Annotated in this window: 49 protein-coding genes and 1 pseudogene (1 of these 50 cut by a window edge); 37 read left to right on the top strand and 13 right to left on the bottom strand. The window is 62.3% G+C overall.

The window, feature by feature from the left end; translation table 11 throughout:
- From AC07ZH_RS08000 to AC07ZH_RS08020, 5 genes are all read left to right on the top strand, one after another.
- Positions 1-159, top strand: a 159-nt coding sequence (locus AC07ZH_RS08000) for an oxidoreductase dimerization domain-containing protein (protein ID WP_495199376.1), incomplete at its 5' end; no start/stop codon positions are given.
- Positions 160-369: 210 nt separating this feature from the next.
- Positions 370-1,665 carry a guanine deaminase gene (guaD, locus tag AC07ZH_RS08005; protein ID WP_495199285.1) on the top strand — a complete coding sequence of 432 codons (1,296 nt, stop codon included), beginning with the start codon at positions 370-372 and terminating at the stop codon, positions 1,663-1,665.
- Positions 1,666-1,894: 229 nt separating this feature from the next.
- Entirely contained in the window at positions 1,895-2,461 is a 567-nt protein-coding gene (gene dcd, locus AC07ZH_RS08010; protein WP_119108459.1) for a dCTP deaminase, read from the top strand.
- 250 nt (positions 2,462-2,711) lie between these two features.
- The gene (gene ypfJ / locus AC07ZH_RS08015; protein ID WP_495199286.1) at positions 2,712-3,578 is read left to right on the top strand and encodes a KPN_02809 family neutral zinc metallopeptidase; all 867 of its coding nucleotides are present in this window, start codon (positions 2,712-2,714) and stop codon (positions 3,576-3,578) included.
- A gap of 232 nt (positions 3,579-3,810) precedes the next feature.
- Entirely contained in the window at positions 3,811-5,313 is a 1,503-nt protein-coding gene (locus tag AC07ZH_RS08020) for a DEAD/DEAH box helicase (protein WP_495199287.1), read from the top strand.
- A gap of 37 nt (positions 5,314-5,350) precedes the next feature.
- On the opposite strand, the gene AC07ZH_RS08025 is transcribed toward AC07ZH_RS08020, so the two are convergent.
- Positions 5,351-6,193 (bottom strand): symmetrical bis(5'-nucleosyl)-tetraphosphatase, encoded by an 843-nt coding sequence (locus AC07ZH_RS08025; RefSeq protein WP_495199288.1) that lies wholly within the window; start codon positions 6,191-6,193, stop codon positions 5,351-5,353.
- Positions 6,194-6,217: 24 nt separating this feature from the next.
- On the opposite strand from AC07ZH_RS08025, the gene AC07ZH_RS08030 reads away from it, so the two are divergent.
- The 6 genes from AC07ZH_RS08030 (at position 6,218) to AC07ZH_RS08055 (ending at position 14,652) form a co-directional block, all read left to right on the top strand.
- Positions 6,218-7,540 (top strand): hemolysin family protein, encoded by a 1,323-nt coding sequence (locus AC07ZH_RS08030; RefSeq protein WP_119108456.1) that lies wholly within the window; start codon positions 6,218-6,220, stop codon positions 7,538-7,540.
- A gap of 196 nt (positions 7,541-7,736) precedes the next feature.
- Positions 7,737-8,024 carry an H-NS histone family protein gene (locus AC07ZH_RS08035; RefSeq protein WP_119108455.1) on the top strand — a complete coding sequence of 96 codons (288 nt, stop codon included), beginning with the start codon at positions 7,737-7,739 and terminating at the stop codon, positions 8,022-8,024.
- 343 nt (positions 8,025-8,367) lie between these two features.
- Positions 8,368-9,936 (top strand): methyl-accepting chemotaxis protein, encoded by a 1,569-nt coding sequence (locus tag AC07ZH_RS08040; protein ID WP_495199289.1) that lies wholly within the window; start codon positions 8,368-8,370, stop codon positions 9,934-9,936.
- Between the two features lie 9 nt (positions 9,937-9,945).
- On the top strand, positions 9,946-10,392 hold the full coding sequence (locus tag AC07ZH_RS08045) for a bacteriohemerythrin (RefSeq protein WP_495199290.1): 447 nt from the start codon (positions 9,946-9,948) through the stop codon (positions 10,390-10,392).
- A 69-nt stretch (positions 10,393-10,461) separates the two neighbouring features.
- Positions 10,462-13,389, top strand: a complete 2,928-nt coding sequence (locus AC07ZH_RS08050; RefSeq protein WP_495199291.1) for an aconitate hydratase — start codon at positions 10,462-10,464, stop codon at positions 13,387-13,389.
- Between the two features lie 66 nt (positions 13,390-13,455).
- On the top strand, positions 13,456-14,652 hold the full coding sequence (locus tag AC07ZH_RS08055; protein WP_495199292.1) for an FAD-dependent monooxygenase: 1,197 nt from the start codon (positions 13,456-13,458) through the stop codon (positions 14,650-14,652).
- A 39-nt stretch (positions 14,653-14,691) separates the two neighbouring features.
- On the opposite strand, the gene AC07ZH_RS08060 is transcribed toward AC07ZH_RS08055, so the two are convergent.
- The 3 genes from AC07ZH_RS08060 to AC07ZH_RS08070 all read right to left on the bottom strand — a co-directional run bounded on the left by AC07ZH_RS08060 (position 14,692) and on the right by AC07ZH_RS08070 (position 18,618).
- Complete coding sequence (locus AC07ZH_RS08060; RefSeq protein ID WP_495199293.1) at positions 14,692-15,858, bottom strand: pyridoxal phosphate-dependent aminotransferase; 1,167 nt, start codon at positions 15,856-15,858, stop codon at positions 14,692-14,694.
- Positions 15,859-15,928: 70 nt separating this feature from the next.
- On the bottom strand, positions 15,929-17,200 hold the full coding sequence (locus AC07ZH_RS08065; protein WP_495199294.1) for an MFS transporter: 1,272 nt from the start codon (positions 17,198-17,200) through the stop codon (positions 15,929-15,931).
- Between the two features lie 116 nt (positions 17,201-17,316).
- A complete protein-coding gene (locus AC07ZH_RS08070; RefSeq protein WP_495199295.1) occupies positions 17,317-18,618 on the bottom strand; it encodes an MFS transporter in 1,302 nt (433 codons plus the stop codon).
- A 202-nt stretch (positions 18,619-18,820) separates the two neighbouring features.
- Here AC07ZH_RS08070 and AC07ZH_RS08075 point away from each other — a divergent pair, with 202 nt between their 5' ends.
- Genes AC07ZH_RS08075 through AC07ZH_RS08085 form a run of 3 tightly spaced genes read left to right on the top strand, consistent with a single transcriptional unit; the run spans position 18,821 to position 21,248 of the window.
- Positions 18,821-19,129 (top strand): FeoA family protein, encoded by a 309-nt coding sequence (locus AC07ZH_RS08075; protein ID WP_495199377.1) that lies wholly within the window; start codon positions 18,821-18,823, stop codon positions 19,127-19,129.
- On the top strand, positions 19,126-21,021 hold the full coding sequence (gene feoB / locus AC07ZH_RS08080) for a ferrous iron transporter B (RefSeq protein WP_495199296.1): 1,896 nt from the start codon (positions 19,126-19,128) through the stop codon (positions 21,019-21,021). The genes AC07ZH_RS08075 and feoB overlap by 4 nt, the downstream gene beginning before the upstream one ends.
- A 2-nt stretch (positions 21,022-21,023) precedes the next feature.
- Entirely contained in the window at positions 21,024-21,248 is a 225-nt protein-coding gene (locus AC07ZH_RS08085) for a hypothetical protein (protein ID WP_119108446.1), read from the top strand.
- A 22-nt stretch (positions 21,249-21,270) separates the two neighbouring features.
- On the opposite strand, the gene AC07ZH_RS08090 is transcribed toward AC07ZH_RS08085, so the two are convergent.
- The 6 genes from AC07ZH_RS08090 to AC07ZH_RS08115 all read right to left on the bottom strand — a co-directional run bounded on the left by AC07ZH_RS08090 (position 21,271) and on the right by AC07ZH_RS08115 (position 29,979).
- On the bottom strand, positions 21,271-22,923 hold the full coding sequence (locus tag AC07ZH_RS08090; protein ID WP_495199297.1) for a Na/Pi cotransporter family protein: 1,653 nt from the start codon (positions 22,921-22,923) through the stop codon (positions 21,271-21,273).
- Between the two features lie 77 nt (positions 22,924-23,000).
- On the bottom strand, positions 23,001-23,804 hold the full coding sequence (locus AC07ZH_RS08095; protein WP_495199298.1) for a tyrosine-protein phosphatase: 804 nt from the start codon (positions 23,802-23,804) through the stop codon (positions 23,001-23,003).
- On the bottom strand, positions 23,801-25,006 hold the full coding sequence (locus tag AC07ZH_RS08100; RefSeq protein WP_495199299.1) for a hypothetical protein: 1,206 nt from the start codon (positions 25,004-25,006) through the stop codon (positions 23,801-23,803). The genes AC07ZH_RS08095 and AC07ZH_RS08100 overlap by 4 nt, the downstream gene beginning before the upstream one ends.
- Complete coding sequence (locus tag AC07ZH_RS08105; protein WP_495199300.1) at positions 25,003-26,676, bottom strand: J domain-containing protein; 1,674 nt, start codon at positions 26,674-26,676, stop codon at positions 25,003-25,005. The genes AC07ZH_RS08100 and AC07ZH_RS08105 overlap by 4 nt, the downstream gene beginning before the upstream one ends.
- A 30-nt stretch (positions 26,677-26,706) precedes the next feature.
- Positions 26,707-29,112, bottom strand: a complete 2,406-nt coding sequence (locus AC07ZH_RS08110; RefSeq protein ID WP_495199301.1) for a GumC family protein — start codon at positions 29,110-29,112, stop codon at positions 26,707-26,709.
- A gap of 63 nt (positions 29,113-29,175) precedes the next feature.
- Positions 29,176-29,979: a polysaccharide biosynthesis/export family protein gene (locus tag AC07ZH_RS08115; protein WP_119108440.1), complete on the bottom strand. Its 804-nt coding sequence runs from the start codon at positions 29,977-29,979 to the stop codon at positions 29,176-29,178.
- A gap of 219 nt (positions 29,980-30,198) precedes the next feature.
- Here AC07ZH_RS08115 and AC07ZH_RS08120 point away from each other — a divergent pair.
- From AC07ZH_RS08120 to AC07ZH_RS08230, 23 genes and pseudogenes are all read left to right on the top strand, one after another.
- Positions 30,199-30,807 (top strand): annotated as a pseudogene (locus AC07ZH_RS08120) (nucleotide sugar dehydrogenase); the annotation flags it as partial.
- A gap of 111 nt (positions 30,808-30,918) precedes the next feature.
- Positions 30,919-32,052, top strand: coding sequence for a non-hydrolyzing UDP-N-acetylglucosamine 2-epimerase (gene wecB / locus AC07ZH_RS08125; protein WP_495199302.1), 1,134 nt, complete (start codon positions 30,919-30,921; stop codon positions 32,050-32,052).
- Positions 32,053-32,084: 32 nt separating this feature from the next.
- Positions 32,085-33,341: a UDP-N-acetyl-D-mannosamine dehydrogenase gene (gene wecC / locus AC07ZH_RS08130; RefSeq protein ID WP_495199303.1), complete on the top strand. Its 1,257-nt coding sequence runs from the start codon at positions 32,085-32,087 to the stop codon at positions 33,339-33,341.
- Positions 33,342-33,387: 46 nt separating this feature from the next.
- Complete coding sequence (locus AC07ZH_RS08135; protein WP_495199304.1) at positions 33,388-34,629, top strand: oligosaccharide flippase family protein; 1,242 nt, start codon at positions 33,388-33,390, stop codon at positions 34,627-34,629.
- Positions 34,630-34,667: 38 nt separating this feature from the next.
- Complete coding sequence (locus AC07ZH_RS08140) at positions 34,668-35,993, top strand: O-antigen polymerase (RefSeq protein WP_495199305.1); 1,326 nt, start codon at positions 34,668-34,670, stop codon at positions 35,991-35,993.
- Positions 35,994-36,026: 33 nt separating this feature from the next.
- The gene (locus AC07ZH_RS08145) at positions 36,027-36,857 is read left to right on the top strand and encodes a glycosyltransferase family 2 protein (protein ID WP_495199306.1); all 831 of its coding nucleotides are present in this window, start codon (positions 36,027-36,029) and stop codon (positions 36,855-36,857) included.
- A gap of 35 nt (positions 36,858-36,892) precedes the next feature.
- Positions 36,893-38,050 (top strand): N-acetyl sugar amidotransferase, encoded by a 1,158-nt coding sequence (locus AC07ZH_RS08150; protein WP_495199307.1) that lies wholly within the window; start codon positions 36,893-36,895, stop codon positions 38,048-38,050.
- Entirely contained in the window at positions 38,047-38,661 is a 615-nt protein-coding gene (gene hisH / locus AC07ZH_RS08155) for an imidazole glycerol phosphate synthase subunit HisH (RefSeq protein ID WP_495199308.1), read from the top strand. The genes AC07ZH_RS08150 and hisH overlap by 4 nt, the downstream gene beginning before the upstream one ends.
- Before the next feature lie 2 nt (positions 38,662-38,663).
- Complete coding sequence (locus AC07ZH_RS08160) at positions 38,664-39,416, top strand: AglZ/HisF2 family acetamidino modification protein (protein ID WP_495199309.1); 753 nt, start codon at positions 38,664-38,666, stop codon at positions 39,414-39,416.
- 11 nt (positions 39,417-39,427) lie between these two features.
- The gene (locus AC07ZH_RS08165) at positions 39,428-41,572 is read left to right on the top strand and encodes a bi-domain-containing oxidoreductase (RefSeq protein WP_495199310.1); all 2,145 of its coding nucleotides are present in this window, start codon (positions 39,428-39,430) and stop codon (positions 41,570-41,572) included.
- Entirely contained in the window at positions 41,569-43,404 is a 1,836-nt protein-coding gene (locus AC07ZH_RS08170; protein WP_495199311.1) for a heparinase II/III family protein, read from the top strand. Before AC07ZH_RS08165 ends, AC07ZH_RS08170 begins: the two co-directional genes overlap by 4 nt.
- Entirely contained in the window at positions 43,401-44,654 is a 1,254-nt protein-coding gene (locus tag AC07ZH_RS08175; RefSeq protein ID WP_495199312.1) for a glycosyltransferase family 4 protein, read from the top strand. The genes AC07ZH_RS08170 and AC07ZH_RS08175 overlap by 4 nt, the downstream gene beginning before the upstream one ends.
- A gap of 19 nt (positions 44,655-44,673) precedes the next feature.
- On the top strand, positions 44,674-45,270 hold the full coding sequence (locus AC07ZH_RS08180) for a sugar transferase (protein ID WP_495199313.1): 597 nt from the start codon (positions 44,674-44,676) through the stop codon (positions 45,268-45,270).
- A gap of 181 nt (positions 45,271-45,451) precedes the next feature.
- A complete protein-coding gene (locus AC07ZH_RS08185) occupies positions 45,452-46,009 on the top strand; it encodes a glycosyltransferase (RefSeq protein ID WP_495199314.1) in 558 nt (185 codons plus the stop codon).
- A 208-nt stretch (positions 46,010-46,217) separates the two neighbouring features.
- On the top strand, positions 46,218-46,472 hold the full coding sequence (locus AC07ZH_RS08190) for a type II toxin-antitoxin system Phd/YefM family antitoxin (RefSeq protein WP_495199315.1): 255 nt from the start codon (positions 46,218-46,220) through the stop codon (positions 46,470-46,472).
- Positions 46,469-46,897 (top strand): type II toxin-antitoxin system VapC family toxin, encoded by a 429-nt coding sequence (locus AC07ZH_RS08195; protein WP_495199316.1) that lies wholly within the window; start codon positions 46,469-46,471, stop codon positions 46,895-46,897. Before AC07ZH_RS08190 ends, AC07ZH_RS08195 begins: the two co-directional genes overlap by 4 nt.
- Before the next feature lie 127 nt (positions 46,898-47,024).
- On the top strand, positions 47,025-47,843 hold the full coding sequence (locus tag AC07ZH_RS08200; protein ID WP_495199317.1) for a type I phosphoribosyltransferase: 819 nt from the start codon (positions 47,025-47,027) through the stop codon (positions 47,841-47,843).
- Positions 47,844-47,942: 99 nt separating this feature from the next.
- Positions 47,943-48,536, top strand: coding sequence for a sugar transferase (locus tag AC07ZH_RS08205; protein ID WP_495199318.1), 594 nt, complete (start codon positions 47,943-47,945; stop codon positions 48,534-48,536).
- 154 nt (positions 48,537-48,690) lie between these two features.
- Positions 48,691-49,350: an acetyltransferase gene (locus tag AC07ZH_RS08210; RefSeq protein WP_495199319.1), complete on the top strand. Its 660-nt coding sequence runs from the start codon at positions 48,691-48,693 to the stop codon at positions 49,348-49,350.
- A 104-nt stretch (positions 49,351-49,454) separates the two neighbouring features.
- A complete protein-coding gene (locus tag AC07ZH_RS08215; RefSeq protein ID WP_119108426.1) occupies positions 49,455-50,792 on the top strand; it encodes an ATP-binding protein in 1,338 nt (445 codons plus the stop codon).
- Positions 50,793-50,837: 45 nt separating this feature from the next.
- Complete coding sequence (locus tag AC07ZH_RS08220; protein ID WP_495199320.1) at positions 50,838-52,040, top strand: DegT/DnrJ/EryC1/StrS family aminotransferase; 1,203 nt, start codon at positions 50,838-50,840, stop codon at positions 52,038-52,040.
- On the top strand, positions 52,037-52,465 hold the full coding sequence (locus tag AC07ZH_RS08225) for a VanZ family protein (protein WP_495199321.1): 429 nt from the start codon (positions 52,037-52,039) through the stop codon (positions 52,463-52,465). Before AC07ZH_RS08220 ends, AC07ZH_RS08225 begins: the two co-directional genes overlap by 4 nt.
- 26 nt (positions 52,466-52,491) lie before the next feature.
- The gene (locus tag AC07ZH_RS08230) at positions 52,492-54,489 is read left to right on the top strand and encodes a polysaccharide biosynthesis protein (RefSeq protein WP_495199322.1); all 1,998 of its coding nucleotides are present in this window, start codon (positions 52,492-52,494) and stop codon (positions 54,487-54,489) included.
- Positions 54,490-54,581: 92 nt separating this feature from the next.
- Here AC07ZH_RS08230 and AC07ZH_RS08235 read toward each other — a convergent pair whose 3' ends face one another.
- The 3 genes from AC07ZH_RS08235 to AC07ZH_RS08245 all read right to left on the bottom strand — a co-directional run.
- Positions 54,582-54,881 carry a hypothetical protein gene (locus AC07ZH_RS08235; RefSeq protein WP_495199323.1) on the bottom strand — a complete coding sequence of 100 codons (300 nt, stop codon included), beginning with the start codon at positions 54,879-54,881 and terminating at the stop codon, positions 54,582-54,584.
- Positions 54,882-54,943: 62 nt separating this feature from the next.
- Positions 54,944-56,335, bottom strand: coding sequence for an O-antigen ligase family protein (locus AC07ZH_RS08240; protein WP_495199324.1), 1,392 nt, complete (start codon positions 56,333-56,335; stop codon positions 54,944-54,946).
- Between the two features lie 66 nt (positions 56,336-56,401).
- On the bottom strand, positions 56,402-56,599 hold the 3' portion of the coding sequence (locus AC07ZH_RS08245; RefSeq protein WP_495199325.1) for a hypothetical protein. It continues 294 nt past the right edge of the window; 198 of the gene's 492 nt are visible here — the last part of the coding sequence; its start codon lies beyond the right edge, outside the window; its stop codon occupies positions 56,402-56,404.

Genomic DNA, 56,599 nt, shown 5'->3' on the forward strand with positions numbered 1-56,599 from the left:
GGGCAAGGGGTGGCGGAGCTGGCGGCGGCGTTTACCCTGTCGATTGAGATGGGCGCGCGGCTCGAAGACGTGGCCGGCACCATCCATGCCCACCCCACGCTGGGCGAAGCGGTGCAGGAAGCGGCGCTGCGGGCGCTGGGGCACGCGGTGCATATTTGAAGCACCCCCCTGTGCGGCTGCGCCGCTTCCCCCCGCTCTCGCATCGCTGCGCGCTGCGGGCAGGGGGACGCCACCGGTGCGGCGGGGCGGCCCTTGCACGGTGGCCCTGGCCTGGGCCGTGCCGGTTTCCATCGGCGTGCGCAATGCGTGCACCTAAAACGGGGGAGCACGCCGAAGAAATGAGTCTTTGGGTCCGCTAAGCTCTCGCCCATGCAAATCTACCGTGCTGCCCTGTTGCGGTTTTCCGACGATGGTCGGGCCATTTACGACGAAGACGGCCTGCTCGCCATGGCCCCCGATGCCGAGGGCCGCCAGCGCGTGCAGGCCGCTGGTGCCTGGCAGGCACTGCACCGCCAGTTCGCCGGCCATCCGGTCACGCACCTGCCTGGCCGCATCATCGCGCCGGGTTTCGTGGACATGCACATCCACTTCCCGCAGACCGACATCATCGGCTCGCCCGCCGAGGGCCTGCTGCCCTGGCTGGAGCAGTACACCTTTCCCGAAGAGAGCCGCTTTCACATGGACGCGCATGGCGCGCAGGTGGCTGAATTCTTCGTCGATGAACTGCTGCGCAACGGCGTGACCACCGCGCTGGCCTTTGCCACCTCGCACCCGCAGTCGGTGGATGCGTTGATGGCCGAGGCGCAGCGCCGCAGCCTGCGCCTTATCTGCGGCAAGGTGCTGCAAGACCGCCACTCGCCCGACGGCGTGCGCGACGCCACCGAGCAAAGCCTGCTGGATTCCGAAGACTTGATCCGCCGCTGGCATGGCGTGGACCGGCTGGGCTACGCCATCACGCCGCGCTTTGCGCCCACCAGCACCACCGAGCAACTGCGCGGCGCGGGCGAGTTGGCGGCGCGCCACCCTAGCGTGTGGATTCAATCGCACGTGGCAGAAAATCTGGACGAAGTGCGCTGGGTGCGCGAGCTGTTCCCTCGCTCGCGCAGCTACCTGGCGGTGTACGACGGCTTCGGCCTGATGCGCGAGCGGGCCGTGTACGCGCACTGCATCCACCTCGACGAGGTCGACCGCGCGCTGATGCGCGAGCGCCGGACGGCAGCGGCGGTCTGCCCGACGAGCAACCTGTTCCTCGGCAGCGGCTTCTTCGACTTCGCGCGGGCCGACGCCGCCGGTTTCCGCTACGGCCTGGCGAGCGACGTGGGCGGCGGCACGAGCTTTTCGCCCTTCCAGACCATGATGGCGGCCTACTATGTGGGGCGCACGGCGGTGGAAGGCGTCCTGCCCAAGCAGGGCGTGTCGCTGCCGCCATCCACGCTGTGGTGGCGCCACACGGCGGGTGCGGCGCAGGCGCTGGGCCTGGGTGGCGTGATCGGCAACCTGCAGCCCGGCTGCGAGGGCGATTTCGTCGTGCTCAACCCGCAGGCCACGCCGCTCCTGGCGCGCCGCACGGCGCAGGCGTGCAACCTGGAAGAGCTGCTTTTCGCGATGATCGTGCTCGGCGACGACAGGCTGATTGAAAGCACAGTGATTTCTCAAGCAAAATAGGGCTCTAGCGCATATTCCATAAGCGCATACAGCTATCGAAACCATAGTGCCTGCCAAGGACGTGGCGTCCTGGGTTGCAAGCTGGCTTCAGAAAGGCGCCGAGAATCGCCGCCATGCGGCGTTGCAAATCCGCGCGATAGCTGCGGCTATCGCTGTGGTTTGCGCCTTGCCTGACGACGATTTCGACCCCTTTCCTTTTTCAGTCAACTTCCAACCCAGGACACCTGCGATGAGCATCAAAAGCGACAAATGGATTCGCCGCATGGCGGAGCAGACCGGTATGATCGAGCCCTTCGAGCCCGGACAGGTGCGCGAAGTAGCGGGCCAGAAAATCATCAGCTACGGCACCAGCAGCTATGGCTACGACATCCGCTGCGCGCCCGAATTCAAGGTTTTCACCAACATCCACAGCACGGTGGTGGACCCGAAAAACTTCGACGAGAAAAGCTTTGTCGACTTCCATGGCGAGAGCTGCATCATCCCGCCCAACAGCTTTGCGCTGGCGCGCACCATGGAGTACTTCCGCATTCCGCGCAATGTGCTGACCATCTGCCTGGGCAAGAGCACCTACGCGCGCTGCGGCATCATCGTCAACGTCACCCCTTTCGAGCCCGAATGGGAAGGCTATGTGACGCTGGAGTTCTCCAACACCACGCCGCTGCCGGCGCGCATCTATGCGGGCGAGGGCTGCGCCCAGGTGCTGTTTTTCGAGAGCGACGAGGTCTGCGAGACCAGCTACAAAGACCGCGGCGGCAAGTACCAGGGCCAGGTGGGCGTGACGCTGCCCAAGGCGTGATCGCCCTCGGCCCCTGTGCCGGCACCTGCACGGATGAGGCACACCATAATGGCGCCGCAGCCGGGCGCCGCTCGCTAGTGTCCTGAGTTGGAAATTCGTTTCATAAAGACGTCGAGAATCACCCCCATGCTGCGTTGCAAATCCTCGCGATAGCGATGGCTATCGCTGTGGTTTGCGCCTGGCCTGGAGACGATTTCGACATCTTTATTTCATCAACGAACTTCCAACTCAGGACACTAAGGAGCCGCATATGCGATGGGAAGGCAACAGAGAATCCGACAACGTCGAAGACCGGCGCGACGGCGGTGGGGGCGTGCCGGGGTTTGGCGGGCGCAGCATTGGCATTGGCACCATCGTGGTGGCGCTCCTTGGCGGCTGGGTGCTGGGCATCAACCCGCTGACCATCCTGGGGCTGCTCAGCGGCGGCAGCCCGGCGCAGGTGCAGCAGGCGCCTGCCAGGCACCCGCCCGCGGACGACAAGATGGCGCGCTTCGTCTCCACCGTGCTGGCCGATACCGAAGATGTCTGGACCGATGTTTTCCGCCAGCAGGGCGGCACGTACCAGAAGCCGCATCTGGTGCTGTTTCGCGGCGCCACGCCCACGGCCTGCGGCACCGGGCAGTCGGCCATGGGGCCGTTTTACTGTCCTGCGGACCGCAAGGTATACATCGACCTCGGGTTTTACGAAACGCTCAAGAACCGGCTCGGCGCACCGGGTGACTTTGCCCAGGCGTATGTGATTGCGCATGAGGTTGGCCACCACGTGCAGAACCTGCTCGGCATCAGCCAAAAGATGGATCAGGCACGTGGCCGGGTTTCGCAGGCCGATTACAACCGGCTGTCGGTGCGGCTTGAGCTCCAGGCCGACTGCTTTGCCGGGGTCTGGGCCAACCATGCCCAGCAGGCGCGCCAGATCCTGGAGCAGGGCGATGTCGAAGAGGCCATGAACGCGGCCGCGAAGATTGGCGACGATGCCTTGCAGCGCGCCGGTGGCGGTGCGGTGGTGCCTGAGAGCTTTACCCACGGCACCAGCGCACAGCGCCAGCACTGGTTCGATACGGGGCTGCAAAGCGGCAGCCTTCAGCGTTGCGACACCTTCTCGGCGCGCGCTCTGTAGCCCCTGCGGGAGGCGGCGCTGGCCTCCTGCGACTCACGGTGCGACAATAGCGGGCTTAGGCAACGCTGAACAAGCCCCTCGCGCACGGCGCATCCCTGGCTCGGGACGGTCTGCGGCGTTGCAAACCCTCGCGATAGCTGCGGCTATCGCTGTGGTTTGCGCCTTGCAGCCCATCCCGATCCAGGGCGCGCTGCATCGCGCAAGCTTATTCAGCGTCGCCTTAATGACCAGTTTGACCAGTTCCTTTTCCAATCTTTCGCTGGCCGAGCCGCTGGCGCGCGCCGTGGCCGAAATGGGCTACGAGTCCATGACCCCTATCCAGGAGCAGGCCATTCCGGTGGTTCTGACGGGCCAGGATGTGATGGGCGCCGCCCAGACCGGCACCGGCAAGACGGCGGCGTTCTCGCTGCCGCTCCTGCAGCGCCTGCTCAAGCACGAAAGCAGTTCCACCTCGCCCGCGCGCCACCCGGTGCGCGCCCTGGTGCTTCTGCCGACGCGAGAACTGGCCGACCAGGTCGCGCAGCAGGTCGCGCTGTACGCCAAGTACACCAAGCTGCGCAGCACCGTGGTGTTTGGCGGCATCGACATGAAGCCGCAGACGCTGGAGCTGAAAAAGGGCGTTGAAATCCTGGTTGCCACGCCGGGCCGCCTGCTGGACCATATCGAAGCCAAGAACGCGGTGCTCAACCAGGTCGAATACGTGGTGCTCGATGAGGCCGACCGTATGCTCGACATCGGCTTCCTGCCCGATCTGCAGCGCATCCTCTCGTACCTGCCCAAGCAGCGCACCACGCTCTTGTTCAGCGCCACGTTCTCGCCCGAGATCAAGCGCCTGGCGGGCAGCTACCTGCAAAACCCGGTCACCATCGAAGTGGCGCGGCCCAACGAGACGGCCTCCACCGTCGAGCAGCATTTCTACAGCGCGGGCGACGAGGACAAACGCCGCGCCATCCACCAGGTGCTCAAGAGCCGGGGCATCAAGCAGGCGTTCATCTTTGTGAACAGCAAGCTCGGCTGCGCGCGCCTGGCCCGCAGCCTGGAGCGCGAAGGCCTCAAGACCACGGCGCTGCATGGCGACAAGAGCCAGGACGAACGCTTGAAGGCGCTTGAAGCGTTCAAGAGCGGCGAAGTCGATCTGTTGGTCTGCACCGACGTGGCCGCGCGCGGCCTGGACATCAAGGACGTCCCGGCGGTTTTCAACTTCGACGTGCCGTTCAACGCCGAAGACTATGTCCACCGCATCGGCCGTACGGGCCGCGCCGGTGCCTCGGGCCTCGCCGTCACGCTGGTTTCGGGCAGCGACGCGCGCCTGGTGGCCGACATCGAAAAACTGCTCAAGACCAAGATCGAGATCGAAGCGCTGGAATACGACGAAGAGCGCCCGCGCGGCCATTTCAACGACGGCCGGCGCGTCTGGCAGGAGGGGGAGGGGCGCCATGCCGCGCCCCGCGCCCCACGTGGCGAGCGTCCCGAGCGGTTCGAGCGGCCGGAGCGTGCGCGCAGCGGCTTCCGTCCTGCGCCGGTATCGCGCGACCCATTTTTCGATAAACCCTACGAAGCTCCGCAGACGGACGCGGCCCCAGGCTGGGAGGCCACCGTACGCCCGGCGCGCAGCGGTGCCTCTCCCAATATCAAGCCCCGGCGCAAGGTGGCGGCGCTGTTCAAGGCGCCTGCGCCTGAAGCGGCGCAGGCTTGCGAGCCTGAATTTCAAGAGAAATTGGCCTCTAGCGCTTGATCTACAAGCGTATCCAGCTATTTTTTAAATAGCATTTTCAGCCTGGTTTCTGCGCCTGCGGGCACGCCACCTGCAGCCACTCGCGTTGCGCCAGGGTCTCGCCGAAACGCACCGCGCTCAGGCATCCCCCCCACACGCAGCCGGTGTCCAGCCCCAGCAGGTCAGGGCGATCGAGCTTGCCCAGTGTGGACCAGTGACCAAACGTGACGAGCTGGCCTGCGGTGCGCCGCCCGGGCAGCTCGAACCAGGGCAGCAGCCCTGATGGCGGCTCGGTCGCCGATTCGTTGCTGGAAAAATCCATGGCGCCATCGGGGGTGCAAAAGCGCAGGCGCGTCAAGCCGTTGACGATGGCGCGCAGGCGCTCGCTGCCTTGCAGCGCGTCGCTCCAGCGGGCCGGCGTATTGCCGTACATGGCCCGCAGGAACAGCGCGTAATCCGGCTCCCGCAGCGCTGCCTGCACTTCGCCTGCCAGCGCCACGGTGTGTTCGGCGCTCCATTGCGGCAGCACGCCGGCATGCACGGCCAGCAAGGTCTCGCCGCCATGCGGGTGCAGGCGCGCCAATGGCTGCGCCCGCAGCCAGTCGAGCAGAAGCGGGCGATCAGGTGCGTTGAGAATGGCGTTCAGCGTGTCGCGCCGCCCCGGCGCACGGGCCCCGGCAGCGACGGCAAGCAGGTGCAGATCGTGGTTGCCCAGTAGGCACAAGAGCGCGCCATCGGCCGCCACACAGCGGCGCAGTACGGCAAGCGAATCGGGCCCCCGGTTCACCAGATCGCCCTGCAGCAGGGCGGTGTCGCGGCTGGCTGAGAATCCAATATGCGCCAGCAGGCGCTCGAATGCGCCGTCGCAGCCTTGCAGGTCGCCAATACAGTACAGTGCCATCGTGTCGTTGTTTCTTTTGGATTCATGAATTTTCTCCTCATCGCGCTGTTGACGCTGCTCAACGGCGCTTTTGCGATGTCGGAGCTGGCGCTCGCGTCCAGTCGCAAAGCCAGGCTGACCGCCATGGCGCAAGCTGGCGACAAGGGTGCCCAGGCGGCGCTGGCGCTGCTTGAGAACCCCACCCAGTTTCTCTCTTCCGTCCAGGTGGGGATCACCTCCATCGGCATGATCAACGGCATTCTCGGGGAAGCCGCGTTCAGCGAAGCCTTGGCACTCAAACTGATGGGATTGGGCATGACTGCCGGCGCGGCCGGCATTTCTGCCACGGCCATTGTGGTCACGGTCATCACGTTCATCACGATTGTGTTTGGCGAACTGGTGCCCAAGCGCATTGGCCAGCTCTACCCTGAAGCCGTCTCGCGTGCCATGGCTCGCCCCATGACCTGGCTGGCGCGCGTGGCGCGGCCCTTCGTGCGCCTGCTGTCGCTTTCGACGCAAGGGGTGCTCGCGTTGCTGCGTGTGAACAACGAGGCCGGCCGTGCCGTCACGGAAGAGGAAATCAGCGCCAGCCTGGCCGAAGGGCGCGATGCGGGCGTCATCGAGCACCACGAGCACCAGATGGTGCAAAACGTGTTCCATCTGGACGATAGGCCCCTGACATCGCTCATGGTGCCGCGCGGCGACGTCGATTGGCTGGATGCCAGCAATACCGTTGCGCAAGCCCTGCAGCATGCAAGCGCAGCAGGAGAAAAAGGCGCCCATTCCTGGTACCCCGTGTGCCGTGGATCACTGGACGATGTGGTGGGCGTTGTCAGCGTGGCGCGATTGCTTGAATTGGGCTGGCAGGCGCCGGGCGAGATTGGTGAATATACCCAGCCAGCGTCCTATTTGCCCGAAACCCTGACGGGAATGGAATTGCTGGAGCAATTTCGCACCCGCCTCGGGCGTCTGGTGTTTGTTGTGGACGAGTATGGCGTGGTGCAGGGGATCATGACGCCACGGGATTTACTCGAAGCGATTACGGGCGAATTGCAGCCGGATGTGGATATGGACGCCTGGGCCGTGGTGCAGGACGATGGCAGCTGGCTGCTGGAAGGCCAAATACCGATACCGGAACTCAAGGCGCGGCTCGACATCGAAGAACTTCCCGACGAGGATCGTGGGCGATACAACACGCTGGCAGGATTATTGATAGCCGAATGGGGGAACCTACCTGACGTTGGGCAAACCATTGCCTGTGCCGGCTGGCTATTTGAGGTGTTGGCGATGGAGGGGCGCCGAATCGACCGCGTGCGGGCACGCAGGCAATTGCCTGAATTTGCAGATGAGGCGATTGAAGCCGATTGATCTGATGGAATTTTGCTGCAACGAGGATGAAAACCTCTCGATCGTATCCATTCACATCAGTGCACCATGCTAGTGCATCGCGATGAGAATGCAGCGCCGCCCCGAAATGAATTGGTAATTGCTAGGGTGAATTCCTGCAAAGGCCAATATTTTTTTCTATAATCAAAGCTCCTCCACCCAAATCGTTAGAAGCACCATGCCAAGTTACAAAGAACTCGTGAAGCAGCGCGAAGCCCTGGAACAACAAATTCAGCAAGCCCGTCAACTGGAGTTGGCCGGTGCGGTTTCCCAGGTTCGGGCGTTGGTAGCCGAGTTTGGTTTGACCGCACAGGACGTATTCCCCTCAGGCCGCGCACGCAGTTCCAGCAGCGGCTCCAAAGTAGCTCCCAAATACCGCAATCCCGCCACGGGCCAGACCTGGACCGGCCGCGGCAAGCCACCGCGCTGGATTCAGGACCAGAACCGCGAGCAATTCGCCATTTAAGAAAACCCGCTTCGGCGGGTTTTCTTATGCCCTGGCTGCACACTCGGACAACTTCTTCCGAATAGGCATGTGCAGCATTCACTTCGATGAGATCTTCCCCCTCTCCACTGCAGTTGTGGCCTTAATTGCTGCTTTCTTGCGCAGAGATGCCAGGCGGTTAGCCGTGACCTCCCCCTAATGCAAGTAGCAGGCCATGCAAGGTAGGCGCTGGGTGTGCATCGCCGTAGGGAAATAGCATATAGCGCTTGATTTGCATCACGATTGAACGAGAAGGCCGTCCACCTCTCCTGGAAAACCGTCGATAGTCGCTTTGTCGCGGTTTTCTATCCACTGGAGGGGTTTGATGAAACTAAGCAATTTGCCCATAGGCCGCCGTTTGGGCTTGGGATTTGGGCTTTTGCTGGTGCTGATGCTCATCGGCAATGGAGCTGCGGTGGTGGAGTTCTCTGCTGCGGGCAAGGCCAACAGCCGCATCATTGAGCAAGATTGGGTCAAGGCCGACGCCGCCAGCACCATCAATGCCGCTGCTCAGGCCAACGCCAAACGCACCTTGGAATTGCTGGTGTCATCCCGTCCGGAGCAACAGACGCAGATCGGTGAGGCCATTGCCAAAAACAAAAAAACCATTGATGAGGCACTGCTTACGCTGGAGAAGTTGGTTCAGTTGCCGGAAGGCAAATTATTGCTGGCGGAGATCAAGGAAAAGCGCGGTCAATACGTTCAGTCTTTCACCAAGGTGGCTGCCTTGGTGGGGCAGGGCCAGCACGACGAAGCCGTGCAGTTGATGAATGGGGAAACCTTGCAGGCCATTGAAACCCTGCAAACCTCGATTGCCGGCCTGGCCGCATTGCAAAAGCGGATTGTCGTTGCCAGTGGTGCGAAGGCACAGCAGGATATTGCGTTATCAAAACAACTCATGGGCGGATTGGTTTTACTGGGGCTTCTGATTGGTGTGGCTGCCGCCGTCCTGATCACGCGCTCCATTACCCATCCCATTGCCCAAGCCTTGCGTGTGGCGCAGCAGGTGGCAAAGGGCGATCTGACCGGGAAGATCCAGCCCGAGGGCCAAGATGAAATGGCCCAATTGCTGGAGGCGCTGCGGACGATGAGTGCATCGCTTGCGCAGATTGTCGGTGGTGTGCGGGGCAGTTCGGACGCCATTTCCTCAGCCAGCGGCCAGATTGCCGCGGGCAACCTGGACCTGTCTCAACGGACTGAAGAACAGGCAGCCTCGCTGGAACAGACCGCCGCATCTCTGGAGCAGATTGGCGCTGCGGTGCGTCAGAATTACGAAGGAAGCCAGCATGCCAACAAGGTGGCAGCGGATGCCGCGAATGTGGCCGTGCGTGGCGGTGCCGTGGTGTCACAGGTGGTGCATACCATGGAGACCATCAATGTGTCGTCGCGCAAGATCGCCGACATCATCGGCGTTATCGATGGCATTGCGTTCCAGACCAATATCCTGGCACTGAATGCGGCGGTGGAGGCTGCGCGGGCCGGTGACCAGGGCCGGGGGTTTGCCGTGGTGGCTACGGAGGTGCGCAGCCTGGCAGGGCGGTCGGCCACCGCAGCACGAGAAATCAAGGCTTTGATCGAAGCCTCTGTCGGCAATGTGGAGGAAGGTTGCCGACTGGTGGAGCAGGCAGGCAGCACCATGGACGAGATCGTCGTCAATGTGCACAGGGTGACCGACATCATGGGAGAACTGGCTGTAGCCAGCGGTGAGCAGACCAGCGGGCTCGATCAGATCAACACCGCCATGGGGCAGATGGACCAGGTGACCCAAGGCAATGCGGCGCTGGTCGAGGAGGCTGCCGCGGCAGCGCAGTCACTGGATACGCAGGCGCAAGCGCTGGTGCAGGCGGTCAGCGTGTTCAAACTGCCGGGCGGGCGGGCCTTGGCCCTCCAGTAGGGAAGCAGCGTGGCATATTTTGAATGGGGGCCTGACTTGGAGATCGATCATGGCCAGATCGATGCGGACCATCGCCAACTGGTGGGACTGGTCAATGAGCTGCACACGGCCACCAGCCAGGGCCAAGGGCAGGCGGTGGTGGCCGGTGTGATGGCGCGGCTCATCACCTATACCCAGCAGCATTTTTCCAGGGAAGAGCAGTTGATGGAGAGCAGTGCTTTCCCTGCGCTTATGGGGCACCGCAAAAAACACAAACAAATTATTGCCGAGCTTATGGCGCTGGCAGAAAAGCAGGAAGCGGGCAGCATCACTGTGGCATCTCAGCTGTCGAGCCTGATGCGGGATTGGTTGTCACTGCACATCCGTCGCTCGGACCGTGAACTGGTCGCCTTTCTGAAAACAAAAAAACTGGCTTCGCAAGGGCCGCGTCCTGTGCGCAAAGTGCCCCTGCGGTAGCTCTGACCATTGCAGCGTCGCGGGAGGATGCCAGAATGGCCCCATCACCGCATTTCAGGAGTTAGCGCCATGGCCTCAGCAACCCCACGCCCCGCACGACATGCTTTTGCTTCCACGCTTAAGCGATTCAAGACGGCTTCGGGCAAAGAGGGGCAGTTCTATTCCCTGCCTGCGCTGGCGCGCCAATATCCGGGAATCAAGCGCCTGCCGATCTCCATTCGCATCGTGCTCGAATCGGTGCTGCGCAATTGCGACGGCCGCAAGGTGTCTCCCGAGCACGTGATGGAGCTTGCGCAGTGGGCTCCCCAGGCGCCGCGCACCGAAGAAATCCCGTTTGTCGTCTCGCGCGTCGTGCTGCAGGATTTCACCGGCGTGCCGCTGCTGGTGGATCTGGCTGCCATGCGCAGTGCTGCCGTGCAGTGCGGCAAAAGCGCCCGCAAGATTCAGCCGCTCGTCCCGGTAGACCTGGTGGTGGACCACTCCATCATGGTCGACTACTACGGCAAGAAAAGCGCGCTCGACCTGAATATGAAGCTCGAATTCCAGCGCAACCGCGAGCGCTACGAATTCATGAAATGGGGCATGCAGGCGTTTGACACGCTGGGCGTCGTGCCGCCGGGTTTTGGCATCGTCCACCAGGTCAATCTTGAATACCTGGCGCGCGGCGTGCACAAGAGCAAAGACAAGGTGTACTACCCCGATACCCTGGTGGGCACCGACAGCCACACCACCATGATCAACGGCATTGGCGTGGTCGGCTGGGGCGTGGGCGGTATCGAAGCCGAGGCGGCCATGCTGGGCCAGCCGCTCTACATGCTCACGCCCGACGTGGTCGGCGTGGAACTCACCGGGAAGTTGCGCGAAGGCGTTACCGCCACCGATCTGGTGCTCACGGTGACTGAGCTGATGCGCAGCCACAAAGTGGTGGGCAAATTCGTCGAGTATTTTGGCGAGGGCACGCGCTCACTCTCCGTTCCTGACCGCGCCACCATCGGCAATATGTCGCCCGAATACGGCGCCACCATGGGCTTGTTCCCGGTGGACGAGAAGACCATCGAATACTTCCGCGGCACGGGCCGCACCAAGACCGAGATCGAGGCGTTCGAGGCCTATTTCCGTGCCCAGGGCCTGTTTGGTGTGCCCAAGGCTGGCGAGATCGATTACTCGGAAGTCGTGCACCTGGACCTTGGCAGCGTCACGCCCAGTGTGGCCGGCCCCAAGCGCCCACAAGACCGTATCGAACTGGGCAAACTCAGCACGCAGTTCGCTGATTTGTTCAGCAAGCCCAATGCCCAGGCCGGCTTCAACCGCCCCGCCGAGTCGCTGCACACGCGGTTCCATATTCATTCGGGTGAGCAAGTGGGTGGCGAGCCAACGCCGCAAGAGACACCCACGCCCGATGGCGCTCCGCGCCATCTGCTGGAGATGGAGGCCAACAAGCCGACGCTCGCTGCCGCGCACTCGGAAACCCATACCACGGGGGCGCGCGCGTCCGATGTCACGGTAGGCAACGGCGACGTGTTGATTGCTGCCATCACCAGCTGCACCAACACCTCCAACCCCAGCGTGCTGCTGGCGGCGGGCCTGCTGGCCAAGAAGGCGGTGAAAGCAGGGCTCAAAGTCAAGCCGCATATCAAGACCTCGCTGGCCCCGGGTTCGCGCATCGTCACCGAGTACCTTACGGAAACCGGCCTGCTGCCGTACCTGCAAAAGCTCGGTTTCGACGTGGTCGGTTATGGCTGCACCACCTGCATTGGCAACTCCGGCGACCTCACCACCGAGCTCAACGAAGTGATCACGCACAACGACCTGGTCTGCTCCGCCGTGCTCTCGGGCAACCGCAATTTCGAGGCGCGCATCCACCCCAACATCAAGGCCAACTTCCTGGCCAGCCCGCCGCTGGTCGTGGCCTACGCCATTGCCGGCACGGTGCTTACCGACCTGATGACCGAACCCGTGGGCCAGGGCAAGGGCGGCAAGGATGTGTACCTGGGCGATATCTGGCCCACCAGCGACGAAGTGCAGGCGCTGATGAAGTACGCCATGAAGGGCAAGGCCTTCCGCGAAAACTACGCGCGCATCGCCGGCGAGCCGGGCAAGCTCTGGGAGCGCATCAACGGCGGCACCGGCATGACCTACGAGTGGCCCAAGAGCACCTACATTGCCGAACCGCCGTTCTTTGCCGATTTCATTGCAGAAAACGGAGCAAACAAGTCAGGTGCAGCAAGCGCTAGAGGCCAAAATGATCCAAAACTTCCCAGCGTACTGGGAGCGCGCATCATGGCGCTGTTTGGCGACTCCATCACCACCGACCACATCTCGCCCGCCGGCTCCATCAAGGAAAGTTCGGCGGCCGGGCAGTGGCTGCTGCAGCACGGCGTGATGAAGCAGGACTTCAACAGCTACGGTTCGCGCCGTGGCAACCACGACGTGATGATGCGCGGCACCTTTGCCAACGTGCGCATCAAGAACCTGATGGTGCCGCCCACGGCGGATGGCTCGCGCGAGGAGGGCGGCATTACGCTCTACCAGAACGACGGCCCGCTGCAAGGCTCCAAAATGTTCATCTTCGACGCTGCCATGCAGTACATGGCGGAGGCGACACCCACCGTGGTCTTTGCCGGCGAAGAGTACGGCACGGGTTCGAGCCGCGACTGGGCGGCCAAGGGCACGCAGCTCTTGGGCATCAAGGCCGTGGTGGCGCGCAGCTTCGAGCGCATCCACCGCTCCAATCTGGTCGGCATGGGCGTGCTGCCGCTGCAGTTCAAGGGTGACGATTCGTGGGAGTCGCTCGGGCTGGAAGGGAGCGAGCGCATCGACGTCCTGCCCGACCCGGCGCTCACGCCGCGCAGCGACACGCGCCTGGTGATCCACCGGGCTGACGGCTCGCGCAAGGAGGTGCTGGTGACGCTGCGCATCGACACCCCCATCGAGATCGACTACTACCAGGCCGGGGGCATCCTGCCCTTCGTGCTCGGCCAGTTGCTGGAAGTTTGAGGCGGTGGCAGGCACAGCGGCGGGCGTGGCGGCGTGCCAGGTGGCCCGAGTGCGCGGGCGCCGCGCATGAGCGAGCAGCTTCTCATCGCTGGCGGCGGCATTGGGGGCCTGGCGGCTGCGCTGGCGGCCACCCATGCCGGATGGGATGTGCGCTTGTACGAGCGCGCGCCGGTCTTCAGCGAAGTGGGCGCCGGCATTCAGCTGGGGCCCAACAGCGTGCGCTGCCTGCAGGCCTGGGGGCTGCAAAAGCCGTTTCAGGCGGTGGCGGCGTTCCCTGAGCGCCTGCAGGTGCGCAGTGCGCTCAGCGGGCAAGCACTGGCCGAGCTGGATCTAGGCGCCGCGGCCATTGCACGCTACGGCGCCGCCTATGGCACCGTGCACCGCGCCGACCTGCATGCGCTCTTGCTCGAAGCGCTGTTGAAGCAACCGTCGCTGCACTTGCACGCGGGGGTTGCCATCGACCGCTTTGCCGAGGGAGACGACAACGTGGTCCAGGTGCGCACCGCCCGGGGCCGCGAGATCGAAGGCGACGCCTTGGTCGGCGCAGACGGCTTGTGGAGCACGGTGCGTGCCCAGTTGCTGGGCGATGGGCGGCCGCGTTTTTCGGGCCACCTGGCCTACCGCGCGCTGGTGCCGCAAGGGGGCTTGCCAAAGCGCATGCGCACATCACAGATCACCGCCTGGCTGGGCCCCAACCTGCATGCGGTGCAGTACCCGGTGCGCCGGGGCGAGCTGCAGAACCTGGTGGTCATCGTGCACGGCGAGGCGCCCGACGACCTGCAAGACTGGGACCACAGCGCCCATGCCGCCGATTTGCAAGCGGCCTTGGCCGGCACCTGCAGCGCGCTGCAGGACGCCATCGGCGCCGTCGCCCACAGCCGGGGCCAGTGGCGCCTGTGGCCGCTGTGCGACCGGCCGCCGGTGGCGGGGCCGACGGACATGGCACGCGGGCTGGTGGCTCTGCTGGGCGACGCCGCCCATCCCATGCGCCCCTACCTGGCCCAGGGCGCGGGGATGGCGATCGAGGATGCGGCCGAGTTGCAGCGCGCGCTCGCCATGCACGACGTGGAGGTTTCCCTGCGCCTGCGCCGCTACGCGCTCAACCGCTGGCAACGCAACGCCCGCGTGCAGGCGCGCTCGGCGCGCAATGGCCGCATCTTCCATGCCACCGGGGTGCTGCGCTGGGGGCGCGACGCGGCGCTGCGCACCTTGGGGCCGCGCTTGCTGGACCTGCCCTGGCTGTACGGCACGCAGGCCATGTAATGGCGCTGAGAAACGGCCAAATGCACAGGATGGCGGATGTCAGCGCTGCGCCGCCAGCCAGCGCTCCAGCCGCTGCACACCCTGCGCCAACCGGCCCACGTCCTTAGAAGCAAAGCACCAGCGCAGCCAGCCCTCTGCTTCGGGGCCGAAAGCAATGCCGGGGGCCAGGCCCAGGCCGGCCTCGGCTACCAGGCGCTTGGCAAGCTGCAGCGAATCGCCGTGGCCGGCAATGCGCAAAAAGGCGTACATGCCACCCGGCGCGCTGCTCGTCTGCACGCCGGGAACGGCTTGCAAGAGCGGCACCAGCGTATCGCGGCAGCCCTTGAGGTGGGCCACGATGCGCGGCGTGATGGCCTCGGTCTGCGCAAGGGCGGTCAGCGCGGCACGCTGCACGAACACGGGAGCGCACGAGGTATTGAACTCCAGCAGCTTGCCCATCTGCGGCGTCATGGCCGCGGGCATCGTCAGCCAGCCCAGGCGCCAGCCGGTCATCAGGAAGGACTTGGAAAAGCTCTGCACCACCACCAGCCGGTCGTGTGCATTGGCGATGTCGAGAAACGACGGCGCCGCGCCCAGGGCCGAGCCCCCGGCGTAGTACAGGCGCTCGTACACCTCGTCCGACAGAATCCAGGTGCCGGTCTCGCGGCAGCGCGCCAGGATGGCCTGCTGCTCGGCGCGCGAGAGCGTCCAGCCCGTGGGGTTGTTGGGGGCGTTGACCACCAGCAGCCGGGTCTGGGGCGTGATGGCCTCCAGCAGCGCGGGCAGATCGAGCGTCCAGGCGCCGTCCGCCTGGGGTTGCAGCGCCACGCAGCGCAGGCGTGCACCCAGAATCAGCGGCTGCGCCGTGAGGTTGGGCCACACCGGGGTGACGGCCACCACCTCGTCGCCTGCATCGATCAGCGCCTGCATCGCCAGCATGAGTGCGTTCACGCCGCCCGAGGTGATGGCGATGCGCTCCACTGCCACCGGGCCGTGCAGCCGACTGGCGTAATCGGCCACGGCCTGGCGCAACTCGGGCAGCCCCAGGTTGTGCGAATAAAAGGTCTCGCCCGCTTGCAGCGATGCAATCGCCGCCGCGCGCACCGCCTCGGGCGTGCCCTCGTCGCTTTCGCCGAACCAGAACGGCAGCACGTCGCTGCGCCCCATGCCGGCGTTGGCCACTTCACGGATTTTGGATTCTTCGAGGTTCAGGATGGCTTGGCGCATGGGGATGGGTGAGCGTATGGGGAATCAACCAGAGTGTCAGATCGTAGCGAGAAGTCTTCCGGGTGGCGCGTCAGGCCCGCGTGGCCGGCGGCGCCGGCAATAGCCAGAACGCCAGCGCCCCGGCCACCAGCAGCGTGGCCAGCAGGCCGAACACCGCCCGGTACGGCTCCACGCCATGGTCTTGCGCCACCGCAGCCGCCACACCGGTCAGCCACTGCGCCAGCGCCACGCCCAGAAACATGGCCATGGTGAACACCGCCATGGCCCGCCCGGTCAGCGCGGGCGGGTAGGCCGAGCGCACGTCGGCGTACTGCAGCACGATGTAGCCCGACAGGAAGCCCACCAGCAGCGCGCCGCCGACGTCCACCCAGCTGTGCTGCACCAGCGCCATGGCGGCGAAGATCGCGCCCACCAGCAGCGTCAACCCGATGATCCAGCCGCGACGGCGCTGCGGGCCAGGGTCCGCGCGCCCAAACAAGGCCGGGCCCACCAGGGAGATCAGCGATACCAGCAGCGCCACGTTGCCGCTGGCCACCAGGCTGAAATGGTGGCGCTCGATCAGCACAGGCCCCAGCCACAGGCCCCGCAGCGTCAGGAAGCCGGCATAGGTCACCAGCGACAACAGCAAAATGCCCACGGTGTGCGGCAGCAGAAACAGCGCGCCATAGCTGCGCACCGCCACGGCCACCGATTCGCCCGGCGGCGCGCCGTGCCCCGCGCCCTCGGGTTCGTGCACCAGCCAGGCAATCAGCAGCCAGGCCAGCACGGCCAGGCCCGCCAGCACCAGAAAACCCGCGCGCCAGGACCACTGCGCCACCAGCCACGCCAGCGGCGTGCCAGTAAACAGCATGCCCAGGCCGCCCAGCCCCATCGCCAGGCCCGAAACAAACGCAAACTTCCGCGGCTCGAAATAGCGCGCAACGAACACGGTGCACACCAAGAACGCCGGCGCGCAGCCCAGGCCAATCAGCACCTGGCCCAGCAGCACTGCGCCATAGCCCGGTGCCAGGGCCGACAGCAGCGCGCCCACGATGGTCAGCGGAGACGCCGCCAGCACCGTGCGCCGCACGCCATACAGGTCGATGCCGATGCCCATGAACATCTGCATGCCGCCAAAGGCAAATGCAAAGGCGCCGGCAAACAGCCCCAGGGCTTGCGGCGAGAGGCCAAACTCGCCCTGCAGCCCGGTGGCGATGATGGCGGTCACGGTGCGAAACGCCTGGCTCAGCGAAAACCCTGCAATCAGCGCGATCAACATCACCCAGCGCCGCGCCAGCACAGGCGCCGCAGTGGGTGGGCAAGTGCCTTGCGGCGTTGGCGGAGTCATTTGGGGAGCGGACATAGGGTGCTGTCTTGACAGCCTACACCGTGGAGCGGGCGTGTGCTGTCGCGGCTGTAGAACTCTTGTTTCGATAGCGGTCTAGGCAATAGGGATAAGCGCTAGCGCCCATTTTTGTGCTAATTTTTTGCGTGCCTCGCCTCCTGCGGGCTGTGCTGATGCAGCAGCGGCGACTCCGGCAGGTAGCGAAACGCCGTCGAGCCCAATGCCAGCGCCGCGGCAATCGTGGTCATCACGGCGCGGTAGGGCTCGACCCCGTGGCCTTGCGCCCAACCGGCGACCCAGCCGGTAAGCGACTGCATCAGTCCCACGCCCAGGAACATCGCCATGGTGAAGACCGACAGCGCCCGCCCCGTCAAGTCGCTCGGGTAGGACGAGCGCACATCGGAGTACAGCAGCACCGAATAGCCCGACAGCACCGAAATCGCTAGCACCAGTGCCAGGTTCAGCGCCACCTGCTGCGCCAGGCCCACGCCCAGGTACAGCACCGAGATGCCGAGCGAGAAATTCACCACCCAGCGGCGTCTGCGGGTCGGCCCAGGGTCGATGCGGCCAAACAGGGCCGGGCTGAAGAGCGAAATCAGCGACATGGCCACCGCCATGTTCCCCGCGCCCACCAGGGTGAAACCGTAGCGCTCGATCAGCATCGGCCCGATCCACAGGCCGCGCAGCGCCAGAAACGACGCGTAGGCCACCATGCCCAGCAGCAGGATGCCCAGCGTGTGCGGCAGCACAAACAGCGCGCCAAAGCGCCGCACCGCCGTGCGCCAGTGTTCGCGCTCAGGCGGCGGGCCGGCAAGGGCTGGCTCGTGCACGCGGCGCCAGATCAGCAGCCAGGCCAGCGCCGACAGCACGGCCAGCAGCACGAACCCGCTGCGCCAGCCTGCGCGCTGCACCAGCCAGGCCAGCGGCGTTCCCGTGAACAGCAGCCCCAGCCCGCCCACGCCCATGGCAATGCCCGACACGAAGGCAAAGCGTGCGCTGGGGAAATGCCGGGCGATGAACACGGTGCAGGCCAGAAACGCCGGTGCGCAGCCCACGCCGATCAGCAACTGCCCCAGCATCAGCCACGGATAACCGGGCGCCCAGGCCGAGAGCGCCGCGCCGACGATGGTCAGCGGGAACGCGCTCAGCACGGTGCGGCGCAGGCCGACCACATCCATGCCGATGCCCATGAAAAACTGCGCAACACCGAACGACAGGCCAAACAGGCCGGCAAATGCGCCCAGCGACGCAGGGGTCAGGCCAAAGTCGTGCCGCAGGCCGGTGGCCATGATGGCGGTGACGGTGCGGTAGGCCTGGCTCAGCGCAAAAGCCGACAGCAGCGCCAGCAGCATGAACCACAGCGCAGTTTTCGGGGGGGACGGTGTGGGCGCTAGGTTGGGAAGTGCCGTGGACTCTGCCGAGGGTGTCTGCTGCATGGCAGGAGCCTACACGGCGCGGCCTGCGCGCGCTGTCACGGCCGTGTGGCGCGGCGCACGTTGTGAGACTCCAACGCTTTGCGCCAACGCAAACTCTGGTGTTTTCGCCGCCTATTTGCTGAAAAACCTCCCGCTTTTGCCCGGAACTTTATAAAATGAGAACTATTCCTATTGTCTTTCCCAAAGATTTGCCGTGAGCCAAATGCCTCCCAACAATGCGGCCACCCGCGCCGCTGTCGAATGCAGCCTGGCAGACTTGCCGCTGCGCACCGACGCCTGGGTGCAGGGCCTGAACATGAACGCCGAGCCGCAAGACCATGATGTCTTGCTGCGCCTGGTGGAAATCGGCTTTCTGCCGGGTCAGCGCGTCAGCGTCATGGCCCGTTCCATGGGCGGTGGCGATCCGCTTGCGGTGCGCGTCGGGCGCAGCACCTTTGCCCTGCGCCGGCGCGAAGCTGCGCTGGTCCGGGTGGGGGCCATGCCGCCCGCTGCGCTGGCGGTGCCGGTATGACGGCATCGATGTCCTCCCCAGGCGCGCCAGCCGGCCTTGCGCCTGACCAACTGGCGCTGCTGGGCCACCCCAACAGCGGCAAAACCGCGCTGTTCAACCTGCTCACTGGCAGTCGCCAGAAGGTCGCCAACTACGCCGGCGTCACCGTCGACCGCAAGGAAGGCGTGCTGCTCACCCCCTCCGGCCGGCGCCTGCGGGTGCTCGATCTGCCGGGTGCCTACAGCCTCAATGCGCTCAGCGCGGACGAGAGCGTGACGCGTGACGTCGTCACCGGCAAGCGTGCTGGCGAGGCGCTGCCCGATCTGCTGGTTTGCGTCGTCAACGCCGCCAACCTGCAGCTGGGCCTGCGCATGGTGCTCGAAACCCGGGCCATGCGGGTGCCCATGGTGCTGGCGCTGAACATGAGCGACGCCGCCCGCAGCGCCGGTATCCGCATCGACCGTGAGCGGCTGCAGGCCGAGCTGGGCATGCCGGTGGTGGAAACGGTGGGCATCCAGAAGGGCGGCGCCGCCGAGTTGCTGCGTTTTCTTGATGGCTGGCGCCCCGCGGCCGAGACCAAACCCCAGCCCTGGGAGCCGCACGGCCTGGAGCAGGTGCTGCAAACCCAGGTCGAGGTGCAGCGCATCATGCGCCTGGCCGTGACCGAGCCCGAAGGTCTGCTGCGGCGCGACGACGCCATTGACCGCGTGGTGCTGCACCCACTGTGGGGCATGCTGCTGCTGGCGGCCACCATGTTCCTCATGTTCCAGGCGGTGTTCAGTTGGGCGCAGGTGCCCATGGACGCGATCAATGGCGTGGTGGACGGCCTTGGTCAGTGGGTGTCGGCGCACATGGCCGAAGGTGCGCTGCGCAGCCTGCTGGTCAACGGCATCATTGCCGGGGCGGGCGGCGTGCTGGTGTTTTTGCCGCAAATCCTGATCCTGTTCTTCTTCATCCTGGCGCTGGAAGATTCGGGCTACCTGCCGCGCGCCGCTTTCCTGCTCGACCGCGTGATGGGCACGGTGGGCCTGTCAGGCCGCTCCTTCATTCCGCTGCTCTCGAGTTTTGCCTGCGCCGTGCCCGGCATCATGGCGACGCGCACCATCACGCACTGGCGCGAGCGCCTGGTCACCATCATGATCGCCCCGCTCATGACCTGCTCGGCGCGCCTGCCGGTGTACGCGCTGCTGATTGCCGCGTTCATCCCCTCGAAAACCGTGGCGGGAGTGTTCAACCTGCAGGGCCTGGTGATGTTCGCGCTGTATGTGGGCGGCATTGTCAGCGCCATGGCCGTGGCCTGGGTGCTCAAGCTCTGGCGCGGCAAGCTGGCGCCCACCCCGCTCATCATGGAGCTGCCCGCCTACCGCTGGCCGAGCGTGCGCAACCTCGCGGTGGGCCTGCTGGAGCGTGCGCGCATCTTCCTGCGCCGCGTGGGCGGCATCATTCTCTCGCTCACTATCCTGCTGTGGTTTCTCTCCACCTACCCGGCGGCGCCGGCAGGCAGCGCCGGGCCGGCCATTGCGTACAGCCTGGTGGGCCGGATCGGCTCGCTGCTGGAGGTGGTTTTTGCACCCATAGGCTTTACCTGGCAGATTGCCGTGGCCCTGGTGCCCGGCATGGCGGCGCGCGAGGTGGTGGTCAGCTCGCTGGGCACGGTGTATGCGCTCTCGGCCACAGGGGATGACACTGCCGCGCAACTGGGCCCGCTGATCGCACAGCAGTGGTCGCTGGCCACGGCGCTCTCGCTCCTGGTGTGGTTCATTTTCGCGCCGCAGTGCCTCTCGACCCTGGCCACCGTGCGGCGCGAAACCGGGTCCTCACGCCTGGCGCTGGTCATGACGGTCTACCTCTTTGCTCTGGCCTATGCGGGCAGTTTCATCACCTACCGAATCGCCCTGGCGATGGGAGCGTAAAGATGTGGCAGAACCTTGCAGTGAACGCTGCCGTGCTGGTGGCCGTGGTGTACGCCCTCTGGTACCTGATGCCCGGCGCCTTGCGCCGGCGCCTAGCGGCCATCCGGCCGGAACTGGGCAAGGCGCCGTCCTGCTCTTCGGCGTGCAGCGACTGCGGCGGTTGCGGGCCCAAGCCGGGTTCGCCCGCGCAAGCAGCGACAAAACCCATCACTTTGACGCGCCGCTGAGGCGCTGTGCGCCCCAGCCTGCTCAGGCCGCGCCGCTGCCCGCGTGCGGCCGCTTGGGCGCCAGCGCGTTGTCATGCTCCAGGACGGAGTAGGCCACCGAGCACAGCAGCGAGTTGATGCGCTTGAAATCGCTGATCAGGTCAATGTGCAGCGAGCTGGTTTCCATGCTGGGCACAGAACGGTCTTGCAGGCGCACCAGGTGCGCGGCGGCGTAGTCGCGTTCCAGCTCGCGAAAGCGGGTTTTTTCTTCCAGCAGTTTCTTGGCGTCGCGTACGTTGCCGTTGAGGAACACGCTCATCGCCAGGCGCAGGTTGTCGAGCAGGCGTGCGTGCAGGTCGTTGATTTCCTCCATGCCGGCCTCGGAAAATTTGAGCCCGCGCTTGATCTTCTTGTCCTCGATGTCGATCAGGATGCGCTCAATGATGTCGCCCACCTGCTCCATGTTGATGGTGAAGCCCATGATGTCTGCCCAGCGCCGCCCCTCGCGCTCGTCCAGCGCTTCGCGCGAGATCTTGGTCATGTAGTACTTGATATCCGAATACAGGCCATCGACCGTGTCGTCGAGCTTGCGCAAATCCTGCGACAGCTTGAGGTCGGCCGTGCGGATTACCGTGTGGATGCCCTGCAGCATGGTCTCCACCACATCGGCCAGGTGCAGCGCTTCGCGCGCGGCGCACGAAATGGCGAGCGACGGCGTGGCCAGTGCCGAGTTGTCGAGGTGGCGCGGGCGCGTGTCGGTCGGGTTGGCCTGCTCACGCGGCAATAGGCGCTCGACCAGGCTGGCGACTGGCTTGGTAAAGGCAATGCACACCAGCGCCATGACGACATTGAAGACCAGGTGGTAGAGCACCACCAGCGCCGCATCGCTGGGAATGTGCGGGCGGGCGTAGAGCAGCCAGGGGGCCGCCAAAGGCGCCATGACGATCACGCCGAGGATCTTGAAAATCAGGTTCCCCAGCGGCACCTGGCGCGTCTCCACGCTGGAGCGCATGGTGGTGATCACCGCCAGCAGGCCGCTGCCCAGGTTGGCGCCCACCACCAGCCCCAGGCCGACGATGGCGGGCACACCGCCCGGGCCGACCAGGGTGGCGGTCAGCAGCACGGTTGCCAGGCTGGAATACGACACGATCGAGAGAATCGCCCCCACCGTGATCTCCAGCATGATGTCGCTGGTCAGCGCACCCAGCAGGGTGCGCACCGTCTCCGAGCGGGTCAGCTCGGTGGCCGAATCGTTGATCAGCCGCAGCGCCAGCAGCATCAGCCCCAGGCCGATGCACACGCGGCCCACGCGGCCCGCCGTGGTGTCCTGGCGCGAGACGTAGAGCACCACGCCGACGAAGATGAACAACGGCGAGAGCCAGGAAAGATCCAGCGAGAACAGCACCGCCATGGCGCTGGTGCCCACATCCGCCCCCAGCATGACGGCCAGCGCCGCCGCCAGGCCCATCAGCCCCTGGCCCACAAAGGCCGAAACAATCAGCGCGGTCGCCGTGCTCGACTGCACCAGCGCCGTGACCCCGACACCCGAGAGGGCGGCGGCGAGCGGCGTGCGCACGCTGTGCGCAATGAGCTGGCGCAGACTGGCCCCAAATACACGCAAAATGCCCGTGCGCACCAGTTGGGTGCCCCACACGAGCAAGGCCACGGCGGCCAAAAGGTTCAAAAGATGTTTCATTTCGCTAACCGGACACTATACGTCGGAATGCGAATTTCATAGCACGTGACGCCGGCTTAACGCCGCGCGGCAGTGCGCTACCGGCCTGCAAACAGGCGCCGGTACCAGGGTTTTTGTCCCGCCCGGGCCTTGCCGGAGGCCAGGCCCGGAACGGTCGGCACCGCGCCCGGCTCAAGGTTGTCAAGCACGGCCTGTGGGCGCCCCAGAACCATGCGGCGTGCTTCGTCCTTGCCGGCGCATTCAATAAGCCGCTCCACCGCTTCGTCCATGCGCGGGTTGCGGGCGCGGGTGTTGTGGGCGTCGCTGGCTACTACCGCCACCAGACCATCGTCCAGGAAGCGATCGCTCCAGTAGCGTGCCCGCTTGCCAAAGCGCCCGGTGATCGAGCCTGCCGTCAGCTGCATCCAGGCGCCGCGCTCGGCCAGGCGCACAAAGGTGGGGTAGTGGTCTTCGATCCACACCAGGCGCTCGGGGTGCGTCACCAGCGGCACGAAGCCGGCCACCATGATCTGGAACACCGAATCCTCGAAATGCGGCGGCGCCACGTGGTGCGAAGGCTCCAGCAGAAAGTAGCGCGAGTTGTGCAGCGTCGGCACACGCCCGCTTTGCAGGCCTTCGAGCAGCTCGGGCACCAGGTGCGCGTCGGCCCCGCGCGTGAGCTTGAGCGCGATGCCATTCGCGTCCAGTTCGGCCTGCAGTTTTTTGATGTGGCCCGCAATGCCGGCGCTGTCGTTCATGTACAGCCCGGGGTAGATGTGCGGCGTGCAGGCCATGATGCGGGTGCCTGCGTCCACCGCTTGGCGTGCCATCTCCAGCGACATCTCCAGCGAGCGCGCGCCGTCGTCAATGCAAGGCAGAAGGTGGGAATGCAGGTCGATCATTGGGAAGCCTCGGCCGCGCGGGGGCGCAACTCGAAGTCGTCAAAATACATCACCCCAGCGATTCCTGCTCGCGCTTCCCAGGCGGCGGTGGCTTCCAGTTGCAGGCGGGCTGCGCCTTCGCACTCGGCCGGCATCTCGAAATCGAGCTCGAAGTTGCGCCACTCCTTTTGCGTCTCTTCGAGCACCTCGGTCTGGGCAAAGCGCTCGTCGCCTGAAGCGCAGCGCAGCGCCCACACCAGGCCCTCGCGCGAGCGCAAGCGGTCGCTCATGTAGCGCCCGGTGAGGCGGTACCGGGTGCCCAGCAGCACCACCGGCTGGCTCACCAGAGCCTGGGGCAGGGCGGCGCGCCCGGTCATTTCCACCTGCAGCATATTGCCGGGACGCGGTGCGGCGGACACCTGCGCCACCTGCACGCCCACCTTGCCAGCGCGCTGCTGCGGCCAGGTCCAGTCGAAACCGCGCAGGCTCGCGCGCCGGTCGAAACCGGGGTTGTACAAGCCGTCGTGCACCTGGCCCAGCAGCGCCACCCACAGGCTGTAGGCGTCCAGCCAGTAGCCGTCACGCTTGAGCCGCTCAATCTGGCCGAGCACCGTGTTCGGGCGCAGCACGCCAAGCTTCCAGCCTTCGCTCACGAAAGCTTGCAGGGCATCCACGGGAACCTGCGCGCTCAGCGAATTCAGCACCGGGTCGAGCCAGCGCGATTGCGGCGTGAGCTGTGCGCGCACGAAATCCTGTGTGGTGGGCTCAAGCATCAACGCCACCAGCGGCTCGCGGGCGTTGGCCTCGCCGCGCTCGACCAGCAGCGTCAAGGCCTTGGCGGCGCTCGCGTAGTCCTTGTTGCGCAGACTGGCCGAGGCCTGCAGGGTCAGCGCCTGATCGTCGTGCGGCGCCAGCTTTTGCAGCCAGGGCAGCAAGGGCGTGGCCAGGTCGTCGCTCTGCCCAGCCAGGTTGGTGGTCAGCCACAAGTAGGCGCGTCCGTCGCCAATGTTGCGCTCCAGGTGCGCAATCTGCTGGGTCGGCGTGGTGGTCTCCAGCTTGCCCGAGCTGTAGTCGCTGCAGCCTTGCTCAAACGGCCACTCCGCCAGCCAGCAGCCGCGCTCAATCTGCTGCGGCCAGGCCCAGACGCACAGCACGCCGGCCAGCGCCAGCCACAGGGCTATCCAGGTGGCGCGCGCCAATCGGCGGGCAGGGCTGGATCTCATTCGAACTCCTGCATGTCAAGCCGGGTCAGGGCAGTGCCGCCTTCTGCGCCAACGAACTGCGCCAATACGCGGTAGCGCACGGTGGTGCTGGCGGCGGTCTGGGGGTTCTGCGCTGTGATCAGCACCGAGCCGTGCAAATCCAGCGCCCCGGGACGCCGCGTTTCCGACAGCGCCATCGCGTTGACCTTGAGCTGTGGGTAGTCGCGCGCCAGCCGCAGGCCGGGTGCCATCACATTGCCCTTCACATTCATGCTGCGCAGCAGCTCATTCGTGCGGCTGGCCTCCTGCGGGCGCTCAAGCAGCACCATCAGGTCGCGCAGATATTGCGTTGCGCCAGGCACGTCCACGCTCCACTGCGGTGTGGGCGCGGTGGCAGCCGCCACAGCCTGCGTCGGCGTCGGCGCTGGAGGCGGTGCTGCCGGGGCTGGCGGCTGTGCCGGTGCGGTCGCCACCGGGCGCGTGGGTGAGGGCGCGGGGGCGGGGGTGGGCGCAGGCATGGGTGCTGCTGCGGCTGCGGTCCAGGTGGCTGGCGGCGTCTGTATCGGTTCGGGCGTTGCCCGCGCCGGCGGCGCAGCCAGGGCGTCGTCGCTGTGGCTGTTCAATGCCACGCGCGTGGCGCTCGGCTCGCGTGCCGCGCGCGGCTCGGGGGTCGGGCTGCGGGGGAGTGCTGCTGCATCGGCGGCGAATTGCGGCAGCGGCGTCGAAGGTGCCTGGGCGGTAGCGGGTGCACGTGCAGTGGGTGTGGCGCCGCCGCCCTCTGTGGCGGCTGCCGCACGCGCCGCGGATGGCCTGGCCGGCTCGGCAGCCCACAGCACGTCGCGCGACAAGGTGAGGTCGGCCTTGTGGTCTTCACTGTTGGCTGTTGCCAGAGCTGCGGGCGGCGCTGCTGTCGGGGTGCGCGCTTGTGGAGCGGTGGATGCAGGTCGTGCCGCAGTCTGGGTCACGGGGCTGCGTGCCAGGCTTTGCGGCGTGGCGGCGCCCGCTTTTGCCGGCGCGCGGGCTACCACCAGCGCGCCGCCGGGCGCATCGTTGGCGGCCCAGGTCAGCAGGCCGAGCACCAGCACGCCCACGCCCGTGGCCGTCAGCAGCAGCCGCGCCTGCGTGGGGTAGCGGGCCCACAGCGCGCGCCAGCGCTCGCCCAGGCCCGCGTGGTGGTGGCTGTCCAGGCGGCGGCGCTGCATGCTGCGCACGTCGGCCGTGCTGGGCGCGGGCGCAGGTGCCACCCCTTGCCAAGTGGGGCGCGCGCTGCCTTCAAGCTGCTGGTCGTAGCGCTCGCGCAATTCGGGGTTGGCCAGCACCTCCTGCGCCCGGTTCACCATGCCGGCGGCGCCGCTGGGCAGGCCCTGCACGCCCATGTCGGGGTGGGTCAGGCGGATCAGTGCGCGGTAGCGGGTGCGCAGCAGTTCGGGGTCAACCGCGCCGGGCATCAGGCCCAGCACCTGGTAGTGGGTGTTCTCCTGCGCAAAGCAGGCGCGCTGGATGAACAGCACCGCTGCTGCCTTGATCTCTTGCGCCTGGGCTTGCAGCGCATCGGGTACGCGCCCCTGCGCCCACAGCGCCACGGTGTCGAGCTGGGCGTAGAGCTCACGCGGCTCACGCAGGCGCAACGCGTAGCGGCCAGGCGTGCGGCCAAAATCAAGCAGCACCTTGGCCAGGGCGTTCTTGGGCATGGGAAATCCGGCTGCTCGGCTGGCGCGGCCTCAAGCCGCCGTCAGCGAAGGCTCGGTGCGATCGCCCTGGCCGGCAGCCGGTGGCTTGGGTGCGGGCGAATCCACGCCGTAGCCGTAATAGTTGTCGTAGGTGTAGTAGGCAGTGTTCTGCGCCGTGGTCTTGGTCAGCACCACGCCGCAGGGCATGACGCCGGCCATGCGCAGGCGCCGGAAGGCGTCCTTGATGTGGCTCTTGCGCGTCTGGCTGGCCTGCGCCACGAACAACACCGAATGCACCTGGTTGCCCAGCACGATGGCGTCGGCCAGGCCCAGCACCGGTGGCCCGTCGAAAATGATGTACTGCGCGCCGCGCACCTCCAGCAGGTCCATCAGCTCGCCCAGGCGCGGGCCGGTAAGCAAGTCGACCGGGCTGGGCGGAATCGGCCCTGCGGTGATCACCATCAGGTTGTCGATGGCGCTCATGCGCGTGATCTCGCCCGGCTTGCCGTGGCCCGAGAGGTAGTTCGACAGGCCTGCCGTATTCGGCAGGTTCAGGTACTTGTGCACCGAGGGGTTGCGCATGTCGGCGTCGATCAGCACCACCTTGGCGCCCATCTGCGCGAAGTTGATGGCCAGCGCCAGCGCCGTGGTGGATTTGCCCTCGTTCTTGGTCGTGCTGGTTAGCACCAGGCGGCGCGGCGCGCCATCGGCCGTGGAAAACTGCAGCGCCGTGCGCACGGAGCGGTAGGCCTCGGCGATATGCCCGCGCGGGTCTTCGTGCACCAACAGCGCCAGGCTGGCGAGGCTGGTTTTTTCCTTCACCTTCGGGATCACGCCCAACAGCGGCACCTGCAAGAGCTTTTCGACCTCGTCGGCGAACTTGATCGAATCGTCCATCGATTCCATCAGGAACACGATGCCCAGCCCCAGCACAATGCCCGCCAGCAGCCCAATGGCAGCGTTCAGCGCCAGCTTGGGTTTGTAGGGGAACAGCGGCACTTCGGCCTTGTCCACCACCTGGATGTTGTTCGTCTCCACCCCGCCGGCCACGCCCACTTCTTTTACCTGCTGCAGCAGGCCGTTGTAGAGCTCGCGGTTGGTGTCCACCTCACGCTTGAGCAGGTTGAAGTCCACGCTGCGGTCCTGCGCCTGCATGATTTCGGCGCGCGTTTGCTGCAGTCGGGAGCGAATGAGTTGCTCTTGGCGCTTGGCGGTTTGTGCCTGGTTGCGTACCGAAGCCAGAATGCTTTGCACCTCGGCTTTGATCCGGCTGTTGAGTTCGTCCATCTGCGCGCGCAATTGCTTCATTTTGGGAAAGTCGTCCTTGTAGACCTTGCCCGCTTCCTGATAGTCCTGGTCGAGTTTGCTGATCTGGGCCTTGTAGTCCTGAATCGTCTTGCTCTCGAGCACTTGGCGCGACGTGTCGGGCGCCGTGCGAATCGCCTCATAGTCCGAATCGGTCTTGATCACGTCCTGTTCGGCTTTGGTGAGCGCTGTGGAATATTCGGTAAACGTCTGGTTCAGCACGTTGGTCTTTTCATCCAGCGTGAGAATGTTGCGCGAACGGGCGTATTCGTTGAGCTTGCGCTCCGACTCTTCCAGCTTGGCCTTGGTGAGGCCGAGCTGCGTTTCCAGGAACGTCTTGGCGTAGGACGACGAATCCATGCGCCGCTCCAGGTTCAGCGCGATGAAGCCCTCGGCAACGCTGTTGGCAATGCGCGCCGCCAGTTGCGGGCTGGCGTTTTCCACCTGGACGCGCAGCATGCGCGAATTGCGCACTTGCTCGGCTTTCACAGTGTCGTTAAAAGCCTTCAACACCTGTTCGCGGTTGAGCCGTTCGGCGCTGTTCGATGCCGGCTCGCGGATCTTGCCGTAGCTGTCCTTGATGCGGTCCAGCAGGTTGCCCATCATGGCCTGCCAGCCAGTGGCTTCGGGCGCTTCGGGCTCTGCATCGCTGCCGGCAGGCGCCGCGTCGCCCGCAGGCGCTGCCGCCGTGGGCAGGGGCAGGCCCTGGCGGTCAAGTTGCAGTTCGTCGATCACCCGCTCGGCCAGCACCCGGCTCTTGAGCAGCTCCAGTTGCGTGCCCAAGGCCGTGCGCTCATCGACATCCTGGTTCGCGTCGGCGTCTTGCGCAAACTTCACCACGCGCGCGGCGCGCTTGTCCACCTGCACCGTGGTGGTGGCCAGGTACAGCGGCGTTTTGATGAAGCTCAGCAGCAAAGCCACCAGCAGCCCGCCAATGGCCACCGACACCAGCAGCCCTTTGTGCTTGACCACCATGCGCCAGAGGTCGCGCAGGTCGAGCGTGTCGTCGTCCTCTTCCTGCGGGGCTGGCGCCTGCGCAATGGGCATGCCCAGCGCATGGTTGCCGCGCAGCTGCAGCGCGTGCGAAGGGGCGGGCCCGCGGTGTGCAGCGGGCAGGTGGTCAGGCTCGGGGTGTTGAGGGTCTTGGGACATGGCGCGCAGAAAAACTAAAAAGGGCGGCGTGCCACCCCAGGGCGCTCGCGTGGCGAGCGGGCTTCAATTGGGGGTTGCGACGTTGCGGTAGCTGGAAGCAAAGGGGTTGAGCGTATCGATGATGTCGCGGAACAGCGAGTCGCGCAGCGTAACGCGGGATTCCACACGGTTGACCACCACCACATCGTCGTTCTGCAGCATGGGGTCGGGCGCCTCGCCCTTGCGAATTTTGAGTACGTCGTATTTCTCTGACTCGCTCTTGCCGGCGGGCGTCATGCGAAACAGCATCACGTTTTCCATATCGGCCAACTGCCCGCCGCCACCGGCCATGGCCAGTGCGCGCAGCAGGGTGATCTGCCCCGTCAGCGGGTACACGCCCGGCTTATTCAGCGCACCATCGAGCGTGACGCGCTGCGTGGTGAACTCTTTCACGAAGATGGACACCTGCGGATCCTGCAGGAAGTTCTTGCCGCTGTATTGCAGCGCAATCAGCGCCTCGGCATCGGCTGGGGTCAAGCCCGCTACGCTCAGCGTGCCGATCAGCGGCATGGCGATCTGGCCGCTGGTGTTCACGCGCACCGTGCGCTTGAGCTCGCTCACGCCGAATACCTCAATCTCCAGCAAATCATTGGGGGTGATCTTGTAGTCCGAATCGACCGTGCTGGGCACTGCGCCGGCCTCTTGCAGCTTGCGTGCGGGGGCATCAAGCCCGCGGCTTGCCGTGGGGGGGGTGGCCGCAGCAGTAACTTCGCCGCGCATGGGCGTGCCTTGTTGCGCCGCTGCGGGGCCACCTGTCAGGCCGTACGCGACCACCGCCACAAAAAGCAGGGAGTGCAGACGATAAAGAATCGAGCGGCAATGGGGCATGGCTGGCAAGGGAACTTTCTATAAAGCAGCGGTGCAGAGCAACCGGCGCAGTATAAAGCGCAGTCCCGGCACCACTTTTGTGTGACAGACACAGTGAGCCGACTTTTGATATTAACAAGGCCTCTGTAGGCCTGCCAACTTTAGAATGCGCCCGCCAAGCACCATTTTTTTAATAGGGGCTTAAGGCGCCACGGCGTCGGCCTTGCTCACTGCAGCTTTATGAATTTATCGAACGCACACATCGCCATCATCGGCCTGGGTTACGTGGGCCTGCCCCTCGCCGTGGAATTCGGCAAGCAGCGCCCGGTGCTGGGCTTTGACATCAACCAAGCGCGCATTGCCGAGCTGCAAGCGGGCCGCGACAGCACCTTGGAAGTCGAACCACCAGACTTGGCCGCTGCCCGCCAATTGCAGTTCAGCAGCAACGCAGCCGACCTGCGGGCGTGCCAGGTCTTCATCGTTACCGTGCCCACCCCGGTAGACCAGGCCAATCGGCCCGACCTTACGCCCCTCGTCAAGGCCAGCGAAACCGTGGGCAAGGCGCTCAAGCCCGGCGACGTGGTCATCTACGAATCCACTGTGTACCCCGGCGCCACCGAAGAGGTGTGCGTGCCGGTGCTGGAAAAGCACAGTGGCCTGGCATTCAACACCGACTTCTATTGCGGCTACAGCCCCGAGCGCATCAACCCCGGCGACAAGCAGCACCGCCTGCCCACCATTAAAAAGGTGACCAGCGGCAGCACGCCCGAGGCGACCCAGGCCGTCAACCAGCTGTACGCACAGATCATCACCGCTGGCACCTACCAGGCCAGCAGCAGTTCAGCAGCAATGCCGATCGACGAGGCCTGCCAACGCCTTCATCGCCAATATGTGCACCGCAGGCGATCACGCTAAGCCCCATCGAATCCTGAGAGCGCTCTGAACTACAGTCATTAAAAAATGAGAATCCTTACCGTTTTTGGCACCCGACCCGAAGCCATAAAAATGGCGCCGCTCGTCTTGGCGTTGATGGCCGACAATCGTTTCGACGCCAAGGTCTGCGTCACCGCACAGCACCGCGAGATGCTCGACCAAGTTCTGGTGCTCTTTGGGATTGAGCCCGACTTTGATCTCAATATCATGAAGGCGGGGCAGGATCTGACGGAAGTCACCACGTCCATCCTGAATGGCTTGAAAGATGTGTTCAGTCAGTTTAAGCCTGACGTGGTGCTCGTGCACGGCGACACCGCAACCACCTTCGCCGCCAGCTTGGCCGCTTACTATCGGCAGATCCCGGTGGCCCACGTTGAAGCTGGCCTGCGGACGGGCAACCTGTATTCCCCCTGGCCCGAGGAGGGCAACCGCAAGCTCACCGGCGCATTGGCCGCACTGCACTTAGCGCCTACCGACCTCTCAAGCCAGAATCTACAACGGGAAGGTGTACCGCCCGATTGCATCATTGTTACTGGTAATACCGTCATTGATGCATTGCTGGAAGTTGTTCGAAAACTAAACGACGACGCTGCCCTGCAGCATCGCATTGCCGAACAGTTCAAATTCCTGTCAGGCGAGCGGCGCATCGTTCTGGTCACCGGTCACAGGCGCGAAAGCTTTGGTGGCGGCTTTGAGCGCATCTGCAAAGCTTTAGCCGAAACGGCCAAAGCCTTCCCGAATGTCGATGTCGTCTATCCGGTGCATTTGAATCCGAACGTCCGAGAGCCAGTTAACCGCCTGCTGGGCGGAATCACCAATGTGCACTTGATTGAGCCGCTGGACTATCTGCCCTTTGTTTATCTCATGAGTCGTGCTTACGTCATCCTGACAGATTCTGGTGGCATTCAGGAAGAGGCGCCTTCACTTGGCAAACCGGTGCTGGTCATGCGCGATACCACCGAGCGCCCGGAGGCAGTGGCGGCCGGCACGGTGAAGTTGGTTGGTACCGAAGTTGGCACCATCATCAAGAGCTTGGCTGAGTTGCTCACTGATGCGGATGCGTATGGGTGCATGTGTGTTACTCACAATCCCTACGGTGACGGCCAGGCCTGTCAGCGAATTCTGGCGGCATTGGTTGCCATGCAGTTCCGCGCGCCCTGACATTAGTGTCCAGCAATTTTTTAAATCTACCTATGAATTTCGAAACGATCTCTATCATTGGTCTGGGCTACATTGGCTTGCCCACGGCTGCCATCTTCGCTAGTAGAAAAAAAAAGGTGATCGGTGTTGATGTTAATCAGGGTACCGTTGAAACAATTAACCGCGGCCAGATTCACATCGTTGAGCCCGGGCTGGAGATGGTTGTGCGCGCCGCAGTTAGTGAAGGCTACCTCCGCGCCACTACCCGGCCCGAGCCGGCCGATGCGTTTCTTATTGCTGTGCCCACTCCATTTAAGGACGGGCCGAGCGGCCCCCATCACCCTGACCTGAGCTATATCGAATCAGCCAGTAGATCCATTGCTCCGGTGCTTAAGCGCGGCGACTCGGTCATCCTGGAGTCCACCTCGCCAGTGGGTGCTACCGAGCAAATGGCAGCTTGGTTGGCAGAGGCCCGACCAGACCTGAGCTTTCCGCACACGCACGGCGAGGCGTCCGACATTCGAGTAGCCTACTGCCCCGAGCGAGTGCTGCCCGGCCATGTTCTCCGCGAGTTAGTTGAGAATGACCGCATCATCGGTGGGATGACCTCAAGATGTTCCGACGTGGCAGCGAGCCTGTACAAAACCTTTGTGGAAGGCGAGTGCGTAATCACTAACGCTCGCACCGCAGAAATGTGCAAACTAACCGAGAATAGTTTTCGCGATGTGAATATCGCCTTTGCCAACGAGTTGTCCATCATTTGCGACAAACTTGAAGTCAATGTCTGGGAACTTATCAAACTTGCCAACCGCCATCCTCGCGTCAAAGTCTTGCAACCAGGCCCCGGCGTGGGCGGGCACTGTATCGCCGTCGATCCATGGTTCATTGTCAGCCAGGTTCCCCAAGACGCACTTCTCATTCGCTGCGCCCGCGAAGTCAATGACAGCAAGCCGTATTGGGTGTTAAAAAAGATTGGACAGGCTGCCAGTCGCTACAAAAACCCTGTGATCGCCTGTTTCGGTCTTTCCTTCAAGCCGAACATTGACGACCTGCGCGAAAGTCCCGCATTGAATATCGCTTTGCGGGTTTGCCGTCAAAAGTGGGGCAAGGTGTTGTTGGTAGAGCCGTATGTCGGGGTACTGCCGTTGGAGTTCTCTGATATGAAAGGGGTTGAACTTGTTAGCACTGAGCAGGCAGTCAAAGAAGCAGACATCCTCGTACTTTTGGTAGATCACAAAGAATTCGTTTCTATGCGAAGCCAGTTTGCTCTTCATCCTTGCGTGGTGGATACCAGAGGGATCCTCGGTTGATTGCGGGAGTATATAGTTTGCAAATTCAGATATTGGTTTTTCCTAGATGAAGCACAAACTCATTAATTTTGCATCGTTAACGACGATTCAGGTTTCCAACGCTGTCTTGCCTTTAGTGATTTTTCCATACGCCCTATCGATTGTGGGCCCCGTACTGTACTCAAAAATCGTATTTTCTGAAGCGCTGTGTTTATTCCTGCTAACCGTGGTTCTATTCAGCTTTGAAGTGGATGGAGTGGCGCATGTCGTCGCCCTAGGATTCCGCCGGAATTCAGAGGAGTTATCCCATTTGTTCAGCAGCATCCTCTACTTGCGCCTGCTGCTGTTCATTGTCGGCGCACCACTGGTAATTCTTTCCGCCTGGCTGTTCGATCGGGAACTGCTTCCGCTCGTCCTGGGCTGGGCACTGGTACCACTTAGCTACGCAATACAGCCGAGCTGGTTTTTCCAGGGTTTGGAGCACAACGCGCCGGTAGCGGCGTTGTTCTTAGTCAGCAGGGTTGTCGCTGTCGGGTTGATCTTGGCGACCGTCCACACCCCTGCAGATTACGTTCTTGTACCATTTACGATCGGCATTTTGTACCTTGCGGGGGCGGTCGGCGGGGTGTCGTACGCGATGTATCGCTTCGGAATTCGCTTCGTGAAGATTCCGCCGACGCATCTGAAAACGATGCTATGGTCGGGAAAGGAGATTTTTTTTGGAAACCTAAGTGTTATCGCGTATAGGGATGCGAATGTTCTCATTCTCGGATTTCTTGGTGCTTCAGATGCGGGCATAGCCTCTTACTCGATAGCCGAGAAATTTGTCAAGGCGATTCAAGCGGCGGCAAGGCCACTTAATCAGATCTATTTCCCCAAGGCGCTGCGCCTAGCGCAAGCCGCGAGCGTACCAACCAGGAAGGTATTCTGGGATTTACTCCGGCTGACCCTTCCTCAGATCGGTGTGCTTGCTACTGGTGTGCTTCTTTTTGTCGGAATTTATGTGGGTATGGGGGAACAAATTCCGCAGTTTCGGCGTATTGAAAATGCGGACCAAATCATATTTTTGGCCCTCCCCATGACCATCACTACCTTTTTTGGCGTTTCCAACTTTATGTTTGGCATCGCCGGGCTGAACGCCCTCGGAGAAAGACGGTATCTACTGAAAGCACTGATCGGCACCGGCGTTTTTAGCCTCATATTGACCTCTGCGCTAGTTATGCTAACGGGTGCGCTGGGTGCCGCAATCGGATTTATATTGGCCGAGGTCGTGTTATTGATAGCTATAACGCGGAAATACTTTCAATGACGATTTTATTTTCCAGCTTTTGAAGATGGCGTCCAGTGATGATTGAAAAAGTCATGGCGATTAGTTTTAGCCTGTTAATTTTGGGACAGGCAGTCGTGGTTCGGCGCTTGGTTGGCACGTGGATTTTTCCTGCCTGTCTATTCGGAATGTTTTGGTTTCTTTATACTTTCATCCCACTGGTCAGTTTGTTGACTGTGCCGGTCGAGCCCTACGGAGTTGCATATATTTTAGTGTGCTGTCTGGCATTCTCTGCTACTGCGCTTGGATTTAATTGGCGCGCGGGTTTTGCCAGGAACAGGAGTCGGACTATTCGTCCCAACTATGGAAGTGTCTTCATTCGGAGGACTTTTTATGGAATGACTGGAATTGTGATATTGACCTTGTTGGTAAACACGCTTTTACAAGGCTTCTCTCTAAATGAGATAATTTCTAATCCGATAACTAGTGCTAATGTCTATATCGCGCGTCGATATTCGGATGATTTGATTTCCAATGTATTCTCTCAAATCAGCGTAGTTTTAATTTATCCCGCCGCCATACTTGGCGGTTTGGTCTATGCGAATCGTCCGCCCGGCCGTAAAGGTGTCTTCCCCATATTTATGACGATGCTTCCCGCGGCCTTGGTGATGCTGATACAGGGCGCCAAGGGGGCACTCTTTCTTGTGATTGCTTTGTTCTGGGCTGGTATTTTGATTTGTAAAACGAGCCGGGGAGAAAAAAATCTATTCAATAAAGGGGCTTTGAAGAAGATTGCGTTTTATTCCGCCTTCTTGCTGCCGGTGGTGGTTGCCTCATTCATGGCGCGTGGTTTGTACGAGGCCCGCGATACAGAAGATATTGTTAACGGTTTGATCCGCTATTTTGCATCCTATTCCTGCGCCCACTTGTATGCTTTCTCCGACTGGTTCGCACAGCAGGTGGGTGGCACCGCGACTATGTCGTACTTTACCGATGAAGGAGCAGATGGATTTTATACGTTTATGGCCTTATTCGTGCTATTCGGCAGTACTAAAGTCGCGCCGCCCGGTGTTTATGATGATTACTTCAAGTACGGCGACATATTAATGACAAATATCTATACCATGTTTCGCGGATTGATACAGGACTTTGGAATGGTTGGATCATTGCTTTTCATGGGAATGCTTGGATTCTTGCTGCATGTGGCATTTTGGCATCAGTTGACAAAGATGAGATCGCCATTTTCTACATCATTATTTATTCATTCAATTGGATTCTTTTATACGTCGTTTATTATTAGTTTGCTAATTTGGAATAGTATCTATGCGAGTTATATAATAGTGTCATTAATATTTATTATTAATGACATGTTTACAAAGTCGATTCAATTTAATAAATTCGCGTGAATTTGATTGCTTGTAATCCAAATATAAATTAAAATGAAAATAGGCTATATCTGCACCAATTACAATAATAGCTCATATACCTTGAAGGCGATTAAGACCTTACTGGCAAATCGACGGCATGAGTATATAGTGGTTGTGGTGGATAATAAATCAGACGTCGACAACGTCACGTTGTTGCGGGAGCTTGTGCGGGCTGAATCAGCTGTCCAAGTTATCTTTAATCAAGAGAATGTCGGGTATTTCCGAGGACTCAATATTGGTATAAAAAAACTACGTGCCATGCACCCTGATATTGAGTGGTTGGTGGTGGGAAACAACGATCTTGAATTTCCTGGCGATTTTTCCGACCGATTGGCGAGCAATGTCGGGCGCCTCCGATTGTATGCTGTTGTTTCTCCGGATGTAATTACTGTAGATGGCGAGCATCAAAATCCGCATGTGATTTCAAAAATAAGTACTATCCGTGAAATATTTTATGATCTTTATTACGCCAATTATTATATTGGCCTGATAATTACCAAGCTGGCGATGATGCTGCCTTTACTATCTAGGCGCGCCGACGTAGATCACTGGCGTATCGCGCAGCCGATCTACCAAGGCCATGGGTCATGCTACCTTTTGGGCCCACGCTTTTTTGAACAATTCGAAGAATTGTGGGCGCCCACTTTCCTGATGGCGGAAGAATTCTTTCTCAGCAAACAACTGAGTGAAGCAGGCCAAAAAGTCTATTACGAACCGGCGATTCAGGTGGTTCACCATTGGCACGCCTCGATGGCTGGACTGCCTAGTCGGCAACGCTGGGCCTTCGCACGTGACGCCCACCGCGAGTATAGAAAATATGTCAAGGTGTTCCGCTGGGATTGATTGGCGTTATTCTGCAAAAGAAATTACTAAAACTCATGGAATATATCCCGGAATCAAGCAAGAGGAGCTACCAAATTTGTGGCCACTGCGTCATGGATACGAGCGACGGCCAGATCGTCTTTGACGATCACGGTGTTTGTGACCATTGCAATGACTTTAAGGAGAATGTCGCACCGAATTGGCACACGGATAAGCGCGGCCATGACGAATTTCGGGCAGTCGTTGAGCAGATCAAGAAGGATGGTGCGGGGCGAAGCTTTGACTGCATCCTGGGCATGAGCGGCGGCCTCGACAGTTCCTACCTGCTGCACCTTGCGGTAAAGGAGTTCGGACTGCGTCCGCTGGTTTTCCACGTGGACGGCGGGTGGAACACCGACATAGCAGTTAATAATATTCAGGTTATTGTCGAGAAATTGGGGCTGGATCTTTACACGGAGGTGATCAACTGGGAGGAGATGAAAGATTTTCAGCTTGCCTTTTTCAAGTCTGGTGTGCCTCACCTAGATGTTCCTCAGGATCATGCGTTTATCGCTACGCTGTATCACTTTGCGAACAAGCATGGCATCAAGTACATCCTTAATGGTGGGAACATCGCCACCGAATGCGTCCGGAATCCTAAGGAGTGGCTGTACTATGGGACTGACATGGCGCAGCTGCGCGACATCCATCGTCGCTTCGGCACTCGCAAGCTGGACAGCTATCCATTCAGTAGTGTCTTGTTCCATAAGATATATCTTCGGTATATTAAGGGAGTTCAAGTGGTGAAGCCATTAAACTTTTTGCCTTACACGAAAGACACGGCCATCCAAACCCTCACTTCGGAATATGGATGGAAAGCGTATCCACAGAAACATTTTGAGTCGCGATTCACGCGTTTCTATGAAGGCTATTGGCTTCCAACCCGTTTTGGCTACGACACGAGGCGCGTTCAGTATTCCAGCCTTATCTTGACCGGCCAAATGACCCGAGAGGACGCCCTGAAGCAGCTTGAAGCGCCGGCCTACAATCCTGCAACCCTCGATGAGGATTTTGAGTATATTGCCACAAAGCTTGGCATATCAGCAGACGAGTTGCGTCACTACCACTACATGCCGAAGAAATCTTACAGGGACTACAAAAATAACGAGCGGATGTTTGATCTGGGAGCTCTGGTTCTAAAGAAACTGGGCGTGGAAAGATCGGTGAAACGATGATTGGAATTATCAATTACGGATCTGGTAACGTGGGTGCTATCGCCAATGTCTATAAGAAGCTGAAGATTCCACATTTCATTAGCAGAGATATCTCTGAACTTGAGGCTGCAGATCGGTATATTTTGCCGGGTGTCGGATCTTTCGATGCCACTATGGCGAACCTACAGCACTCGGGGCTGATCACGATGCTGAATGATCAAGTTCGAGGAAAAGGAAAGAAAATTCTCGGAATCTGTGTCGGAATGCAGATACTTGCTCAGGCTAGCGAGGAAGGTGTATTGCCGGGTCTCGGCTGGATACCGGGAAGGGTCCGAAAGATTGATTCTACCAGAATATTAAGCAGACTGAAGCTGCCGCACATGGGATGGAACTCTTTGACCAGCCAGGCCGACCATCCTATTTTTAAAGCGGTGGACGCTGAGACCGGATTTTATTTCTTACATAACTACTTTTTCGAGGCAGGAAATACCGAAGATGTGATGGCCACAGTGACCTATGGTGCTGAAATGCCCTGTGCTTTAGGCCGGGCCAATGTTTATGGCGTTCAGTTTCATCCGGAAAAGAGTCACAACAACGGGGTGGCCATCTTTCGAAATTTTTCTTTTCTATAATTATGTTGCGTTCACGCGTTATCCCGAGCCTGCTGCTTCATAAAGGGGGGCTCGTTAAAACGCGACAGTTTGGCGATCCAAAATATGTCGGCGACCCGCTCAATGCCGTCAAGATTTTCAATGAAAAGGAGGTTGACGAGCTGGCCTTTTTCGATATTGACGCATCTGCCATAAGACAAAGCCCAAATTTCACGCTGCTGAAAAACATCGCTGTGGAATCTCGCATGCCAATGTGTTATGGCGGGGGTGTAAATAGTGCTGAGATGGCCTCTCGCATTATTAATATTGGGTTCGAAAAAGTGTCCGTCAGCTCAGCGGCGTTGCACCGCCCGCAACTTATCCGGGAGATGGCGGAGACGATTGGGTCCCAGAGTGTAGTCGTCACCTTGGATGTGAAGAAGAATAGGCTCTTTTCGGGCTACACGATCTACAGTTACAACGGGAAGGAAAGGGTGAAGGCTGAGTTGTTGGAGTTTTGCCAGCAGGCCGTTGCACTGGGCGCTGGCGAGATTGTCATCAACGCCATCGATCGCGATGGGGAAATGAAGGGTTACGACCTTGATCTGGCGCGAAGTGTCAGGGGGCAGGTGTCTTGCCCCCTGACTTTCCTTGGCGGCGCCGGGAGCGTAGATGACATACAGGCCCTGATTAACGAAGTAGGCGTGGTGGGCGCGGCGGCCGGCAGCCTATTTGTCTTCAAAGGGCCCTATCGAGCGGTGCTCATCAACTACATGCGTCCGAGCAAATTGGTCTGACTACGCAACTTATGAAACAGATTTTTCAAGACATGGACAAAGGCGGCACCGCTGTTTTCGAGGCACCTGTGCCTCAAGTCAACCGCGAGCATGTACTGATCGACACCGCTGTGTCGCTTATTTCCGCAGGTACTGAGCGCATGCTGGTCGGCTTCGGCAAGGCGTCTTACCTTGAGAAGGCGCGCCAGCAGCCCGAAAAGGTCAAGATGGTGCTGGGAAAGATCCAGACCGATGGTCTGATGACTACCATCGAGGCCGTGAGGTCCAAGCTGGCCCAGCCGCTGCCACTGGGCTACTGCAATGTCGGCGTGGTGTCGCAGGTGGGGGGCGGTGTCGAGGGCATGAAGCCAGGGGACCGGGTGGTGTCCAATGGTCCACATGCCGATGTGGTGAAGGTGGCAAAAAATCTGTGTGCTCGTATTCCGGATGAAGTAGACGACGAATCCGCCTCTTTTGTGGTGGTGGCCAGTATCGGCTTGCAGGGAATTCGTCTAGCGCAGCCCACGCTGGGCGAGGCGTTTGTGGTGACTGGGGTCGGCTTGATTGGCCTGCTCACGGTGCAATTGCTGCTGGCCCACGGTTGCCGGGTGCTCGCGATTGACTTCGACGAGTCGAAGCTTGTCCTCGCGCGTCAATTTGGTGCGAGCACCTGCAATCCAGGTGTCTGCGAAGATCCGGTGGCGGCAGGCATGGCGTTCAGCCGGGGGCAGGGCGTGGATGGCGTGATCATCACGGCGTCAACTAAGTCCAGTGACCCAGTAACGCAGGCTGCCCGCATGTCCCGTAAGCGCGGGCGCATTGTGCTGGTAGGCGTGGCAGGTCTTGAGCTGAACCGGGCGGACTTCTATGAGAAGGAGTTGAGCTTTCAAGTATCGTGTTCCTATGGCCCAGGCCGGTATGACCCGGCCTATGAGGACGAGGGGCAGGACTATCCGATGGGTTTTGTGCGCTGGACCGAGCAGCGCAACTTTGAGGCGGTGCTGGACATGCTTGCTAGCGGGAAGCTGAATGTAAAGCCGCTGATCACTCACCGCTTTGCATTTGAAGACTCGCCCAAGGCATATGAAACTCTTACCGACGACAAGAGCGGATTGGGCATCCTCCTGCGGTACACCTCGCCGGTTGCGCAGCGTGCAATGCGCAATGTCACACTGGCGGCTGCCCGTTTCGATGTGCAACGTCCTGTGATGGGTTTTATCGGTGCGGGCAACTATGCCTCGCGCATGCTGATTCCGGCGTTCAAGGCCGCGGGGGCACAGTTTCACACCATCGTCACAGCGGGCGGCGTCAACGGCGTGATTCACGGTGCGAAAGCCGGCTTTGCCGAGGCTTCCACCGACATGGACGTGATGCTGGCCAACCCTACGATTAACACAGTTGCCATCGTTACCCGGCACGACACGCACACCAGGTTTGTGGCCCAGGCGCTGAAGGCAGGCAAGAACGTCTTTGTGGAGAAGCCTCTCGCCATTAACCACGCTGAGTTGGGTGACGTGCAGTCGGCCTTTGCCGAGGCGCATGCTGCGGGTGACAAGGATGGGCATGGACCGCAATTAATGGTCGGTTTCAACCGTCGCTTTTCGCCGCAGGTGCAAAAAATGAAGGCGTTGCTGCAGGCAGTGAAGGAGCCCAAGTCGTTCATCATGACCATGAACGCTGGGGCCATTCCGGCCAATCACTGGACGCAGGACAACTCTGTGGGCGGTGGCCGCATCATTGGTGAGGCTTGCCACTTCATCGACCTGATGCGCTTTCTGGCGGGCAGCCCCATCGTGGCCATCCAGGCCCGGCGCATGGGCGATGCAGCGGGCATGATCATCACGGAAGACAAGGCATCCGTCACGCTCGGGTTTGAAGACGGTTCGTTCGGCACGATCCTGTACCTGGCTAACGGCTCGGCGAGCTTTCCGAAAGAGCGCGTCGAGGTGTTCGCCGTTGGCCGCGTGCTGCAACTGGACAACTTTCGTAAGCTCAAGGGCTATGGCTGGCCGGGTTTCAGCAAACTGAACCTGTGGAAGCAAAACAAAGGCCAGAAGGCCTGTGCGGCGGCATTCCTGCAAGCTATTGAAAAGGGGGTGCCGGCCATCCCACCCGAAGAAATTTTTGAGGTGGCGCGTGTGGCCATCGATGTGGCGGAGCAGCTGCGAAGGCAATGACGGGCTTCATGTCGAAAGCCAGTACCGCATTGGCGCTAGGGCTGCCCAATATCGCTCGTGCAGCATCGTATCGCTTGGGCGTCAAGCTGGGGGTGAACCCGGTGCGGCGACTGCAGGCCTCTGTGCCGCAGGCGCCGTACTTTCAGAAGGCCGTGCTGCAGGCGGTGTCGATGCCGCCCGTGGCGGGTTGGCAGACGTCGGCGCAGCTGTTCGGCCACTGGCCGCTCCCTGTGACGGACGAGCCACCGAACTGGCTGGCCAACCCGCTCACTGGCCAACGTATGGCCGCGCCGGAGCGCGGGTGGTGGCAGATCCCGGACTTTGATCCGGCCGTGGGCGACATTAAGCTCATATGGGAACTGTCGCGCATGGATTGGGTGCTGATCTTTGCTCAACGCGTGCGCAACGGGGACGCCGAGACCTTGGTCCGACTCAATCACTGGCTGGCCGACTGGTGCGCGCACAATCCGCCCTATCGTGGCCCCAACTGGAAGTGTGGGCAAGAAGCCTCCATCCGCGTCATGCACCTGGCCATCGCAGCGCTTATCCTTGGACAAGTGTGCCGGCCCATGGCGGGCCTGCGTGACCTCGTGTACCTCCATTTGCAGCGCATATCGCCCACCATGCAATATGCCGTGGCGCAAGACAACAATCATGGTACGTCGGAGGCTGCGGCGCTGTTCATCGGCGGCAGCTGGCTAGCAATGCTTGGGGTTTCTGAGGGTGAGCAGTGGCAAAAGACCGGGCGCCGGTGGTTGGAAAATCGCGCCATACGGCTCATTGAGCCGGACGGCAGCTTCAGCCAGTATTCGTTGAACTACCACCGTGTCATGCTCGACACCTTTTGCATGGCTGAAGTGTGGCGTCGGCACATGGCGCTGCCGGCGTTTTCGAAACACTGGCGCGAACGTGCTCAGGCAGCCACGCAGTGGCTGCACTGCATGGTCAATCCGCTCATTGGTGACGGCCCTAACCTGGGTGCCAATGACGGCGCCCGACTGCTGCAACTGGCTGATACTGGTTATCGCGACTACCGTCCCACCGTGCAATTGGCGACGGCGCTGTTTTCGGAGGAGCGTGCTTATAGGCAAGATGGTCCCTGGAACCATCCCCTGCACTGGTTGGGCGTGCCCGTCCCACAAGCGCCAGCCTCGCAGCATGGTTCCCGTAAGTTTGATGATGGTGGTTTTGCCGTGCTGCGGCGCGGCGCGGTCATGGCCATGCTGCGCTATCCGCGATTTCGCTTTCGGCCCAGCCACGCCGATGCGCTGCATCTGGACCTGTGGCTGGGCGCTGACAATCTGCTGCGCGATGCCGGCACCTACAGCTACAACACCGAATCGCAGTGGCTCAACTATTTTGGCGGTACGGCCAGCCACAACACAGTGCAATTTGATGACCGTGACCAGATGCCGCGCTTGGGCCGTTTCCTGTTTGGCGACTGGCTCAAGACCTCGTTTGTCGAGCCGCTGATGGAAGATAAGCAGGGTTCTACCTTTGCTGCAGGCTATCGGGACGGGAAGCAGGCTAGCCACAGGCGCCACATCAGCCTAGGCGACTCGCACCTGCGGGTGGTGGACGAGGTGGCGGGGTTTGCGCGCAAGGCCGTACTGCGCTGGCGCGTGGCGCCGGGAGTCTGGCGGCTGGAGGGGCAGCGTCTGACAAATGGCTCGCATGTGCTGACGGTGCATGCCGGAATGCACATTGTCCGCTGTGAAGTGGTCGAGGGCTGGGAGTCGCGCCATTACCTTGAGAAAACCCCGTTACCTGTTCTGGAGATCGAAGTTCAGCAACCGGGTACTTTGACGACGGTATACCAGTGGGCAGAATGAAGGTTCTTTATTTTCACCAGCATTTTTCGACCCCAAAAGGCTCGGCGGGCATTCGTTCCTACGAAATGGCGCGTCGGCTGGTCGTTCGCGAGCATCACGTCACCATGGTGTGCGGCAGTTATGGCGGCGGTGTAACTGGACTGGCCATGCCGTTCGCGAAAGGGCGTCGCCGCGGCGTAGTCGACGGCATCGACATCGTCGAGTTCGACTTGGCCTATTCCAACAGTGACGGATTGGTGAAGCGAGCCCTGACATTTCTGAAATTTGCTGCGCGTAGCATCGGTTTAGTGTTTACCGAAAAGTACGATGTGGTGTTTGCGACAACCACGCCATTGACAGCAGGAATTCCCGGCATATTCGCGCGCTGGCTGCTTGGTAAACCTTTTGTGTTTGAGGTGCGCGACCTGTGGCCGGCGCTGCCCCGCGCCATGGGGGTGATTCGCAACCCGCTATTGTTGGGCGCCATGTCGGTGCTGGAGTGGGTGAGCTATCGCGCCGCCAACCGGTTGATTGGCCTGTCGCCGGGCATCGTGGAGGGTATTGCGCACCGAGGCGTGCCGCGCGAGCGCATTGCGCTCGTGCCCAACGGATGTGACCTGGATATTTTTGCCGACGCGGCGGAGCCTTGGCGGCCTGTACAGGTGCAGACGAGTGATTTGTTGGCCGTGTACGCCGGCACGCATGGCATGGCCAACGGGTTGGATGCTGTGTTGGATGCAGCAGCCGAACTCAAGCGCCGGGGCCGTGATGACATCAAGATGCTTCTGATCGGTCAGGGCAAGCTAAAAGCCCACCTGCAAGCGCGCACGGAGCGCGAAGGGCTTGCCAATTTGGTGTTGTTTCACGACCCTGTCGACAAGAAAAGACTGGCCAGCTTGATGTCGGCCACGGATGTCGGCTTGCAAATTCTGGGCAACGTGGCAGCTTTTTATTACGGCACTTCACCCAACAAGTTTTTTGATTACATCGCCGCAGGACTACCAGTGCTGAACAACTACCCTGGCTGGCTCGCGGAGCTGATCGGTCAGCACCGCTGCGGCTTCGAGGTTGCACCGAACAGTCCAGCGGCTTTTGCCGACGCGTTAATAAGGGCTGCCGGTGATCGAGATGCTTTGAAAGCCATGGGAGCGCGCGGCAGGGCGCTGGCCGAAACTGAGTTTGATCGTGCCTTGTTGGCAGATCGGTGGGTAGATTGGGTAACGGATGGGAGAAGCAATGAAACCGCATTGCTCAGAGATTCAGCGAACTGACCGTCGACGGTTAAGTCATATGAAACGCGTTTTTGATATTGCCGTAGCTTTGCTAGCCATGCTGATGCTGCTGTCCTTGCCTCTGGCGGCCTTGACCCAACTGGTGCGTCGCAAGCTCGGCCGACCGGCGTTCTTTCGCCAGGTGCGCCCAGGTTTGCACGGCCAGCCGTTCGAAATGGTCAAGTTCCGCTCCATGACTGATGCGCGTGGCCCCGATGGCACTTTGCTGCCCGACGCCGAGCGCCTCACGCGCTTTGGCCGCTTCCTGCGCGCCAGCAGCCTCGACGAACTGCCCGGGCTGTGGAATGTGCTCAAGGGCGACATGAGCCTGTTCGGCCTGCGCCCGTTGCTGATGGAGTATTTGCCGCTCTATTCCCCCGAGCAGGCGCGGCGCCATGCGGTGCGCCCCGGCATCACCGGCTGGGCGCAGGTCAATGGGCGCAACGCGCTTTCGTGGGACGACAAGTTCAAGCTCGACGTCTGGTACGTGGACCACCATTCGCTGTGGCTGGACATCAAAATTCTGTGGCTGACGGTGAAGAAAGTGCTGGTGCGCGACGGCATCAGCGCGGCGGGCGAGGCGACCATGCCGCGCTTCACGGGGAGCAAGCCATAAGCGTCCACGCAGTACCTTGCCTCGCCGGCGCCGGGAGGTCGAGAGGGTAGGCATGGCAGCTCGAAATATCAAGCAAGATATGCCTCCAGCGCTTATGCAGTAAGCGAAAGCAGCTATCAATACTAAAGTCATAAAGAAGAAAGAACCCCCACCATGCCGCAGCAGGACTTGTACGCCTTCTATGGCGCCGCTGCCGCCGGGGCCGCCATGCTTTTTGCTGATAGCACGCCTGCTGGGCGACAAGGGCGTGCGCGAATACGCCCAGGCCGCGCGCCGCGTGCGGGCGCTGCACCCCGGTGTGCGCTGCCTGCTGGTGGGCTGGATCGACACCAACCCCGACGCCATTGCCCAGCACGAGCTCAATGCCTGGGTGCAGGACGGCACGCTCGAATTCATGGGCCGCCTGGCCGACGTGCGCCCCGCCATCGCCGCGTGCAGCGTGTACGTGCTGCCCAGCTACCGCGAAGGCACACCGCGCACCGTGCTCGAAGCCATGGCCATGGGCCGCGCCGTCATCACCACCGACGCCCCCGGCTGCCGCGAGACGGTGGTGGAGGGCGACAATGGGTTTTTGGTGCCGGTGCAGTCGGTCGATGCGCTGGAGCATGCGATGCTGCGGTTTGTTGCCGACCCGGCGCTGGCGGGCCGCATGGGCCTGCGCGGGCGGCAGGTGGCAGAGGACAAATACGACGTGCACAAAGTCAACGCGGTGATGCTGCGTGAGATGGGGATTGCGTGATGTGTTGCGTCGAAAATTTATAGTGTTTTAGGCCCCTAGCGCTTATCCAGTAAGCGTAAGCAGCTATTGATTTTGAGTTTCAAATTCACGATGCACGGAAATCCGCCTGCGCCAGAAGAGGTAAGCCGTTACGGCGTTGCTGTCTTGCCAAGCTGCCTTTCATTTTGTAGTAACATGGCTACATTATTCAACTGTGTGAGGTGTAGCTATGACCATCACCACCTTAACAAGCCGCGAGTTCAACCAAGGCGCAAGCGAGGCAAAACGGGCTGCCAACAGCGGGCCGGTATTCATTACTGATCGAGGCCGGCTGGCCCATGTGCTGATGAGTTTCGAGGACTACCAACGGCTCACAAAGCAGCGACGCAACATTGCCGATGCGCTGGCGATGCCGGGGGTTGCCGACATGGTGTTTGAGCCGCCGCGCGTGACCATCGAAATCCAACCCGCTGATTTTTCATGATGTTCGTTCTGGATACCAACGTGGTGTCCGAGCTGCGCAAGGTGCGGCTTGGAAAGGCCGATGTGAACGTGGCTGCATGGACGCAAAGCGTCGATGCAGCCGATCTCTTTGTATCGGCCATCACCATCATGGAACTCGAACTTGGTGTTTTGTCGATTGAGCGTAAGGACGCAACCCAGGGGGCTATGCTGCGTTCGTGGCTGGAGCAGCACGTATTGCCCGAGTTTTCCGGACGCACGCTGCCCGTCGATACCGCCGTGGCGCAACGCTGCGCCCGGCTGCACATCCCTGACAAGCGCGGCGAGCGCGATGCACTCATCGCGGCAACGGCCCTTGTGCATGGCATGACGGTCGTCACCCGCAACGTCGCTGACTTCAAGCCAACGGGGGTCACTATCTTGAACCCGTGGGAGGTATCGCAGTGACAACAGCGCAGGAGAAACACTGGGCGCAGCCAGAGGCGCCATACAGACATTCAATCGTCCCATGAAGCGTTTTTTCGACATTGCCGCTGCCTTGGCGGCCCTGTGGAATGCCCAGGAGTAAATTGCAATGCGCAGAACCTTCGGCATTCCGGTGGGCACGCAGGTGCTTTCGCTATTGCGCGCCGACGCCGATCTGAAGGCGCACCCGCGCTATCGGCTTGCCAAACAAGGCGACGAAAAGGCGGCGCTGGATTTGGTCATTGATTTGGCGGTGCCCTGGTTGCTTGCCAACGAACATCGTTTCAGCAATGTGTCCTGTATCTTTGTGGCCCCGCACGCCAAAGAGGCCAGCGGCGACAATGCCATTCCGCAAACCTTGGCCGCTGTTTGCGCGGCAGTGTTCAAGGGCAGCGTCGATTCGAGCATCGTGCAGACGGATCGCGTATTTCACACGGGGGCCAATGCCATGGAGCGCATGGCAGCCCGCGCAAGTTTTGAGGGTACGGTGGTTTCCGGGGCGCGCTATGTGTTGGTGGACGATGTAACCAACCTGGGTGGCACCCTGGCCGAGTTGTCCCATTTCATTCAGTTTTATGGCGGCTTGGTGCATGATGTTGTGGTGCTGGTCAATGCGGGGCGGAACCCGTCCCTTGTGCCGCGTTCTAAAGACGTGCGCCTGATCCAGGAAAGGTTTCAACATGAATTCGTCCACATCTTCAACATTGAACCAGCAGCCCTCACGGCCAATGAGGCTAGTTACCTTGTCGATTTCAAGTCGGTTGACGCGATCCGAGATCGACGCGCTAAGGCAGAGCAAGAAATCGATCGCCGACTACGTTCAAAAGGAATTGCCCGCGCGCTTGGCAGCACTGCAGCGCCAGCTGCCCACCAACAAAGTGGGCTGACCCCGCCTGCGGCATCGCTCGAGCGCAATCCACCCACCTGAACCCCTGGCGCTAGCTGAGTCTGGTGCCAGGGGTTCAGGTATTTTTTTGGATCTAGCCCTTTTCCCATATACGCGACCAGCTATTGTTTTTGAGTTGAAATGAAACGCGCTTTTGATTTCATCGCCGCCTTGGTAGCCCTGCTGCTGCTCTGCCTGCCGCTGGTGCTGCTGACCCTTCTGGTGCGCCGCAAGCTAGGCCATCCTGCATTCTTTCGCCAGGTGCGCCCAGGCCTGCACGGCCGTCCATTCGAGATGGTGAAGTTCCGCACCATGGCGGATGCGCGTGGCCCCGATGGCGCCTTGCTGCCCGACGCCGAGCGCCTCACGCCCTTTGGCCGCTTCCTGCGCGCCAGCAGCCTCGACGAACTGCCCGAGCTGTGGAACGTGCTCAAGGGCGACATGAGCCTGGTGGGGCCGCGTCCGCTGCTGATGGAATACCTGCCGTTGTATTCGCCCGAGCAGGCACGCCGCCACGCGGTGCGCCCCGGCATCACCGGCTGGGCGCAGGTCAATGGCCGCAACGCGCTGGGTTGGGACGACAAGTTCAAGCTCGACGTCTGGTACGTGGACCACCGCTCGCTGTGGCTCGACATCAAAATTCTGTGGCTGACGGTAAAGAAAGTGCTGGTGCGCGATGGCATCAGCGCGGCGGGTGAAGCGACCATGCCGCGCTTTACGGGGAGCAAGCCATAGGCGTCCACGCCACACCTTGCATCGCTGGCGCCAGGCGGTCGAGAGGGCCGGCATGGCAGCTCAAAATTTCAAGCAAAATAGGCCTCCAGAGCTTATGCAGTAAGTAAAGGTAGCTATTAATACTGAAGTCACCAGCAAAGAAGGAACCCGCACCATGCAGCAGCAGGACTTGTATGCCGTCTATGGCGCCAGTGGTTGCGGTCGCGGCATCATGCCGCTGGCGCGCCAGCAGCTCGTGCTGGCTGGTGTGCCCGCCAGCCGCCTGGTGTTTGTGGATGACGCGCCGGGGCCGGCGCTGGTCAATGGTCAGCGCCTCATGACCTATGCGCAGTTTCTGGGCGAACCGGCCGCTGTGCGCTACGCCGTGCTGGCCATTGCCAAAAGTGCGGTGCGCGAGGCGCTGGCCCAGCGCTGCGCAGCCGATGGCGTGCAGCCCTGGGCTGTAACTGCAGCCAACGTCGTGCAAATGGACGATGTGCAGTTGGGCGTGGGCGCGGTGCTCAGCCCCTTTGTCACGCTGACCAGCAACATCCGCATTGGCCGGCACTTTCACGCCAATCTTTACAGCTACGTCGAGCACGACTGCGTGCTGGGCGACTTCGTCACCTTTGCGCCGCGCGTGCATTGCAACGGCAATGTCGTCATTGAAGACCATGCCTACATTGGCACGGGCGCCATTTTGAAGCAGGGCCAGCCAGGCAAGCCGCTGGTGATCGGCCGGGGCGCCGTGGTGGGCATGGGCGCCGTGGTGACCAAAAGCGTGCCGGCTGGGGTTACCGTGGTGGGCAACCCGGCGCGGATGCTCGTGAAATGACCCGGAGAGGCTGTCGCAGGCCTGCGCCCGAAGAGCGTCGTACCCAACAGGGGAGCCCAAAATTATCCTTTTGAGAAGGATAATTTCACGTAAAATGAGCTCTCATGCAGAGCCAATTTCGCCCCATCATCCGGCAAAAAATACTCGATGCGCAGGCCGCCCCCCTGCCATCGCTGACGCGGCGCGATGTGTGGCTTCCGGCGGTCGCCGGCAAGGCATTGGCGGTGATTGGCATGCGCCGCGCGGGCAAGACCAGTTTTTTGTGGCAACTGCTGGCGGAGCGCCACGCCCTGGGCGTCCCGCGCGAGGGCTTGCTGTACTTCAGCTTTGAAGACGAGCGCCTGGCGGGGCTCCAGGCAGCGGATCTGGATGTGCTGGTGGACGAGTATTTTCGCTTGCACCCGCAATGGCGTGATCAACGGCGTTGCACGTTTTTTCTGGATGAAATTCAGGTGGTAAGCGGGTGGGAGGTGTTTGCCCGCCGCTTGCTTGACAGCGAGAACATCGAATTGTTTCTGTCCGGTTCGTCGGCCAAGCTGCTTTCGCGCGAGGTGGCCACGAGCATGCGCGGTCGTGCCATGGAGGCGGTGGTGACGCCCTTCAGCTTTCGCGAGGCGCTGCGCCACGCCGGGCAGGAGCCAGACAAGCCGGCACCGAACCTGGGTAAGGCAGGCCAATCGCAGTTGGAGCACTTGTTGCTTGCCTATCTGCGCGATGGCGGTTTCCCTGAAGCGCAAGGCGTCGCCATGGACGCCCGCAGCCGCCGGGAGCTGCTGCGCGGCTATGTGGACGTGGTGCTGCTGCGCGACGTGATCGAGCGCCACAACCTGAGCCAGCCCCAGGTGCTGCGCTGGCTGGTGCAGCAGTTGCTGGGCAATACGGCGGGGGCGTTCAGCATCAACAAGTTCCACGCCGATTTGCGCTCGCGCGGTGTGCCCGTTGGCAAGGACAGCCTGCACCAGATGCTGGCGCATCTGGAAGATGCCTTCCTGCTGAGCAGCATTGCCCTGGCCACCGACTCTGTGCGCCGCCGCCAGGTCAATCCGCGCAAGGTCTATCCTGTGGACACCGGCTTGATGGCGGTGTTCGACCCATCGGGCAAACCCAATCTGGGCCATGCGCTTGAGACTGTCGTCCTGCACGAGCTGCAGCGGCGCGGCGCTGCAGTAGGCTATGTGCTCACGTCTTCGGGATATGAGGTCGATTTCCATGCCGCCCTTCCGGGTGGCGAGCAATGGCTGGTGCAGGTCTGCCTTGATGTGAGCGACGCCGCCACGCTGCAGCGCGAGGTGCGCGCCCTGCAAGATGCCCGGCTAGACTGGCCGCGCGCCCGCATGATGCTGGTGTACCTGTCGGCTCCGCCCGCCCTTGCCGTGCCTGCGCCTATCGAGCTGCACCGTGCCATCCATTGGCTGCTGCAGCCCATGGATGGCACGTCTTGAAAGTTGCCCTGCCGCTTGCCTGTTGCCACCACTTTCACAAAGAAAATGCTGAATACCCCGTTTTCTCCCTGGCCCAGTTTCACCACCGAAGAGGGCGACGCCGTGCGCGCGGTGCTGCTGTCCAACAAGGTCAACTACTGGACGGGCACCGAATGCCGTGATTTCGAGCGCGAATTCGCCGCCTGGGCCGGCGTGCAGCATGCCGTGGCGCTCGCCAATGGCACGCTGGCGCTGGATGTGGCGCTCAAGGCGCTGGGCATTGGCCCAGGCGACGAGGTGGTGGTCACGCCGCGCACCTTCATGGCCAGCGTGTCGTGTGTCGTCAATGCGGGTGCCACACCGGTGTTTGCCGATGTCGACCCTGATAGCGGCAATCTCACGGCGACCGCCATTGCCGCCGTGCTCACGCCGCGGACCAGGGCTGTTATCGTGGTGCACTTGGCGGGCTGGCCCTGCGATATGGACCCGATCATGGCGCTGGCGGCGCAGCATGGCTTCAAGGTGGTGGAAGACTGCGCGCAGGCGCATGGCGCGCGCTACCGGGGCCGCAGCGTGGGCAGCATCGGCCACGTGGGCGCCTGGAGCTTCTGCCAGGACAAGATCATGACCACGGCGGGCGAGGGCGGCATGGTCACCACGAACGACGAGGCCCTGTGGCGTGCCATGTGGGCCTACAAGGACCACGGCAAGAGCTACGCGGCGGTGTACGAGCGCGAGCACCCGCCGGGCTTCAGGTGGGTGATCGAGGGTTTCGGCACCAACTGGCGCATGCTTGAGGTGCAGGCCGCCGTGGGCCGCATTCAGTTGCGCCGCATGGCGGATTGGACGGCCCGGCGCACGGCGCATGCCGAGGCCATTTGGGCCGTCTGCCGGGGTTTCGACTGCGTGCGGGTGCCCGACTTTGCCGCAGCCACGGCCCATGCGCCGGGCAGTGTGCATGCGCAGTACAAGTGCTACGCCTATGTGCGGCCCGAGGCGCTGGCGCCCGGCTGGAGCCGCGACCGCATCGTGGGCACCATCAACGACCAGGGCGTGCCCTGCTACCAGGGCTCGTGCTCCGAGGTGTACCTGGAAAAGGCCTTTGACGGCACGCCCTGGCGCCCGGCCGCGCGCTTGCCCGTGGCGCGCGCCCTGGGCGAGACGAGCCTGATGTTCCTGGTGCACCCCACGCTGACGGCCGCCGAGATCGACCGCACCTGCGCGGTGGTTCGCCAGGTGCTGGGCGCGGCCGGGGGTGCTGGGGGATGAGGCGGGCGCTGCTGATTGCACGCGTGCTTTTCACCATGGCGCTGCTGGTGACCCTGGTCTGCCTGCTGGCCCCGGCCAATGCCGTGCTGGCTGCCAAGGTGTGGGCGGCTTCGTGGTTGCCCATGGCGACGGTGCTTGACGCGGCCGACGCCACGGCGTATTCCGACAAGCTGGTGCACGCCAGCCTGTTTGCCGTGCTGGGGGGATTGGCCGCGCGCAGTTGGCAGCAGGGCCGCCAGCGCTGGTGGGCGGTGGCGGCCCTGCTGCTGCTGGGTGCACTCACCGAGGTACTGCAATCGGTCATACCAGGCCGCAGTGCATCGCTGGGCGATTGGCTGGCCGATGCACTGGGCTTGGCGGGCAGCTTGCTGCTGGTGCCGCCAGTGCAGCTCCCCCGACCCAGATCACTCGGCTGGCAGGCGTGACCGTGCGTTAACTGGAGGGCTCTGACATGCAAACCAACTCGATGGCCCGTGGACTGCTGGCCCTTCCCAGGCCGGTCAAGCAGGTCGTGGCCATGCTGCACGATGTGGTCTTTTGTGGCTTTACGGTGTGGCTGGCGCTGTGCCTTCGGCTGGAGCGCTGGGTGGTCTGGAGCTCTGGCTATTGGCCTGCAGTGGTGGTAGCTATCGGCTTGGCACTGCCCCTGTTTGCCTACTTCGGGTTGTACCGGGCGGTGTTCCGCTACGCGGGCTGGCACGCCATGGTCAGCCTGATTCGCGCCATTGCGGTGTACAGCCTGCTGTACGCCCTGATCTTCACGGTGGTCGGCGTGCGGGGTGTGCCGCGCACGGTGGGCATCATGCAACCGCTGCTCATGTTCCTCATGGTCGGCATCAGCCGGGTGGGGGTGCGTTTTTTTCTGGGCGACCTGTACCGCCGCATGCTGAGCCAGGGCAACCTGCCGGGGGTGCTGATCTACGGCGCGGGTTCGGCTGGGCGGCAACTGGCGTCGGCCCTGCGCAATGGCCGCGAGCAGCGGGTGGTGGGTTTCATTGACGACGACGTGCGCCTGCACGGCCATACGGTCGATGGTCTGCGCGTGCATGGGGCGCACCAGTTGACCGTGCTGATCGCCAAGCAGCAGGTGGGCCATGTGCTGCTGGCCATGCCCTCGATCGGACGCAAAGAGCGCAACGCCATTGTGCAGCGCATGCGCCCGCACCCGGTGCATGTGCGCACGCTGCCGGGGGTGTCCGAGCTGGCCTCGGGCAAGGTCACGCTCAAGGATGTGCAAGAGCTCGACATTGCCGACATCCTGGGGCGCGAGCCGGTGCTGCCCAATGGCATTCTGCTCAACCGCAATGTGCGCGGCAAGGTGGTGCTGGTCACTGGGGCGGGGGGCTCGATTGGCAGCGAGCTGTGCCGCCAGGTACTCAAGTGCGCGCCGGGTTGCCTGCTGCTCGTCGAGATGAACGAGTTTTCGCTGTACCAGATTCACCGCGAACTCGAAGACACCTTGGCAGCGGCTGAGGGTGTGGCGCCCGAACTGGTGCCGCTGCTGGGCTCGGCGCAGAACGAAGAGCGCATGGGCGCCATCATGGCCGCCTGGCACCCGCATACCGTGTACCACGCCGCTGCTTACAAGCATGTGCCGCTGGTCGAATTCAACCCGGTGGAGGGCATACGCAACAACGTGTGGGGCACGCTGGCCTGTGCGCGCGCTGCCGCGCGCCATGGGGTGCAGAGCTTTGTGCTCATCAGCACCGACAAGGCCGTGCGGCCGACGAACATCATGGGTTCAAGCAAGCGCATGGCCGAGCTGGTGGTGCAGGCCTTTGCTGCCTCCGCTCCGGTAGTAGGGCCTGCGGGAGCGGCGCCCACTTGTTTCTCTATCGTGCGCTTTGGCAATGTGCTGGGGTCTTCGGGCTCGGTGGTGCCGCTGTTTCGCCAGCAGATCGCGCAGGGCGGGCCGGTGACACTGACGCACGCCGATGTCACGCGCTATTTCATGACCATTCCCGAGGCGGCCGAGCTGGTGGTGCAGGCGGGCGCCATGGCCAGCGGGGGCGAGGTGTTCGTGCTTGACATGGGCGAGCCGGTGCGCATTGTGGATCTGGCCTACCGCATGGTCGAGCTCTCGGGCATGCGCGTGCGCGACGCGGCCTGCCCGGACGGCGAAATCGAGATCAAGGTGACCGGCCTGCGCCCTGGCGAGAAGCTGTACGAAGAGCTGCTGATCGGCAACAACCCGCAGCCCACCACCCACCCGCGCGTGATGAAGGCGAGCGAAGTGTCACTCCCCTGGCCCGCCCTGGAGCACGAGCTTGCCACGCTGAACACTGCCATGGCAGCGGGCGACATGGCCACCGTGCACCGCATGTTGCAGCGGCTTGCAGGCTATACACCGATGGCCGACGAAACGGGTTCACTGCTGGCTGCCAGAAGAATCAGGGTCGAGGACGCGAAGTCGATTTTTGGAGACGCAGAGGGCGGCGTTCGCGCTTAAAAATTGTAGAAATTGGGGTGAGGTAGGAATTGGGGTCAGATTCCAATTATTTTCAAATAATTGGAATCTGACCCCAATTCCTACCCCAATTTCTATTCAAGCGTGCAGTAAAACCCGCCATCTTCGAACGGATAGCCTTCCACGCTGCGCGCATGCGGGTGGTAGCCGGTTGGGGCGTAGCGTTTTCCGCCGTTGTTAAGGGTGGCGCAGTACTGCCGTCCGGTCGTGAGCATCTCTTTTGGCACCGGGCCAAAGGCTTCGGGGTGGTCCCATTGCTTGAGGCCGCGCGCGTTCATGAACAGTTGCGGTGCATTGGGCGATGGCGCCGCACCAGGGCCTGTGGCGCAGCTGGTCAGCAGGCTTGCCGTGAGCAAGGCGGCTGCCAGGTGCATGCGGGGCCGTACTCCCTGAGTGGCCCATTGCGATGCAAAACCCATCCACCTCTGCATCTGCTTCAGGCCTTTGAGCGGGTGGGGCGCAGTGGCCGCAGATAGACCCCGAGCAAGAAAGCCGCCGTGAGCGCCAGCGCCGGGATGTGCATGTTGAATTCCACGGTGCTGTGCAGCAGCAGGGCGGTAGCCCCCAGGCCGCACCAGACACGCAGCGCCAGCTCGCCAGAGAGGCGCCGCTCGGCCCGGTAGGCGCGCAACAGGCGCACGCCCTGGACGGCCATCAGGCCTGCCACCACCAGCGCCAGCAGCACGCCGGGCAGGCCCAGCTCCATGAGCAGTTGGGCGTAGTCGTTGTGTGCGTATTCCACGTAATAGAGAGAGTCGGCCGCCTGGAAGCGTGGGAACACCGATTCGTAGGTGCCGGCGCCACTGCCCCAGGGCCAGAAGGCCTGTGCGCCTTCCAGCGTGGCGGTGGTGAAGTTGTGGCGCGTCTGGGCGTCCGCCTCCAGCGTGGTCGTATCGAGCCGCTGGCCGACGCGTTCGGCGCCCACGCCGATGATCGCGAACAGGGCGAACAGGCCCGCAGCCACACCCAGGGCGATGCGCTGCTTGCGGCCCAGGCGCGACTTGAGTTTGACACCGAGCAGCAGCATGCTGGCGGTCAGCACCAGTGCAGCCGACAGCAGGGCGCCGCGCGAGAGTGTTGCCAGGGTGACGACCAGCAGTGCAAAGCCAAAGAACAGCCACAACGCCCCCGTGCCGCCAAAGCGCGCTTCGCCCTTGTGGCTGCCGCGCCCACTCACGCTCTGGCTGAACCAGAAGAACCACACCGGCATGAGCATGACCAGAAAATCGGCCAGGTGGTTGCGGTTGGCGAAGCTGCCGACAAAGCCGGTGGCGCTGTCCACGCCGAAATAGAGTGCGGAGCCGCTGCCCATCCAGAACTGCAGCACTGCCAGCAGCATCTGGCAGGCGCCGGCTGCCAGCAGCACCAGGAGGCATTTCTCCACCAGGGGGCGCGGCAGGTACAGCGCCGCGAAAAGCGTGGCCGCTGCCGGAACGCCGGAGAGCAGGGCGGTGAGGGTAGCTTGCGGGTTCAGGCTGAGCGCCAGCTCCTGCGGCGCCGTGCCGCCAGCGGCGGCCAGGGCGTCCAGGTAGATGCCGTGACCTGCCAGATGGCTCCACGATGGTGCCGACAGCGGGGTGAGCTGCAGCAGGCCCAGCCATACCGGGCTGCTGCCGACAAAGGCCAGCGCCAGCGCAAAGCCGAGGCCGCCGCGCGCCGCCTTTCGGCGTTCGCCCGTGGCTGGCGGCCCGCCAAACAGGCGGTCGAAGCTGAGTGAGCCCAGAAGCAGTGCCAGCAGCGCGGCGCTAAGCGAGAGCAGCCCGGCGAGCGCAATCTGCCGGTTGCCGCCGCGCAGCACAGGCGCCAGGGCAAGCAGTGCACAAGCCAAAAAAAACACCAACCAGTGACTAAGCTGGTTGGTGTCGGAGCGGGCGTAATGAGGTCGTGAAGACAATCAGCTACCGCTGGCTTTGGTGCTGGAAGTGCTGTTAAGGGCGCCAAGGGTTCCAAGGGTTCCAAAACCTACACCCATCATGCCACCAGCGCCCAGGCCGCCGAAGCCGCCGCCAGCAGCCCCGCCGCCGCCAGTAGTGCCACCGCCAGGAAGGCCAGAACCCACGGGGGCTTGAGCCAGACGCGTGGTGGAGGCCAA

The sequence above is a fragment of the Simplicispira sp. GW247-4R2A genome, assembly GCF_059424465.1.

Excerpts from the sequence above, each read along its gene's own strand:
- dcd (WP_119108459.1), top strand. The coding sequence starts at position 1,895 with ATGAGCATCAAAAGCGACAAATGGATTCGCCGCATGGCGGAGCAGACC.
- AC07ZH_RS08190 (WP_495199315.1), top strand. The coding sequence starts at position 46,218 with ATGACCATCACCACCTTAACAAGCCGCGAGTTCAACCAAGGCGCAAGC.
- AC07ZH_RS08085 (WP_119108446.1), top strand. The coding sequence starts at position 21,024 with ATGTGGCAGAACCTTGCAGTGAACGCTGCCGTGCTGGTGGCCGTGGTG.
- AC07ZH_RS08165 (WP_495199310.1), top strand. The coding sequence starts at position 39,428 with ATGAAACAGATTTTTCAAGACATGGACAAAGGCGGCACCGCTGTTTTC.
- wecC (WP_495199303.1), top strand. The coding sequence starts at position 32,085 with ATGAATTTCGAAACGATCTCTATCATTGGTCTGGGCTACATTGGCTTG.
- AC07ZH_RS08230 (WP_495199322.1), top strand. The coding sequence starts at position 52,492 with ATGCAAACCAACTCGATGGCCCGTGGACTGCTGGCCCTTCCCAGGCCG.
- wecB (WP_495199302.1), top strand. The coding sequence starts at position 30,919 with ATGAGAATCCTTACCGTTTTTGGCACCCGACCCGAAGCCATAAAAATG.
- AC07ZH_RS08035 (WP_119108455.1), top strand. The coding sequence starts at position 7,737 with ATGCCAAGTTACAAAGAACTCGTGAAGCAGCGCGAAGCCCTGGAACAA.
- AC07ZH_RS08200 (WP_495199317.1), top strand. The coding sequence starts at position 47,025 with ATGCGCAGAACCTTCGGCATTCCGGTGGGCACGCAGGTGCTTTCGCTA.
- AC07ZH_RS08095 (WP_495199298.1), bottom strand. The coding sequence starts at position 23,804 with ATGATCGACCTGCATTCCCACCTTCTGCCTTGCATTGACGACGGCGCG.
- feoB (WP_495199296.1), top strand. The coding sequence starts at position 19,126 with ATGACGGCATCGATGTCCTCCCCAGGCGCGCCAGCCGGCCTTGCGCCT.
- AC07ZH_RS08175 (WP_495199312.1), top strand. The coding sequence starts at position 43,401 with ATGAAGGTTCTTTATTTTCACCAGCATTTTTCGACCCCAAAAGGCTCG.
- AC07ZH_RS08170 (WP_495199311.1), top strand. The coding sequence starts at position 41,569 with ATGACGGGCTTCATGTCGAAAGCCAGTACCGCATTGGCGCTAGGGCTG.
- AC07ZH_RS08115 (WP_119108440.1), bottom strand. The coding sequence starts at position 29,979 with ATGCCCCATTGCCGCTCGATTCTTTATCGTCTGCACTCCCTGCTTTTT.
- AC07ZH_RS08180 (WP_495199313.1), top strand. The coding sequence starts at position 44,674 with ATGAAACGCGTTTTTGATATTGCCGTAGCTTTGCTAGCCATGCTGATG.
- AC07ZH_RS08225 (WP_495199321.1), top strand. The coding sequence starts at position 52,037 with ATGAGGCGGGCGCTGCTGATTGCACGCGTGCTTTTCACCATGGCGCTG.
- ypfJ (WP_495199286.1), top strand. The coding sequence starts at position 2,712 with ATGCGATGGGAAGGCAACAGAGAATCCGACAACGTCGAAGACCGGCGC.
- AC07ZH_RS08100 (WP_495199299.1), bottom strand. The coding sequence starts at position 25,006 with ATGAGATCCAGCCCTGCCCGCCGATTGGCGCGCGCCACCTGGATAGCC.
- AC07ZH_RS08195 (WP_495199316.1), top strand. The coding sequence starts at position 46,469 with ATGATGTTCGTTCTGGATACCAACGTGGTGTCCGAGCTGCGCAAGGTG.
- hisH (WP_495199308.1), top strand. The coding sequence starts at position 38,047 with ATGATTGGAATTATCAATTACGGATCTGGTAACGTGGGTGCTATCGCC.
- AC07ZH_RS08140 (WP_495199305.1), top strand. The coding sequence starts at position 34,668 with ATGATTGAAAAAGTCATGGCGATTAGTTTTAGCCTGTTAATTTTGGGA.
- AC07ZH_RS08030 (WP_119108456.1), top strand. The coding sequence starts at position 6,218 with ATGAATTTTCTCCTCATCGCGCTGTTGACGCTGCTCAACGGCGCTTTT.
- AC07ZH_RS08235 (WP_495199323.1), bottom strand. The coding sequence starts at position 54,881 with ATGCACCTGGCAGCCGCCTTGCTCACGGCAAGCCTGCTGACCAGCTGC.
- AC07ZH_RS08040 (WP_495199289.1), top strand. The coding sequence starts at position 8,368 with ATGAAACTAAGCAATTTGCCCATAGGCCGCCGTTTGGGCTTGGGATTT.
- AC07ZH_RS08185 (WP_495199314.1), top strand. The coding sequence starts at position 45,452 with ATGGCGCCGCTGCCGCCGGGGCCGCCATGCTTTTTGCTGATAGCACGC.
- AC07ZH_RS08205 (WP_495199318.1), top strand. The coding sequence starts at position 47,943 with ATGAAACGCGCTTTTGATTTCATCGCCGCCTTGGTAGCCCTGCTGCTG.
- AC07ZH_RS08050 (WP_495199291.1), top strand. The coding sequence starts at position 10,462 with ATGGCCTCAGCAACCCCACGCCCCGCACGACATGCTTTTGCTTCCACG.
- AC07ZH_RS08065 (WP_495199294.1), bottom strand. The coding sequence starts at position 17,200 with ATGTCCGCTCCCCAAATGACTCCGCCAACGCCGCAAGGCACTTGCCCA.
- AC07ZH_RS08135 (WP_495199304.1), top strand. The coding sequence starts at position 33,388 with ATGAAGCACAAACTCATTAATTTTGCATCGTTAACGACGATTCAGGTT.
- AC07ZH_RS08105 (WP_495199300.1), bottom strand. The coding sequence starts at position 26,676 with ATGCCCAAGAACGCCCTGGCCAAGGTGCTGCTTGATTTTGGCCGCACG.
- guaD (WP_495199285.1), top strand. The coding sequence starts at position 370 with ATGCAAATCTACCGTGCTGCCCTGTTGCGGTTTTCCGACGATGGTCGG.
- AC07ZH_RS08090 (WP_495199297.1), bottom strand. The coding sequence starts at position 22,923 with ATGAAACATCTTTTGAACCTTTTGGCCGCCGTGGCCTTGCTCGTGTGG.
- AC07ZH_RS08110 (WP_495199301.1), bottom strand. The coding sequence starts at position 29,112 with ATGTCCCAAGACCCTCAACACCCCGAGCCTGACCACCTGCCCGCTGCA.
- AC07ZH_RS08025 (WP_495199288.1), bottom strand. The coding sequence starts at position 6,193 with ATGGCACTGTACTGTATTGGCGACCTGCAAGGCTGCGACGGCGCATTC.
- AC07ZH_RS08215 (WP_119108426.1), top strand. The coding sequence starts at position 49,455 with ATGCAGAGCCAATTTCGCCCCATCATCCGGCAAAAAATACTCGATGCG.
- AC07ZH_RS08220 (WP_495199320.1), top strand. The coding sequence starts at position 50,838 with ATGCTGAATACCCCGTTTTCTCCCTGGCCCAGTTTCACCACCGAAGAG.
- AC07ZH_RS08150 (WP_495199307.1), top strand. The coding sequence starts at position 36,893 with ATGGAATATATCCCGGAATCAAGCAAGAGGAGCTACCAAATTTGTGGC.
- AC07ZH_RS08160 (WP_495199309.1), top strand. The coding sequence starts at position 38,664 with ATGTTGCGTTCACGCGTTATCCCGAGCCTGCTGCTTCATAAAGGGGGG.
- AC07ZH_RS08055 (WP_495199292.1), top strand. The coding sequence starts at position 13,456 with ATGAGCGAGCAGCTTCTCATCGCTGGCGGCGGCATTGGGGGCCTGGCG.
- AC07ZH_RS08060 (WP_495199293.1), bottom strand. The coding sequence starts at position 15,858 with ATGCGCCAAGCCATCCTGAACCTCGAAGAATCCAAAATCCGTGAAGTG.
- AC07ZH_RS08070 (WP_495199295.1), bottom strand. The coding sequence starts at position 18,618 with ATGCAGCAGACACCCTCGGCAGAGTCCACGGCACTTCCCAACCTAGCG.
- AC07ZH_RS08145 (WP_495199306.1), top strand. The coding sequence starts at position 36,027 with ATGAAAATAGGCTATATCTGCACCAATTACAATAATAGCTCATATACC.
- AC07ZH_RS08075 (WP_495199377.1), top strand. The coding sequence starts at position 18,821 with ATGCCTCCCAACAATGCGGCCACCCGCGCCGCTGTCGAATGCAGCCTG.
- AC07ZH_RS08210 (WP_495199319.1), top strand. The coding sequence starts at position 48,691 with ATGCAGCAGCAGGACTTGTATGCCGTCTATGGCGCCAGTGGTTGCGGT.